The 56,423-nt window shown below is 61.8% G+C and carries 56 protein-coding genes and 3 tRNA genes (1 of these 59 only partly in view); 42 read left to right on the forward strand and 17 right to left on the reverse strand.

Going from position 1 to position 56,423, the window contains the following annotated elements; translation table 11 throughout:
• The 4 genes from CLV85_RS06860 to CLV85_RS13335 all read left to right on the forward strand — a co-directional run.
• Positions 1-32, forward strand: partial view of a glycine--tRNA ligase gene (locus CLV85_RS06860; RefSeq protein WP_100388809.1) — the 3' portion only. The gene continues 1,354 nt to the left of window position 1, outside the view; the window shows 32 of its 1,386 coding nt (coding positions 1,355-1,386); the start codon falls outside the window, past its left edge; its stop codon occupies positions 30-32.
• 480 nt (positions 33-512) lie between these two features.
• Positions 513-1,436: a type IV toxin-antitoxin system AbiEi family antitoxin domain-containing protein gene (locus CLV85_RS06870; protein WP_189621816.1), complete on the forward strand. Its 924-nt coding sequence runs from the start codon at positions 513-515 to the stop codon at positions 1,434-1,436.
• A gap of 221 nt (positions 1,437-1,657) precedes the next feature.
• Positions 1,658-2,323 (forward strand): DsbA family oxidoreductase, encoded by a 666-nt coding sequence (locus CLV85_RS06875; protein ID WP_100388810.1) that lies wholly within the window; start codon positions 1,658-1,660, stop codon positions 2,321-2,323.
• Positions 2,324-2,327: 4 nt separating this feature from the next.
• Entirely contained in the window at positions 2,328-2,480 is a 153-nt protein-coding gene (locus tag CLV85_RS13335; RefSeq protein WP_157847484.1) for a hypothetical protein, read from the forward strand.
• On the opposite strand, the gene CLV85_RS06880 is transcribed toward CLV85_RS13335, so the two are convergent.
• Complete coding sequence (locus tag CLV85_RS06880; RefSeq protein ID WP_100388811.1) at positions 2,477-2,917, reverse strand: hypothetical protein; 441 nt, start codon at positions 2,915-2,917, stop codon at positions 2,477-2,479. The genes CLV85_RS13335 and CLV85_RS06880 overlap by 4 nt on opposite strands.
• Entirely contained in the window at positions 2,917-3,396 is a 480-nt protein-coding gene (locus CLV85_RS06885; RefSeq protein WP_100388812.1) for an aminoacyl-tRNA deacylase, read from the reverse strand. The genes CLV85_RS06880 and CLV85_RS06885 overlap by 1 nt, the downstream gene beginning before the upstream one ends.
• Positions 3,397-3,413: 17 nt before the next feature.
• Between CLV85_RS06885 and dusB the strand changes: the two genes are divergently transcribed.
• The 10 genes from dusB (at position 3,414) to CLV85_RS06935 (ending at position 15,442) form a co-directional block, all read left to right on the forward strand.
• On the forward strand, positions 3,414-4,619 hold the full coding sequence (dusB, locus tag CLV85_RS06890) for a tRNA dihydrouridine synthase DusB (protein ID WP_373296750.1): 1,206 nt from the start codon (positions 3,414-3,416) through the stop codon (positions 4,617-4,619).
• On the forward strand, positions 4,609-5,853 hold the full coding sequence (locus CLV85_RS06895) for a deoxyguanosinetriphosphate triphosphohydrolase (RefSeq protein WP_100388814.1): 1,245 nt from the start codon (positions 4,609-4,611) through the stop codon (positions 5,851-5,853). Before dusB ends, CLV85_RS06895 begins: the two co-directional genes overlap by 11 nt.
• 32 nt (positions 5,854-5,885) lie before the next feature.
• On the forward strand, positions 5,886-7,793 hold the full coding sequence (gene dnaG, locus CLV85_RS06900; protein WP_100388815.1) for a DNA primase: 1,908 nt from the start codon (positions 5,886-5,888) through the stop codon (positions 7,791-7,793).
• 160 nt (positions 7,794-7,953) lie between these two features.
• Positions 7,954-9,576 (forward strand): ABC transporter substrate-binding protein, encoded by a 1,623-nt coding sequence (locus CLV85_RS06905; RefSeq protein ID WP_100388816.1) that lies wholly within the window; start codon positions 7,954-7,956, stop codon positions 9,574-9,576.
• 108 nt (positions 9,577-9,684) lie between these two features.
• A complete protein-coding gene (locus CLV85_RS06910) occupies positions 9,685-10,779 on the forward strand; it encodes an ABC transporter permease (protein WP_100388817.1) in 1,095 nt (364 codons plus the stop codon).
• A 2-nt stretch (positions 10,780-10,781) separates the two neighbouring features.
• The gene (locus tag CLV85_RS06915) at positions 10,782-11,810 is read left to right on the forward strand and encodes an ABC transporter permease (RefSeq protein ID WP_100388818.1); all 1,029 of its coding nucleotides are present in this window, start codon (positions 10,782-10,784) and stop codon (positions 11,808-11,810) included.
• The gene (locus tag CLV85_RS06920) at positions 11,807-13,486 is read left to right on the forward strand and encodes an ABC transporter ATP-binding protein (RefSeq protein ID WP_100388819.1); all 1,680 of its coding nucleotides are present in this window, start codon (positions 11,807-11,809) and stop codon (positions 13,484-13,486) included. Before CLV85_RS06915 ends, CLV85_RS06920 begins: the two co-directional genes overlap by 4 nt.
• A gap of 1 nt (position 13,487) precedes the next feature.
• Complete coding sequence (locus CLV85_RS06925; protein ID WP_229820266.1) at positions 13,488-14,309, forward strand: ABC transporter ATP-binding protein; 822 nt, start codon at positions 13,488-13,490, stop codon at positions 14,307-14,309.
• Positions 14,296-15,318 carry a lactonase family protein gene (locus CLV85_RS06930; RefSeq protein ID WP_229820264.1) on the forward strand — a complete coding sequence of 341 codons (1,023 nt, stop codon included), beginning with the start codon at positions 14,296-14,298 and terminating at the stop codon, positions 15,316-15,318. Before CLV85_RS06925 ends, CLV85_RS06930 begins: the two co-directional genes overlap by 14 nt.
• A gap of 51 nt (positions 15,319-15,369) precedes the next feature.
• A tRNA-Asn gene (locus CLV85_RS06935) sits at positions 15,370-15,442 on the forward strand.
• A gap of 43 nt (positions 15,443-15,485) precedes the next feature.
• On the opposite strand, the gene CLV85_RS13340 is transcribed toward CLV85_RS06935, so the two are convergent.
• A complete protein-coding gene (locus CLV85_RS13340) occupies positions 15,486-15,674 on the reverse strand; it encodes a hypothetical protein (RefSeq protein WP_147433355.1) in 189 nt (62 codons plus the stop codon).
• On the opposite strand from CLV85_RS13340, the gene CLV85_RS06940 reads away from it, so the two are divergent.
• Genes CLV85_RS06940 through CLV85_RS06955 form a run of 4 tightly spaced genes read left to right on the forward strand, consistent with a single transcriptional unit; the run spans position 15,662 to position 18,688 of the window.
• Complete coding sequence (locus tag CLV85_RS06940) at positions 15,662-16,966, forward strand: sensor histidine kinase (RefSeq protein ID WP_100388820.1); 1,305 nt, start codon at positions 15,662-15,664, stop codon at positions 16,964-16,966. The two genes, CLV85_RS13340 and CLV85_RS06940, sit on opposite strands and share 13 nt — an antisense overlap.
• Positions 16,963-17,628: a response regulator transcription factor gene (locus CLV85_RS06945; protein ID WP_100388821.1), complete on the forward strand. Its 666-nt coding sequence runs from the start codon at positions 16,963-16,965 to the stop codon at positions 17,626-17,628. Before CLV85_RS06940 ends, CLV85_RS06945 begins: the two co-directional genes overlap by 4 nt.
• 29 nt (positions 17,629-17,657) lie before the next feature.
• The gene (locus tag CLV85_RS06950) at positions 17,658-18,386 is read left to right on the forward strand and encodes an AzlC family ABC transporter permease (RefSeq protein WP_100389294.1); all 729 of its coding nucleotides are present in this window, start codon (positions 17,658-17,660) and stop codon (positions 18,384-18,386) included.
• On the forward strand, positions 18,383-18,688 hold the full coding sequence (locus CLV85_RS06955) for an AzlD domain-containing protein (RefSeq protein ID WP_100388822.1): 306 nt from the start codon (positions 18,383-18,385) through the stop codon (positions 18,686-18,688). Before CLV85_RS06950 ends, CLV85_RS06955 begins: the two co-directional genes overlap by 4 nt.
• 63 nt (positions 18,689-18,751) lie before the next feature.
• Here CLV85_RS06955 and def read toward each other — a convergent pair whose 3' ends face one another.
• Positions 18,752-19,315, reverse strand: coding sequence for a peptide deformylase (gene def / locus CLV85_RS06960; protein ID WP_100388823.1), 564 nt, complete (start codon positions 19,313-19,315; stop codon positions 18,752-18,754).
• Positions 19,316-19,355: 40 nt separating this feature from the next.
• On the opposite strand from def, the gene CLV85_RS06965 reads away from it, so the two are divergent.
• Complete coding sequence (locus tag CLV85_RS06965; protein WP_100388824.1) at positions 19,356-20,297, forward strand: DMT family transporter; 942 nt, start codon at positions 19,356-19,358, stop codon at positions 20,295-20,297.
• Positions 20,298-20,426: 129 nt separating this feature from the next.
• Positions 20,427-21,671, forward strand: coding sequence for a glycosyltransferase (locus CLV85_RS06970; RefSeq protein ID WP_100388825.1), 1,245 nt, complete (start codon positions 20,427-20,429; stop codon positions 21,669-21,671).
• Positions 21,672-21,727: 56 nt separating this feature from the next.
• On the opposite strand, the gene CLV85_RS06975 is transcribed toward CLV85_RS06970, so the two are convergent.
• Positions 21,728-22,270 carry a Dps family protein gene (locus CLV85_RS06975; protein WP_100388826.1) on the reverse strand — a complete coding sequence of 181 codons (543 nt, stop codon included), beginning with the start codon at positions 22,268-22,270 and terminating at the stop codon, positions 21,728-21,730.
• 167 nt (positions 22,271-22,437) lie between these two features.
• Between CLV85_RS06975 and CLV85_RS06980 the strand changes: the two genes are divergently transcribed.
• Positions 22,438-22,511 (forward strand) — tRNA-Ile (locus CLV85_RS06980).
• A gap of 9 nt (positions 22,512-22,520) precedes the next feature.
• On the opposite strand, the gene CLV85_RS06985 is transcribed toward CLV85_RS06980, so the two are convergent.
• Complete coding sequence (locus tag CLV85_RS06985; RefSeq protein WP_100388827.1) at positions 22,521-23,189, reverse strand: HAD family hydrolase; 669 nt, start codon at positions 23,187-23,189, stop codon at positions 22,521-22,523.
• 60 nt (positions 23,190-23,249) lie between these two features.
• Positions 23,250-23,912 carry a Pr6Pr family membrane protein gene (locus CLV85_RS06990; protein WP_100388828.1) on the reverse strand — a complete coding sequence of 221 codons (663 nt, stop codon included), beginning with the start codon at positions 23,910-23,912 and terminating at the stop codon, positions 23,250-23,252.
• Between the two features lie 222 nt (positions 23,913-24,134).
• Between CLV85_RS06990 and CLV85_RS13600 the strand changes: the two genes are divergently transcribed.
• A complete protein-coding gene (locus CLV85_RS13600; protein WP_268249120.1) occupies positions 24,135-24,260 on the forward strand; it encodes a hypothetical protein in 126 nt (41 codons plus the stop codon).
• Positions 24,261-24,445: 185 nt separating this feature from the next.
• On the opposite strand, the gene CLV85_RS07000 is transcribed toward CLV85_RS13600, so the two are convergent.
• Positions 24,446-24,634, reverse strand: a complete 189-nt coding sequence (locus tag CLV85_RS07000) for a PLDc N-terminal domain-containing protein (RefSeq protein WP_100388830.1) — start codon at positions 24,632-24,634, stop codon at positions 24,446-24,448.
• Positions 24,635-24,668: 34 nt separating this feature from the next.
• Between CLV85_RS07000 and CLV85_RS07005 the strand changes: the two genes are divergently transcribed.
• Together CLV85_RS07005 and CLV85_RS07010 are read left to right on the forward strand one after the other, a co-directional pair.
• A complete protein-coding gene (locus CLV85_RS07005) occupies positions 24,669-26,027 on the forward strand; it encodes a CoA transferase (RefSeq protein ID WP_100388831.1) in 1,359 nt (452 codons plus the stop codon).
• Between the two features lie 77 nt (positions 26,028-26,104).
• Positions 26,105-26,932 (forward strand): DUF1684 domain-containing protein, encoded by an 828-nt coding sequence (locus tag CLV85_RS07010; RefSeq protein WP_100389295.1) that lies wholly within the window; start codon positions 26,105-26,107, stop codon positions 26,930-26,932.
• Positions 26,933-26,947: 15 nt separating this feature from the next.
• Here CLV85_RS07010 and CLV85_RS07015 read toward each other — a convergent pair whose 3' ends face one another.
• On the reverse strand, positions 26,948-28,417 hold the full coding sequence (locus CLV85_RS07015; protein WP_100388832.1) for a helix-turn-helix transcriptional regulator: 1,470 nt from the start codon (positions 28,415-28,417) through the stop codon (positions 26,948-26,950).
• 142 nt (positions 28,418-28,559) lie between these two features.
• Between CLV85_RS07015 and aceA the strand changes: the two genes are divergently transcribed.
• From aceA to CLV85_RS07045, 6 genes are all read left to right on the forward strand, one after another.
• The gene (gene aceA, locus CLV85_RS07020; RefSeq protein ID WP_100388833.1) at positions 28,560-29,861 is read left to right on the forward strand and encodes an isocitrate lyase; all 1,302 of its coding nucleotides are present in this window, start codon (positions 28,560-28,562) and stop codon (positions 29,859-29,861) included.
• A gap of 80 nt (positions 29,862-29,941) precedes the next feature.
• Positions 29,942-31,561: a malate synthase A gene (gene aceB / locus CLV85_RS07025; protein ID WP_229820262.1), complete on the forward strand. Its 1,620-nt coding sequence runs from the start codon at positions 29,942-29,944 to the stop codon at positions 31,559-31,561.
• Between the two features lie 75 nt (positions 31,562-31,636).
• On the forward strand, positions 31,637-32,914 hold the full coding sequence (locus tag CLV85_RS07030) for a GAF domain-containing protein (protein WP_229820260.1): 1,278 nt from the start codon (positions 31,637-31,639) through the stop codon (positions 32,912-32,914).
• A gap of 183 nt (positions 32,915-33,097) precedes the next feature.
• The gene (gene exaC / locus CLV85_RS07035) at positions 33,098-34,621 is read left to right on the forward strand and encodes an acetaldehyde dehydrogenase ExaC (protein ID WP_100388836.1); all 1,524 of its coding nucleotides are present in this window, start codon (positions 33,098-33,100) and stop codon (positions 34,619-34,621) included.
• A gap of 80 nt (positions 34,622-34,701) precedes the next feature.
• Entirely contained in the window at positions 34,702-35,109 is a 408-nt protein-coding gene (locus tag CLV85_RS07040) for a DUF779 domain-containing protein (RefSeq protein ID WP_229820258.1), read from the forward strand.
• A gap of 36 nt (positions 35,110-35,145) precedes the next feature.
• A complete protein-coding gene (locus CLV85_RS07045; protein WP_229820255.1) occupies positions 35,146-36,828 on the forward strand; it encodes a bifunctional 3'-5' exonuclease/DNA polymerase in 1,683 nt (560 codons plus the stop codon).
• 32 nt (positions 36,829-36,860) lie between these two features.
• Here the strand turns inward: CLV85_RS07045 and CLV85_RS07050 are convergent, their stop codons facing one another.
• Positions 36,861-37,493, reverse strand: a complete 633-nt coding sequence (locus CLV85_RS07050; protein ID WP_100388839.1) for a PadR family transcriptional regulator — start codon at positions 37,491-37,493, stop codon at positions 36,861-36,863.
• Positions 37,494-37,768: 275 nt separating this feature from the next.
• Here CLV85_RS07050 and CLV85_RS07055 point away from each other — a divergent pair, with 275 nt between their 5' ends.
• Positions 37,769-38,518: an avidin-fold protein gene (locus tag CLV85_RS07055; RefSeq protein ID WP_229820253.1), complete on the forward strand. Its 750-nt coding sequence runs from the start codon at positions 37,769-37,771 to the stop codon at positions 38,516-38,518.
• Positions 38,519-38,539: 21 nt separating this feature from the next.
• Here CLV85_RS07055 and CLV85_RS07060 read toward each other — a convergent pair whose 3' ends face one another.
• The gene (locus tag CLV85_RS07060) at positions 38,540-39,016 is read right to left on the reverse strand and encodes an Lrp/AsnC family transcriptional regulator (protein WP_229820251.1); all 477 of its coding nucleotides are present in this window, start codon (positions 39,014-39,016) and stop codon (positions 38,540-38,542) included.
• Positions 39,017-39,261: 245 nt separating this feature from the next.
• Here CLV85_RS07060 and CLV85_RS07065 point away from each other — a divergent pair, with 245 nt between their 5' ends.
• From CLV85_RS07065 to CLV85_RS07095, 8 genes are all read left to right on the forward strand, one after another.
• Positions 39,262-40,824 carry an ABC transporter substrate-binding protein gene (locus CLV85_RS07065; RefSeq protein WP_100388842.1) on the forward strand — a complete coding sequence of 521 codons (1,563 nt, stop codon included), beginning with the start codon at positions 39,262-39,264 and terminating at the stop codon, positions 40,822-40,824.
• Between the two features lie 14 nt (positions 40,825-40,838).
• Positions 40,839-41,900 carry an ABC transporter permease gene (locus CLV85_RS07070; RefSeq protein ID WP_100388843.1) on the forward strand — a complete coding sequence of 354 codons (1,062 nt, stop codon included), beginning with the start codon at positions 40,839-40,841 and terminating at the stop codon, positions 41,898-41,900.
• Positions 41,897-42,751 carry an ABC transporter permease gene (locus CLV85_RS07075; protein WP_100388844.1) on the forward strand — a complete coding sequence of 285 codons (855 nt, stop codon included), beginning with the start codon at positions 41,897-41,899 and terminating at the stop codon, positions 42,749-42,751. The genes CLV85_RS07070 and CLV85_RS07075 overlap by 4 nt, the downstream gene beginning before the upstream one ends.
• A complete protein-coding gene (locus CLV85_RS07080; protein WP_100388845.1) occupies positions 42,748-43,617 on the forward strand; it encodes an ABC transporter ATP-binding protein in 870 nt (289 codons plus the stop codon). The genes CLV85_RS07075 and CLV85_RS07080 overlap by 4 nt, the downstream gene beginning before the upstream one ends.
• Positions 43,614-44,456: an ABC transporter ATP-binding protein gene (locus CLV85_RS07085; protein WP_100388846.1), complete on the forward strand. Its 843-nt coding sequence runs from the start codon at positions 43,614-43,616 to the stop codon at positions 44,454-44,456. The genes CLV85_RS07080 and CLV85_RS07085 overlap by 4 nt, the downstream gene beginning before the upstream one ends.
• Positions 44,457-44,611: 155 nt before the next feature.
• Positions 44,612-45,115 (forward strand): DUF3145 domain-containing protein, encoded by a 504-nt coding sequence (locus CLV85_RS07090; protein ID WP_100388847.1) that lies wholly within the window; start codon positions 44,612-44,614, stop codon positions 45,113-45,115.
• Positions 45,116-45,117: 2 nt separating this feature from the next.
• Complete coding sequence (locus CLV85_RS13345) at positions 45,118-45,273, forward strand: hypothetical protein (RefSeq protein ID WP_157847485.1); 156 nt, start codon at positions 45,118-45,120, stop codon at positions 45,271-45,273.
• Positions 45,274-45,508: 235 nt separating this feature from the next.
• Positions 45,509-46,249 (forward strand): SDR family oxidoreductase, encoded by a 741-nt coding sequence (locus CLV85_RS07095; protein WP_100388848.1) that lies wholly within the window; start codon positions 45,509-45,511, stop codon positions 46,247-46,249.
• Positions 46,250-46,411: 162 nt separating this feature from the next.
• Here CLV85_RS07095 and CLV85_RS07100 read toward each other — a convergent pair whose 3' ends face one another.
• The 6 genes from CLV85_RS07100 to aceE all read right to left on the reverse strand — a co-directional run bounded on the left by CLV85_RS07100 (position 46,412) and on the right by aceE (position 54,019).
• Complete coding sequence (locus CLV85_RS07100) at positions 46,412-47,647, reverse strand: beta-ketoacyl-[acyl-carrier-protein] synthase family protein (RefSeq protein WP_100388849.1); 1,236 nt, start codon at positions 47,645-47,647, stop codon at positions 46,412-46,414.
• A 113-nt stretch (positions 47,648-47,760) separates the two neighbouring features.
• On the reverse strand, positions 47,761-48,009 hold the full coding sequence (locus tag CLV85_RS07105; protein WP_010202791.1) for an acyl carrier protein: 249 nt from the start codon (positions 48,007-48,009) through the stop codon (positions 47,761-47,763).
• A gap of 68 nt (positions 48,010-48,077) precedes the next feature.
• Positions 48,078-49,082 carry a beta-ketoacyl-ACP synthase III gene (locus tag CLV85_RS07110; RefSeq protein ID WP_100388850.1) on the reverse strand — a complete coding sequence of 335 codons (1,005 nt, stop codon included), beginning with the start codon at positions 49,080-49,082 and terminating at the stop codon, positions 48,078-48,080.
• A complete protein-coding gene (locus tag CLV85_RS07115; protein ID WP_100388851.1) occupies positions 49,079-49,999 on the reverse strand; it encodes an ACP S-malonyltransferase in 921 nt (306 codons plus the stop codon). Before CLV85_RS07115 ends, CLV85_RS07110 begins: the two co-directional genes overlap by 4 nt.
• Positions 50,000-50,092: 93 nt before the next feature.
• Positions 50,093-51,241: a PucR family transcriptional regulator gene (locus CLV85_RS07120; RefSeq protein WP_229820249.1), complete on the reverse strand. Its 1,149-nt coding sequence runs from the start codon at positions 51,239-51,241 to the stop codon at positions 50,093-50,095.
• A gap of 51 nt (positions 51,242-51,292) precedes the next feature.
• Positions 51,293-54,019, reverse strand: a complete 2,727-nt coding sequence (gene aceE / locus CLV85_RS07125; protein WP_100388853.1) for a pyruvate dehydrogenase (acetyl-transferring), homodimeric type — start codon at positions 54,017-54,019, stop codon at positions 51,293-51,295.
• Between the two features lie 179 nt (positions 54,020-54,198).
• On the opposite strand from aceE, the gene CLV85_RS07130 reads away from it, so the two are divergent.
• The 3 genes from CLV85_RS07130 to CLV85_RS07140 all read left to right on the forward strand — a co-directional run bounded on the left by CLV85_RS07130 (position 54,199) and on the right by CLV85_RS07140 (position 56,354).
• The gene (locus tag CLV85_RS07130) at positions 54,199-54,672 is read left to right on the forward strand and encodes a redoxin domain-containing protein (protein WP_100388854.1); all 474 of its coding nucleotides are present in this window, start codon (positions 54,199-54,201) and stop codon (positions 54,670-54,672) included.
• A 78-nt stretch (positions 54,673-54,750) separates the two neighbouring features.
• Positions 54,751-54,823: transfer RNA gene (locus tag CLV85_RS07135), tRNA-Val, on the forward strand.
• 127 nt (positions 54,824-54,950) lie between these two features.
• Positions 54,951-56,354, forward strand: coding sequence for a pyridoxal phosphate-dependent decarboxylase family protein (locus CLV85_RS07140; protein ID WP_100388855.1), 1,404 nt, complete (start codon positions 54,951-54,953; stop codon positions 56,352-56,354).
• Positions 56,355-56,423: the final 69 nt, after the last annotated feature.

Here is a 56,423-nt window from a genome sequence, read left to right on the forward strand (position 1 = left end):
GCTACCTCGCGCAGGAGCTCATCGGCTGCTAAATCCCGCGGTGAGGTTCTCGGCGTCCTTCGTCAAGAGCCCGCACTGCACTAAAGCGGCCCCGGACAAGTGTCCGGGGCCGCTTTTCTCTCTGCGGCTGCGGCCCGCCCCGCCCCGCCCCGGCCCCGGCCGCCTCCACCTCCACTGCCGCCGCCGCCGCCGCCGCGTCCGCCTCCGGCGCCGCGCCCGCCACCTCCGCCGCACCCAGCCGAGGTCTCGCGGCTTCCCGCTGAACCTCGTTGCCTCATCGCACGACTCGCTCGCGTTCCACCCCAAACCCCTTCGGAAATTCAGGAAATCTGCCTTGGTGCGCGATCGTGTCAAAGCCTGTGCCGCGGAATCCCGGCATTCCATTGAAAAGCTCCTGCGGATTTCCTGAATTTCCACAGCGAACTGCTCGTTCACATTGCTTCAGCGGTCGGTTAGTCAACTGAAGCCGCCTTCGCAGACTCTGCCGGGGAATCCGGGACGATGCTGTCGTCATGATGGATGTGCGCGAATTGGTCGATGAGCTGGGTGGGCTTGCGCAAAAACAGCAATTGGTCGCGCGGGGAGTCCGCGATTGCGATCTCACTCGTGCTGTCCGGCGAGGTGAGGTTGTTAGAGCTCGCCAAGGGTGGTACTCCACGGCGGCTGAATCAGAACCGCGGTTGCGAGCGGTGCGCGTAGGCGGTCGTCTAACCGGGGTCTCGGCAATCGCCGACTGGGGCGGCTGGGTTCTCGGCGACCAACCGTTGCACGTGTCCGTGGTTCAGAACGCAGCACGATTGCGGAGCCCCCGGAATCGGCGTCGCCCCCTCAGCAATCACAGCGGGGTCCGAGTACATTGGGATCCGGCCGAAGTCAATGATCAGGGAACGAATTGGCACGTCAGCGTATTCGATGCGCTCAAGCGCACAATTCTCGATGAAAGCCTAGAAACGGCAGTTGCTGCCGTCGACTGGGCGCTGCACACTGGCCGCATTGACGGGTTCGATTTCGAGCGGCTGATTCTCGCCTTACCGCTTGGCAAGCGAAAGATCCGCTCGTGGATCGATGCGCGTTGCGAGAGCTTGCCCGAGAGTCTTGCGCGTACCCGTTTGAGGCTGCACGGCCATCGAGTTGAGATCCAGATTCCTGTAGGCCTCAAGCGGATTGATCTTGTGGTGAACGGAATCGTCGGCCTTGAGATAGATGGGCGCCAGTTTCACGCGCATACTTTCGAAGAGGACCATCTCAAGGCGATCGAAATAACAATTGCGGGATTTCATGCCATGAGTATCAGCGCAAGGATGGTTTTCACGCAGTGGGAGCTGTTTCTGCAGGGCTTGGATAGCGCGATGGCCTTCCATTCGCAGTCTGGCTTCGGAAATTCAGGAGATCCGACGTTTTCAGAAATACGACGCCAGCGAAAACGCGAGTTCTGAGGGCTGAGCTTGCGGATTTCCTGAATTTCGAAGGTGGAGGCACCACGAGCCCAAAATCGGCCAGCACAACGAGCCGGCCGCCGCCGAAAGCCGGCTGCTGGCAAAACCTCGGCCACCGCCAAAAGGCTAGCCACCGCCCAAAAGACGGCCGCACGCGAGCCGGAGAGCAGCCGCAAGCTCACGCGAGGGAATACTCGAGGCGCCCGCGCGTTAACGCTGAGGTGAATGATTCAGCAAACCCGATTGCCCCTGTCAAAATCGACATTTGGTCCGATGTTCAGTGCCCCTGGTGCTACATCGGAAAGCGTCGCCTCGAAGCGGCCGTCGAAAGCTCCGGTATCGCCGTTGACATCGAGTACCACTCCTTCGAGCTGGCTCCCGATACTCCGGTGGAGTACGAGGGAACTCCCACTCAGTTCTTGAGCGAGCGCAAGGGCTTGCCGATGCCGCAGGTGAAGGAGATGCTGACCCGCGTCACCGACATCGCCACGAGCCTCGGTCTTGACTATGACTACGACCACATTCACCAGACGAACACGATCAAGGCGCACGAGCTTCTGCATTTTGCGAAGGCTCAGGGGCGTCAACTTGAGATGAAGGAACGCCTGTTGGAGGCATACTTCGTCAAGACTGAGCACGTCGGCCGCGTAGAAGACCTCGCCGATATTGCGGCGTCCATCGGCTTCGATCGCGATGAAGTCGTTCGTGTTCTTGAGTCGAACGAGTACCTTCCCGCAGTGAAGGCCGACATGGAAGTTGCCATGCAGTACGGCATCCAGGGCGTGCCATTCTTCGTGATCGAGGGCAAGTATGGAGTTTCGGGCGCGCAAGAAAGTGAAACCTTCGCTAACGTACTCACACAAGTACTTACCGAAAGAGACGCGTAACGCAATGGATGCCGCAACGAAGCCAATCCCGACCTTCGCACTTCAGCAGCTCGGCGACCCGAACGCGGTGGCCTGTGAAGGCGATGCGTGTGTTGTCGTTGACGACCGTCACTCGCAGGCGCTCGTCAACCGCCAGATCGATGAAGGTCTGGTCTAGCCGACAAAACCCCGCTTCGACCATTCGATGAGTTCGGCGGCGCTGGCCTGTTCTGGCGCGGCTTTTGCGACCCGTGACGGTATGAGAGTGAGTGGCGCAGTGGTCGGGCGTGCGGGCAGTGACGCGTGCTGAGCATCCGGTGCGTTGAAGCGCTTGTTGATCAGTGCGCCGATGATCGCTCCGCCACCAAAACCGACCGGCAATAGCAAGAGGTACAGCGTCGGGTCGAGGTTGGCGGCAGAGCCGACGGCGAGCACTCCTGCTACGCCCACGGCGGCTCCGATCGAGAACGATACCCACCAGCGCTGCAGCTTGGCATTTTCTTTGTCCCAGGCGCGTTGGGCCCGCAGTTGTTCAAGCGCTTCGTCGCGCGGCGCGGGGCTCACCCACAGACGTGCTTCGAAACGGAAGACATTCGGATGCTCGTCAAGGGCCATTAGTTGTTTCCTGCTTCGGTCGTGATGTCGGCAACGATCGCGTCGAGGCCGCTGATGAGGTCATCCGCCAGCACCCACGCGGTATGACCGTGGTCGCCGGCACCCATGGACACGCGCTTTCCGACCATGCGTTCGTCGGCGTAGACGGGCCAGGCGGTGGTGCTGCCGAGCGGGGTGATGGTGCCGCGGGCATAGCCGGTGGCGTCGAGGGCAACCTCGGCTTCGGGCATCCGGAGCTTATTGACGCCGACGAGTGCCCGAAGTTTGGGCCACGAAATCTGACGATCGCCGGGAACGAGTGCGAAGAGGAAGCTGCCATCACTGCGCTTGACGACGAGCGATTTCACGATTTCGGCGGGAGTAATCCCCAGCAGTTCGGCAGCGTGTTCGAGTGAGGTCGCGGGCGCACGTTCGATGATTTCGATGGGGATGCCGCGGCGTTCGGCATCGTCGCGAACGCGGTCAGTTCCTGCCGTCATTCGGGGCCTCCCGGGATATGCGGCAAGGTTCAGGCTCGCCGTGGGACAATTGCTACGTGACTATTCTTGCCCCTGCCGACCCGCGTGTCGCGCCACAGCTCTCTATTGGGAACCTCGACCTCGATGTTCCTGTCGTTTTGGCGCCCATGGCAGGCATCACCAACACCGCTTTCCGCCGCTTGTGCCGCGAGTATGGCGCTGGTCTGTACGTCAGCGAAATGATCACGAGCCGCGCTCTGGTGGAGCGCACGCCTGAGAGCATGCGTCTCATTACGCACCACGAGTCGGAGACGACTCGCAGCATTCAGCTTTACGGCGTCGACCCGAAGACGGTGCGCGAAGCGGTCACGATGCTGGTCGCCGAAGACCGTGCCGACCACATTGACTTGAATTTCGGATGCCCGGTTCCCAAGGTCACTCGCAAGGGTGGGGGAGCGGCGCTTCCGTGGAAGATCGATCTGTTCCGCGACATCGTGGAGGGCGCTGTGAAGGCGGCCGGCGATGTTCCATTGACGATCAAAATGCGTAAGGGTATTGACGCTGATCACCTGACGTACCTTGAGGCCGCGCGCGTTGGCGCTGGTGCTGGGGTTGCCAGTATTGCGCTGCACGCTCGCACGGCTGCTGATTTCTACTCCGGCCACGCTGACTGGTCGGCTATCGAGAAGCTCAAGAACACGATCACCGATACGCCCATTCTCGGCAACGGCGACATCTGGAGCGCCGCCGATGCTCTCCGCATGGTCGACGAGACCGGATGCGACGGGGTCGTTGTCGGGCGCGGTTGCCTCGGTCGTCCGTGGTTGTTCGGGGATCTCGCTGCCGCCTTCCGTGGTGAGACGCTCAAAGCTGAGCCCACACTCGGCGAAGTCGCCACGGCGTTTAAGCGCCATGCCGAACTTCTGGTCGAATTCTTTGGCGAAGAAGATCGCGCCTGCCGCGACATCCGTAAGCATGTTGCCTGGTACTTCAAGGGCTACTCGGTGGGGGGCGAATTGCGGGCCGGTATGGCCGCTGTTCAATCGCTCGCCCACATGGACGAATTGTTGGGCAACCTTGACTGGTCGCAGCAGTATCCCGGCATCGATGCCGAGGGTCAGCGCGGTCGTGCGGGTCGCCCGAAGAAGCCGACGCTTCCGCAGGGGTGGCTCGACAGCCGCGAACTGCAGGAGTCGCACCGTTCCGAGCTGAATCAAGCAGAATTGAGTACCAGTGGCGGTTAAGGGCTATACGGAAGCGGACGCCGAGCGTTGGCTTCCCGAGCAGCATTCGAGTCGCCGTAGTGATTTTGCGCGCGACCGGGCACGGGTTTTGCACTCGAGCGCGCTGCGTCGCCTCGCGGCCAAAACACAGGTTCTCAGCCCCACGATGGGCACTGACTTTGCCCGCAACCGTCTCACCCATTCGCTCGAGGTCGCTCAGGTCGGCCGCGAGCTCGCCGACAGCCTGGGGCTTGACCCGGATGTCGTCGACACGGCCTGCCTTTCTCACGATCTCGGGCATCCGCCTTTCGGTCACAACGGCGAACGTGCGCTCAACGAGTGGGCGGATGACATCGGCGGCTTCGAGGGGAATGCTCAGACCTTGCGCCTACTGACGCGCATCGAGCCGAAGGTATTCGGGCCTGACGGAAAAACTTACGGCCTCAATCTCACGCGGGCCAGCTTGGACGCGAGCACGAAGTACCCGTGGCCTAGTGCTCAGGGCATTCCTGACCCGAGCGGTCGCAGCAAGTACGGTTTCTTCGACGACGACACGGCCGCTTTTGAGTGGTTGCGGGCCGGAGCGCCGGATCGTCAGCGCTGCATCGAAGCTCAGGTCATGGACCTCTCCGACGACATCGCCTATTCCGTGCACGACTTCGAAGATGCCATTGTCGGCGACTTCATCGACGTCACGGCGCTGGGAGCCCGCGTCAATCACGACGATCTCGTGAAGTCGATGTTCGAGTGGATCGGTGGCGAGTTCACCCACGATGAGCTCATCGCGGCCTTCGACCGCCTTGACCTGCTGGATCCGTGGATCGATCAGTGGGATGGAAGTCGTGCCGCCCACGGTCGCCTCAAGAACCTCACTAGCCAACTGATTGGCCGTTTTGCCGGTGCGGCAGTTCAGGCCACGCGCGAAGCTCACCCGACGGATGCTCTTGCTCGCTTCGGCGGCAGCTTGGTCGTGCCCAAGGAGATTCAGGCGGAGATCGCGGTGCTCAAGGGCATCGTGGCGGCCTTCGTTATGTCGACGAACGCTCGCCGCCCGATCTATCAGCAGCAGCGCGACGTGCTCACCGAGCTCGCCGATGTCTTGCTCTGGACTGCTCCCGTGAACCTCGATTCTGGTTTCACTGCGGATTGGAATTCCGCTGAGAACGATCATCAACGCAAGCGCGCGGTAGTAGATCAGGTAGCTAGCCTCACGGATCAGTCCGCGATTGCCTGGCACACACGACTCGTTGGCTAGAGTCGTCGGCCGGTCGGCCTAGAATTGCGATTGTGGCTGGCCTGATTAAACGAAGCGATATCGACGAGGTGCGTTCGCGCACGAACCTCGCCGATATCGTCGGCGACTACGTCACCCTCAAGAGCGCCGGTTCCGGCTCTATGAAGGGCCTGTGTCCTTTCCATGAGGAGCGCAGCCCCAGCTTCCACGTGCGACCCCAAGTGGGCTTCTATCACTGCTTCGGATGCGGTGAAGGCGGCGACGTCTACACCTTCCTGCAGCGCATGGATCACGTCTCGTTCTCCGAGGCCGTTGAGCGCCTCGCTGGCCGCATTAGCTACGAACTTCACTACGAGGATGGCGGCGCGGCCACCGATCACGGCAATCGCGCGCGCATCTTGGCGGCCAATCAGGCGGCATCCGAATTTTTCGTCGCCCAGCTCGCGAGCCCCGAGGCAGCACCCGGCCGCAGCTTTTTGGGCGAACGTGGTTTCGATCAGACTGCTGCCGAGCGCTTCGGCATCGGTTTTGCGCCTCGCGGTGGCGTGCTCATGAAGCACCTCAACAAGCTGGGCTACTCCTCAGAAGAACTCGTCGTTGCCGGCCTCATCGGCAAGGGGGAGCGAGGCGACTATTACGACCGTTTCCGCGGGCGCCTGGTGTGGCCCATCCGTGATGTCACCGGTCAGACCTTGGGCTTTGGCGCTCGGCGACTGCTTGACGACGACAAAGGCCCCAAGTACCTGAACACTCCCGAGACGCCGGTCTACCACAAGAGCCAAGTGCTCTACGGGCTCGATCTTGCCAAGAAAGACATTTCGCGCGGCAAGCAGATTGTTGTGGTCGAGGGCTACACGGATGTCATGGCCTGCCATCTTGCGGGCGTCACGACCGCTGTCGCCACGTGTGGCACGGCGTTCGGTGTGGACCACATCAAGATCGTGCGCCGCATGATCGGCGACTACGACAACGCTGACACCACGGCGACGGGTGAAGTCATCTTCACGTTCGACCCGGATGAAGCGGGCCAGAAGGCCGCCAACCGCGCCTTTGCCGAAGAGCACCGTTTCGCTGCGCAAACCTTCGTTGCTGTGGCGCCCGACGGCCTCGACCCCTGCGATTTGCGTCTGAAGAAGGGCGATGGTGCGGTGCGCCGTCTTGTCACCACTCGCAAGCCCATGTTTGAGTTCAAGATTCGCCGCGAGTTGGCCGTGCACGACCTCGAAACTGTCGAGGGCCGCGTTGCGGCGTTGCGTGCTGCGGCCCCGGTGGTCGCGGGTATCCGCGATTCTGCTTTGGGTATTGGTTACGTGCGCAGTGTTGCGGGTTGGCTCGGTATGGAGCCCACCGAGGTGCAGAACGCTGTGACCGCCGCAAAACGCACTGCAGCCCCGTCAGGGCCGCCGAAGGCGCCGCAGCAGTCGCAGTCCGAGTCGTCTTCCCAGTCCCCGCCAGAGGGCTTCGGTGAGGCGCCAGCACAGGCTGGTCCCTCGATCATGAGCTTGAAGGTAGACGCGATTACGCGGCTCGAGCGAGACACCCTCATGGCGGTGCTGCAGCATCCGGATGTCGTGGGCGCCGAGCTCATCGGCAAGCTCACGCAGATCTCGATCGCCGAGCCGTCACTCGCGGTGGTGCGCGACGCCATTGCTTCTCTCGTGGATCGCGCGCTCGAACCCGGTTGGGCATCCGCCGTCGCCGACGAAGTGCCGTCGTCGTTCTCGACTTTCGTCAAGCAGCTTAGCGTTGCACCGATTCCCGAGCGTGAAGAACGCATCGCGGTGTACTGCGTTCAGGTCACGACTGACCTCATCGAGCGCGACTTCTTGCGCCAAAAGAGGGAGCTTCTCGGTGTCCTCCAGCGCATGGACCGCGAGAGCGACCCGGAACGTTACGTGCAGACCCAGCGCGATCTGATGAGGATTGAAGCGGATCGCCGTGCGCTCCGCGAAGAAACCTAACCGCTGCTCTTTGGTTGCGTTCGTGTAAATATCCCCCAATCGCGGGTATACGACCTAGTCTCGAAGCTTCCTCGTGTGTTACTACTGAGGAACTACGATGCGCGGCGCCTACAAACGCGCCGTCGCATTTTCTGCACGCAACAGGAAGAGGTAGACGGATATGACATCCGCATCCAAGAACAGCAAGCGAATCCTTGCTGTAGTTGCCGGCTCAGCAGCGTTCGCGCTCGCTTTGACTGGTTGCCAAGCTGGGGGAGACTCCAGCGGTGGCGGTTCCGAGTCGCTTATCGTGGGCACGACTGACAAGGTCACGTTCCTCGACCCGGCTGGTTCGTACGACAACGGTTCGTTTGCACTGATGAACCAAGTGTTCCCGTTCCTGCTCAACTCGCCGCTGGGCACCTCCGATGTTGAACCTGACATCGCCGAGTCCGCTGAGTACACGAGCGAAGACGAATATACGGTCGTACTCAAGTCGGGTCTCAAGTTCGCAAACGGCAATGACCTCACCTCATCTGACGTGAAGTTCAGCTTCGACCGCCAGGTCGCGATCAATGACGAGAATGGCCCTTCGGTTCTTCTGGGCAACATTGACAGCGTTGACGCCGTCGATGACACCACCGTGGTCTTCAACTTGAAGAATGGTAACGACCAGACGTTCGCTCAGATCTTGTCGAGCCCGGCTGCGCCGATCGTCGATGAAGAAGTGTTCTCGGCTGACTCGATTACCCCCGACGACGAGATCGTGGATGGCATGGCTTTCGCTGGCCAGTACGTCATCGACAGCTACGACTTCAACAACATCGTCTCGTTCAAGGCCAACCCCGACTACCAGGGCGTTCTTGGTGCCGCGGCTACCGACAGCATCACGCTGAAGTACTACACCGACGCTTCGAACCTGAAGCTCGATGTTCAAGAGGGCAACATTGACGTCGCGCACCGCAGCCTGTCTGCTACCGACGTTGCTGACCTCGAGGGCAACGACAACGTCAACGTGATTGTTGGCCCCGGTGGAGAGATCCGTTACATCGTCTTCAACTTCGACACGCAGCCGTTCGGCGCGAAGACTCCTGAGGCTGACGAAGCTAAGTCGCTCGCCGTTCGCGGTGCGGTTGCTGACCTTCTCGACCGCCAGGAAATCTCCGACCAGGTTTACAAGGGCACCTACCTGCCGCTGTACTCCTACGTTCCCGACGGCTTGACCGGCGCTACCGAGGTTCTCAAGGACCTCTACGGCGACGGCGACGGCGGCCCGAGCGTTGACGCAGCGCAGCAGCGCCTCGCCGATGCCGGTGTTGAGACTCCTGTGAAGCTCAACCTTCAGTACAACCCTGACCACTACGGTGAGTCCTCGGGTGATGAGTACGCCTTGGTTAAGAGCCAGCTTGAGGCTGAAGGAATCTTCGAAGTCAACCTGCAGTCGACGGAGTGGGTAACGTACGCCAAGGAGCGCACGGCAGATGCTTACCCCGCCTACCAGCTCGGTTGGTTCCCGGACTACTCCGACGCTGACAACTACCTCACCCCGTTCTTCGGTGACGGTAACTTCCTCGGAAACCACTACGCGGATGCTGAAGTCAACGATCTAATCGTGGCTCAGGCAACCGAACTCGACCCCGCCACGCGCGAGGGAATGATCGAGGACATTCAGGCGAAGGTTGCAGCTGAGCTGTCGACCGTTCCGTTCCTTCAGGGAGCGCAAATCGCTGTGACGGGCAAGGACGTTACCGGAGCTACGCTCGACGGTTCGTTCAAGTTCCGCTACGGCAGCTTGGCCAAATAGGAGTAACTCGCTCCAGTTAGGCCTCGGCCTAGCGTTATGACGAACGGGGGTGGCCCGCACACAATGCGGGTCACCTCCTCGTCTTCGTTCTCTGCACGATAGGTAGGTATGTCGCAGTCCGCTTCCGCCGTGATCAATCCGGCACCGTCAGAACCGCCCACCCGGCGTTCGTGGGGGATCACAAATCCTCTTGCTCGTTTTCTTATAGTTCGTTTCCTCCTCATTTTTCCGACCGTGTTCATCCTTGTGACGATGGTGTTCGTGTTGATGCGCTCGATCGGTGACCCCATCACTGCCGCCCTCGGTGGGCGGCTCACTGCGGCTCAGCTGGCAGAGCGCATTAGTTCCGCGGGCTACGATCGCCCGATTCTGGTGCAGTACTTCGAGTACCTGGGCCAGGTTTTCACCGGTAACTTTGGCACCGCCATCACCGACGGCCGCCCCGTTTCCGAGTTGCTCGTCACGTACGGCAGTGCCACGCTCGAGCTCGCGTTCTACGCGGTTCTCGTGGCGCTCATCGTGGGTATCCCGCTCGGCATGGTGGCGGCATATTTCCGTGACAAGTGGCCGGATGCGGTCCTCCGCGTCGCCGCGATCCTCGCGTATGCGACTCCGGTCTTCTTCGCGGGGCTCTTGCTCAAGCTTGTGTTTGCCGTGTGGCTGAAGGTGCTGCCCGTCGCGGGCCGCGCATCCACTCGCACGGAACTGCAGTTGAGCACTCTCGAAGACAAGACCGGCATTTATCTCATCGATGCATTCCGTCTGGGCAGCCCGGCAGCGATTGGCGATGTGCTCTCGCACGCCGTGCTTCCTGGACTGGCTCTCGGATTGCTGACCGCCGGCATCTTCCTGCGCCTCGTGCGCACGAACGTTATCGGTTCGCTCTCGATGGACTACGTGGATGCCGCCCGCTCCCGTGGCGTGAGCGAATACCGCCTCGTGCGCAAGCACGCCTACAAGCCCGCGTTGATCCCGATCATCACCGTGATCGGTTTGCAGATCGCGCTCCTGCTGGGAGGCGCGGTGCTGACTGAAACCACCTTCGAGTGGAAGGGCCTCGGCTTCAAGCTCGTCGAGTACTTGGGGGCTCGTGACTTCGTCGCGGTACAGGGCATCGTGGTGCTGCTCGCCGTCATCGTTGCCCTCACCAACTTCATCGTCGACATAGTTGCGGCGATCATCGACCCGAGGGTGAGGTACTAATCATGACGACGACACCCTCACGTTTTGTGGCTGTGTGGCGCAAGTTGCCGATTGTTCGGCAGGTTCGTCAGTCGGTCGGACTCCAGCGCGGCATGCTCGTCGCTGGGCTCATCTTGACCGGCATCTTCTTGCTGACGGCACTTTTCGCGCCGCTGCTCGCTCCTTACGGTTTCTCGCAATTGCGCGACGACGACGGCGCTTTCGGTGCGCAAGTACCTCCCGGTGGCGCGCACATTTTGGGCACCACGGTGGGCGGCTACGACGTGCTTTCGCGCGTGATCTGGGGATCGCGCACCGCGGTTCTCGTGATCGTCGTTGCGGTGGCCCTGTCGATCTTTGCCGGCGTGCTGCTCGGTCTCGTGTCGGGTTACCTCGGTAGCTGGATCGACCGCGTGCTCGTGGTTATCTCCGACGCTGTGTACGCGTTCCCGACTCTGCTCTTGGCCATTGTGGCTGCGATCGCGATTAGCGGTGGTCAGTCGAGTTTCTGGGGCGGCGTATTCGCGGCGGCCGTGTCGATCACGGTTGTCTACATCCCGCAGTACTTCCGCGTCATCCGGGCCGAAACTGTGCGCATCAAGTCGGAGGCCTACGTCGAATCGGCGAAGGTCATTGGCTCGAGTACTCCGCGCATCATGTTCCGTCACGTGTTCCGCAACGCAACACGCACGCTGCCGTTGATCTTCACGCTCAACAGCTCCGAGGCGATCCTGACGCTCGCTGGTCTGGGCTTCCTCGGTTTCGGTATCGAGCCATCGGCTGCAGCAGAGTGGGGCTACGACCTCAACAAGTCGATTTCGGATGTCACGAGTGGCATCTGGTGGACCTCGCTGTTCCCGGGGCTTGCGATTGTTCTTGTTGTGCTCGGAATCACTCTGGTGGGGGAGTCACTCAACGACCTCGCTGATCCACGACTGCGCACTCGACGTCGTGCCGACCAGTCGGCGCCGGTTCTCGAAACCGCCGCTCTTTCGACGGTCGACCTCGACGACGATTCGAATCCGATTGACCCGCTGGAGGCTCGCTCATGAGCAACATTGTCGAGATCAAGAATCTTGAAGTCACGTTCGCGACCGATGGTGGCGATGTCAAAGCAGTAGATGACGTCTCGCTGAGCCTCGCTCCCGGCGAGGTGCTCGCGATCGTGGGGGAGAGCGGCAGCGGCAAGAGCGTTACCGCCAAATCCGTTCTCGGGCTGTTGCCCGAAACTGCGGTGTCTCGCGGGGCCATCGTGCTCAACAACAAAGAGGTCATCGGGATGTCGGGCAAGCGACTGCGTGAGCTGCGCGGCGTAGATGTGGCGATGGTCTTTCAGGAGCCCTCGACCGCGCTCAACCCGGTGTTCACCGTCGGCTGGCAGATTGCAGAAGGCCTTCGTGCGCACGGCAACGTGAGCAAGCGTGACGCTCGCACCAAGGCAATCGAGATTCTGCGCAAGGTCGGTATTCCAGAACCGGATAAGCGTGTCGATTACTATCCTCACCAGTTCTCGGGTGGGCAGAAGCAGCGCGTGGTCATCGCGATGGCGCTCGTGCTCGAGCCAGAGCTGATCGTGGCCGATGAGCCCACGACCGCGCTCGACGTGACGGTGCAGGCGGAGATCCTCGATCTCCTCCGCCGCTGCCGCGACGAGTTCGGGGCGGCGATCATCCTGATCACCCACAACATGGGAATCGTGGCCGACCTGTCTGACCGCGTCGCTGTCATGTACCAGGGCAAACTGGTGGAAGAAGCACCAGCGCAGCAATTGTTCGACGCTGCCCAGCATCCGTATACGCAGAAGCTTCTGGCCGCCGTTCCTCGCATCGGTTCGGGGGCATCCCGAGCGGCTGCTCGCGTGGCTGACCGTGCTGCCGCTGGCGGAGAGAAGGATGCCGACGCGATTGTCATCGCCGACAACCTTGAGATCGAGTTCCCCGGCCGTTTCGGTCGAGCTCCGTTCCGGGCTGTCGACCGCGTTAGCTTCACCATTTCGCCGGGCGAAGTGCTCGGGCTCGTGGGGGAGAGCGGATCAGGCAAGACCACGATTGGTCGCGCTATCGGTGGGTTGAACAAGATCACCGGTGGATCGCTCTCAGTGCTTGGGCACGAAATGTTGGGTTTCAAGGAGCGCAAGTTCCGGCCGGTGCGCAGCGATATCGGATTCGTCTTTCAAGACCCGGCATCGAGTTTCAATCCGCTGCTCACGATCGCGCAGTGTGTTGCTGAACCACTGATCGTGCACGGCAAGGCGGAAGATGCCAATGACGCCCGCGGGCGGGTCAATGAACTCCTCGAAGCAGTGCAGTTGCCGCGCGCGTTTGGAGACCGTTACCCGCACGAACTCAGCGGAGGTCAGCGTCAGCGCGCAAGCCTCGCACGCTCCCTTGCCTTGCGGCCACGACTGCTAATCGCAGACGAGCCGACAAGCGCGCTCGACGTGTCGGTTCAGGCAAAGGTGCTCGAGTTGTTCGCCGAATTGCAACGAGACCTCGGCTTCGCGGCCCTCTTCATTAGCCACGATCTCGCCGTCGTCGACATGCTCTCGGATCGCATCGCGGTGCTCTACAAGGGGCAGTTGGTGGAGGAAGGTGTGGGTTCCGAAGTGCTCGGAAATCCGCAACATCCGTACACTCAACGGCTGCTGGCATCGCTGCCGGTGCCCGACCCGCGTGAACAGACTGAACGAAGGGAAGCGCTGCGGGCGCTGACTGCCGTAGATTATTGAGGTGACTTCCACTCAGCCCACGGTGAGCGCCCGCGATCTTTCGCTGCGCTACCCGTCTCGCAACCCTGAAACACGTTCGGTCGCCGTTAACGGACTGAGTTTTGAGATCGGTGCGGGAGAAGTGCTGACTGTCGTTGGCGAGAGTGGCTCGGGTAAGAGCACTCTCGCCAAAGCAGTCGCGCTGCACGCTGAGACTGGTGCGTACGGTTCGCCGCTGTTCAGCGGCGGAGAGCTCACGGTGTTGGGCACTGACCTTCGCAACGTCAGTCGCCGCAAGCGTGATCGTCTCAGCGTCAAGGTGGGCTATCTGCCGCAGGATGCCGGAAACAATCTCAACGGTCGACTGACGGTGGGCGAAAACATCGCCGAGCCGATCTTTGTGCGCGACCGTCGGTTCAACCAGATCGAGGCCGCAGAAGCAGTCGCCACGCTGATCGACACCGTGCGTTTGCCGCTGTCGGTAATGAATCGCTACCCATTTGAACTCAGCAAGGGTCAGCGTCAGCGCGTAGCGATTGCGCGCGCCATGATCTTGGAGCCACAGCTACTCGTGGCTGATGACCCGACGGCGGGCATCGACGTGAACGTGCGCGCTGCCATCCTCGATCTCATTGTCGATCTTCAAGCGCAACGCTCGTTCTCGGCGCTACTGGTCACCGCTGACCTCGCAGCTGTTCGCCGAGTCTCGACGAATGTTGCGGTGATGCACCGCGGCATCCTCGTTGGCATCGGTGAACTGGATGCCGTTCTTGACAACCCCTGGCACCCCTACGTGAAGGGGCTAGCCGACTCACTTCTGGAGCTGCACCGTGACAACGCCTGACGTAACCCCTGTTGCCGCTTCGACGTGGCTCGTCGGGGGCTTCGGCCCCGATATGGAATGTGAGTCAGAAGGTATCTCGGTCATGCACAGCCGTGCTGATGGTTCTCTCGAACTCTCGCACCTGGCAGCAGCGGTTCCTTCGGCATCCTTCCTTGTGGTCGATGGAGCCAAGGTCTACTCGACGCTTGAGGGATCGGGTCAGGTCGCGGCGTTCGATCGCGACGGTGAAACACTCAGCGAAGCAAGCCTGACCGCGAGCGGCGGGCAGTACCCCTGCCACATCACCGTCAACGGCGGCACCGTGATCGCCGCCAACTACGGCACGGGCACATTGGGCGTCATTGACGCGGGCGGGGCTTCCGGAGCGCTCGAGACTCGCCAGGTCGTCGAAACCACTGGCTTAGGGCCGCGCCCGCAACAAGAGGGCCCTCACGCCCATTCATCGCTGTTTGTGGATGACCACACCGTGTTCTCGCTCGATTTGGGCGCCGATCGCATCCGCATCTTCAGCTACGGCAACTTTGCGCTCGAGCAGACCGATGAGGTCGCGTTGCCGGCCGGTTTCGGTCCGCGAGACATTGTCGCGCGCCCGGGCAACCTGTTCTACGTGCTGGGAGAGCTCGGCTGCGGCTTCATGGTGTTCGAGTGGAAAGACCGCCAGCTGCACAAGCTGTGTTCCATCGCGCTTCCCGGCGCGGTTGAGGGCGATCAAGCGGCAGCAATCGCGATCTCGGATGACGCCCGCCACGCGTATGTCGGCGTGCGTCACAGCAACCTGATCGCCGTTCTCACCATTGCCGAAGATGGCCGCAGCGTTGCTCCGCTCACGGCGGTATCGTGCGAGGGAAATTGGCCCCGTCACATGATTCTCAGCGACGGCATCCTTCATGTGTCTAATCAATTTTCGAACGAAATCGCGAGTTTTAGAATTGATGACAACGGGATTCCTCAGTTAATTACTGCCCCCACGAGGGTTCTATCGCCGACATACCTCGCTCGAATCGCCTGATGGTTTTCGAAGTGCCAAATCATTTGCTAAAGTAGTCGAGTCGCACAGCGATCCTCGATAGCTCAATTGGCAGAGCAACGCACTGTTAATGCGTAGGTTCTTGGTTCAAGTCCAAGTCGAGGAGCAGATTAGTCCCGGCCACTTCGGTGGCCGGGACTTTGTGCTTTTCAGACGGCTTTCAGGCGGCATCCCGTAGGGCGCTTCTTGGCGACATCGTCGGCGAGTTTTTGCGCCGTGTCGATTGCGCCCGTGCCTCGATCGATGCGCTCTACTCCGCCGGGAGTAGCGCCACCTGCGCCGCCCGGCCGACGCGCTTGCTGGCCGCCGCAACTACCATCAAGGAATGCTTTCGTCATCCCGTCGCTCAACACCGCGCGCATCGAATGCGATGCTCAACGCTCTCTTGAACGGCACGGGTGGCAGTGCGTCGCAATCGCCGCGGTCTCGTCGTTTGCGGCGGTGGATTCCCGTCGTTATCTCGCTGCTGGTGCAGGTGCCCATCACGATCATGGGCGTCATCTGGACTGGCGCCTACGCAGAGTTCGGTGATGCGGCATCCGTATTGCCGTTTAGCACTGTTCTCGAGCTGAGCAGTATCGGCGCCGGAGCGATCGCCGCCATCGCGTTGTCTATCGTCGGCCCGCTGCTGCTGATGTGGATCCGTCGGTATCCGGGGCCGCTAATCGCTGTGATTTCAGCCCTAGCCGCTGCAGATTTTCTCATCGGCTACTCGGTGCTGTCGGCGCCCTACCTCGCCCTCGCGTTCGCGATTGTCATCGCGATCTCGCACGGTGCACGCACGTGGACCTGGGTGTCGATGATCGTGGTCTGGGAGGCGACGCTTCTTGCCGCGCTCGTCGTCGGCATTGAGCTGGACCCGCACCGTGTTGTGCCGACGACCATCGGTCTGCTCTTTGTGCTCGGGTTCGCCGAAGCTAACCGTCGGCGGCGTGAACAGCTTGAGCATTTCCATACAGCCTTTGCGAGTCGTCGAGAAGAAGAGTTGCGGGCCGAGCGCACCAGGATTGCGCGCGAACTGCACGACGTGTTGGCGCACTCGCTCAGCCAAATCAACGTGCAGGCCGGCGTCGGTCTTCACCTCATGCACAAGCAGCCGGAACAGGCGGAGGAAGCACTCGCGAGCATCAAACTTTCGAGCAAGGAAGCGCTCGACGAAGTGCGATCGCTGCTGGGGATGCTGCGGAGCGACGACGCGGATTCGGGCGACGGCGGCCCGGCTGACGCTCCGCTCGTTCCGGAGCCCGATCTTTCCCGCCTCACGAGCCTCGTCGATTCGGTGCGCGCCCAAGGCATCGAGGTCGATCTCACGTCAGAGATCTCCGAGCACACTGCCGCGGCCGTTCAGCTGGCGCTGTATCGCATCGTGCAAGAGTCCCTCACCAATGTGGTGCGGCATGCCTCCGCGACCTCCGCTGTCGTCTCGTTGACGGTCGAGGGCGACGACTATCTCGTTACTATTGCCGATGACGGTGTTGGCATCGACACCGACGGTCACACAGAGGGACGAGGGCTGGTGGGCATGCGAGAGCGAGCTGAACTTCTCGGCGGCACACTGACGGTACGCGAGAGTGCGCCGCGCGGCACCGTGGTGACGGCTCGAATTCCGCGCCGTTCGGCATCCGCATGATCCGGGTTGTTATTGCCGATGACCAGCAGCTGATCCGGGCCGGCTTCACTAGCCTTCTCAATGCCGAAGAGGGCATCGAAGTCGTGGGCGAAGCGGCCACTGGCACCGAGGTCATCGAGGTCGTTCGTCGTGAACATCCCGACGTTGTACTGATGGACATTCGGATGCCCGAGGGCGATGGTCTGTGGGCTACGGAACAGATCGCGACCTACCCCGAACTCGCTGACACGCGCATCGTAGTCGTGACAACGTTCGAGGTGGACGAGTATGTCGCTCGTGCGATCCGTGCTGGCGCCAGCGGCTTTCTGGTGAAAGACACCGAACCTGTTGAACTGATTCGGGCGGTTCGCGTTGTAGCGTCTGGCGATGCTCTCTTGAGCCCCGGCGTCACCAAGCGACTTCTCGAACGTTTCGCTCGCGGCTCTCATGTCGCCGTCGACGATGCCATCCTGTCGGCGATCACCGAACGTGAACGTGAAGTGCTGGCTCTCGTGGGCCAGGGGCTCACCAACTCAGAGATAGGCACCAAACTCTTCTTGAGTCCCCTCACGGCGAAAACTCACGTCTCCCGCATCATGTCGAAGCTTGCCGCTAGAGACCGCGTGCAGCTCGTGGTGATCGCCTACGAGACCGGGCTCGTGTCGCTGGGGCGGGCGGTGTGACGGGCGGCATCACGCACGGCGCTGGGCGCGTGGCACGCTCTCCGGAAGTATCGGCCGCCATCCGTTCGAGCTTCGCGGTGGGCCTTGCCGTTGCAGCGTACGGAATTTCCTTTGGCGCGCTGGCCGTAGCGGCTGGACTGGATGTCTGGCAAGCCTGCGTGCTCAGCCTGCTGATGTTCTCGGGCGGCTCTCAATTCGCGCTCGTCGGTGTGCTCGCGACGGGTGGCACGGCAGCCGGCGGCGCCGCGATCGCGAGTGCAGTGCTGCTGGGCGCCCGCAACTCGCTGTACGCCTTGCGAGTGGCTCCGATGATCGGCCCCGGCGTCGCCAAGCGGCTGCTGGCGGGCCACTGGACTATCGATGAGAGCACCGCCGTCTCCACCGCTCAACCCACTCTGGTAAGCCAGCGTGCGGGCTTCTGGTGGACAGGAGCCATCATCTACGTCGGCTGGAACCTCACGACGCTGATTGGGGCGCTCATCGGCGACCAACTCGGCGACGTGAGTCAGTACGGTTTGGATGCCGCGGCCGCCGCAGCGTTTCTCGGTCTCTTGTGGCCACGATTGAAGCAACTGCAACCCGTCGTGGTCGCGGTTGGTGCTGCGATCGTCGCCGCGGTGCTCATGCCTGTTCTGCCCGCGGGACTGCCCGTGCTCGCTGCGGCTCTCGTGGCTGTCGCCGTGGGCCTTACGAACTGGCTGGGAACGCGCGAGAGTGACCTCGCGGAAGCAGAACCCGATCCGATGGGGGAGCGATGACTGTCTGGCACATCATTCTGATCGCCTCGATCGCTGTGCTCGCCCTGAAACTCGCGGGCTTCATGATTCCCGCCGCGTGGGCCGAAAAACCCACGGTGGCGAGGCTCGCGAACCTGCTGACGGTCTCTCTACTGGCGGCGCTGATCGTAGTGCAGACTTTCGGTTCAGCCCGCGGCTTCGAAGTGGATGCCCGGCTCCCTGCTGTCGCGGTGGCCGCCGTGCTCTTCGCCCTCAGGGTGCCGTTTATCGTTGTGATCATCGCGGCCGCGCTTGTGGCAGCCGGCATTCGGGCGCTGACGTAGGGGCGCTGCAGACGGAGAGCGCTGTTCGGTGGCGCGGTTGCGTTGCTTTGCGCTGCGTCGTGCTTAGGCGTCGAGCTGTTCCTCGGTGGGCAACCACGAGTGGCCGGGCTGACCCCAGCCCTGCTTGCGGATCGCCTTCGCAGCGGCCTTGGCATCCGGAGCCTGCAAACGGTCGGCATACAAGACGCCATCGAGGTGGTCGTACTCGTGCTGGAAAATGCGCGCCAGCCAGCCAGACGCTTCAATTTCGAAAGGCTTCTGGTCGAGATCAAGGGCGCGCAGGATGACGCGGTCGGAACGGATGAGCGGGAACCGTTCGCCAGGAATAGAGAGGCAACCCTCTTCATCCGCTTCGTCAGCGTCGAGCACGGGGAGCGGGCTCTGCCACAACTCGGGGTTGATGGCGACGCCGCGCCAGAGCGTGTCGTTCTCATCGATCCAGTCGTAGACGAAGACGCGCAGCCCTACGCCTACCTGCGGGGCGGCAAGGCCGACGCCGGGCGCCTCTTCCATCGTCTCGAACATGTCGGCCACGAGGGTCGCGAGTTCACTGTCGAAGGCCGTTACCGGATTCGCGGGAGTATGGAGCACCGGTTCGCCGGTGATGATGATGGGAAGAACGGCCATGTGCCCAGAATATCCCGAGTTAACCCAGTACATTTGACGGGTGCCGCCAGACATTCTTGACCTCACCGATCAGATCAGTCTGACCCCGCTTCAGGTTGCCGGAATCCCGCTGGCCCTGATCGGGGCAATCTTGCTGTCACTGGGCGCGCAATTCCAACACCGCGGCGTCGCACGCATGGAAGAGACGCATGGCAGTGAAGCCAGTACCGGTCTCAATTTTTCTCAGATCAAGGCGTTGCTTGCTCGCCCGTCGTGGGTGATCGGCACTGCGTTTCTCGGCCTAGCGATCGTGTTTCAGCTCTCGAGTCTCGCTATCGCACCCATCATGGTGGTTCAGCCGCTCGGCGCTGTTGCCCTCGTGATGACAGCCATCATGAACTCGCGCATCGCCAAAGTGCGACTGGATGCGATTTCCATCCGCGCAATTGTGATGTGCGTTGTCGGAGTGGGCGTCTTTGTCGGGATCGCTGCAATGTTCGCAAAGTCGACGGTTGTCACTCAGCGTGAACTCTCGCTCGTACTCATCATTCTGGCAGTCGTGTTGACCGCCTGGATTGTTCTGTTCCTCATCTTCCGCAAGAATGCCTCGCCGATCTTCTACATTTTGGGCGCGGGAATGCTCTTCGGTTTCGTGGCAACACTCGCGAAGGTCGTCATTGACCGCGTCAAAACGATTGTGATCTCAGGTTCCGGCTTCGAGAGCACAGACTTCTTGACCATCCTCTGCATCGTCGGTCTCATCGTCGCGTCGTTGCTCGGTTCCTACTTTGTGCAGACGGCCTACGCTTCCGGCCCGCCCGATCTCGTTGTTGCTGGACTCACGGTCGTTGACCCTCTCGTGGCGGTCACCGTCGGCATCCTCGTGTTGGGTGAAGCGGCGGATGCACCGCTCTGGGCAGTGATTGCATTTGTGATCACGGGCGCGATTGCTATTTTCGGCGTGTTTTCACTCTCGAAGCATCATCCGCAAATCAAGTCGTAGCATTTCGGAGTCTGCGGCTCAGCGCCCCGCCCACACGGGCGTCGTGGGGTACGTTATTAGATGCCGTTGACCTGACCGGGTCGTAAACGAGTGGCTCATAACGCACAACTGTTAAGGAAATCTTCGACTGTGACTTCCGCTGTGAAACGCTCGCCCCACGAGGGCAAACCGCGACTTCGCATCCTGATCGGCGCTGACACTTTTTGGCCCCAGATCAACGGTGCCGCGACGTTTATTGCGCGGCTCGCCGCCGGCCTTGCTGAGCGGGGCCATGACGTGCACATTGTGGCGCCGTCGTACTCCAACAAGACGTTGGGAACGATGGTGGAGGAACACGAGGGTCAGAAAATGACTCTGCACCGTCTGTACTCCTGGCGTTGGCCCGGCCATCCCTGGCTGCGCTTCATGATGCCGTGGCGCGTGAAGCAGAACTCGGCCCGAATTCTCGATCAGGTGAAGCCTGACGTCATTCATTTTCAGTCGCACATTATTGTCGGCCGCGGAATGACGCTCGAAGGCGGCAAGCGCGGTATTCGTCTCGTCGGCACGAACCACTTCATGCCCGAAAACCTGCTTGACCACGCCTACATCATCCCCAAATTCATGCGCCGCAAAGCGATCCGGATGGGATGGGAAGCTGCCGGGCGATCGTTCGCTCGCGCCGAAAGCGTGACGACTCCGACGCGACGTGCTGCTGAGTATCTTGAAGCCAACACGAAGGTGCGCAACGTCGTCGCCGTTTCCTGCGGAATCAACGCAGACGGCTACAACGGCAACCTCGACCCAAAGCCGGAGAACCTCATCGTGTTCCTGGGCCGACTTTCGGAAGAGAAGCAGATCGATCGCCTGATCAAAGCTCTCTCGATCATGGATCCCGCGCTGAATGCGAAGCTCGAGATTGTGGGCGGGGGAGAGCTTGAGGGCAAACTTCGTGCTCTAGCGCAGTCGCTCGGTCTCGAAGATCGAGTCACGCTCACCGGCTTCGTTGAACAGGATCAGCTGCGGGATGCTCTTCAGCGCGGTTCTGTCTTTGCTATGCCCTCGATCGCTGAGTTGCAGAGCATCTCCACGATGGAAGCGATGGCTTCCGGTCTGCCGGTCGTGGCCGCTGACGCCATGGCGCTTCCCCATCTCGTGCACGACGGTGAAAACGGTTTTCTCTTCGAGCCCGGCAACGTCGAAGACCTGGCCGCGAAGCTCACGACGGTGCTAACAATGGCGCCGGAGGAAATTCTCAAGTTCAAGAAGGAAAGTCTCGCGATTGTCGCATCTCACGACATTCAGCGCACTCTCGACACCTTCGAGAGCATGTACCGCGGGGAACAGGTCACCGACCCTGCTGCCTTAGGCAAAAAGAACGAGAGCGCCTCCTAACAGGAGACGCTCTCGTGGGAGCCACAGCAATCGGCTCGTGAGTGTAGGCGTGGAGCCTACTTCTTTGCGGGGGTGCGGTTCTCGGCCGACACCATCCAGGCGTACTGTTCAAGCGTCTCGATGATGCCGTGAAGCAAATCAGCGCTTGTCGGGTCTTCTTCATCGATCGGGTCATGCACCTCGCGGATCGTCGCTACCGTGCCCTCAAGGCGCTCGGTAAGCAAGTCAATGGTGTCGGTGGTGCTGACCTCGCCGGCGGGGAATGCAGGAAGCGTGGTGGTTTCGGCAACGGTGTCGCTGCGTCCATCAGGCGTGGCGTGGAGGGCGCGCATCCGCTCGGCGATCGTGTCGCTGAAGCCGCGAGCGGCATCAATGATTTCGTCGAGCACGAGGTGGGTATCGCGGAAGTTCTTGCCGACGACGTTCCAGTGCGCTTGCTTGCCCTGAAGCTGGAGTTCCAGCAGGTCAACGAGTATCTGCTGCATGCGATCGGCTAAACCTTTAGATGCCGTGAAGCCGTGCTCAGCGTTCTGCTGGCGGGTCTTGCGAGCCCCAGATTTGGCTGGACCCGTGGTCTGCGCTTTCTGTGAATCAGTCATGGTGCAACCGTACGAGCGTTGGTTTGACGCCGGCTCAACGTTGCTTGAGAGGAAGCTGAGTGCACGTCACGGGCATCCTATCGATCACGTATTGCGCGCGAAGTGGCGTGCGTGGGTTGACGCGTTTTGCCGGTAACGTAGGTACGCGCCCGCACCAGTGCGGGCACGGGGCGGTAGCTCAGCTGGTTAGAGCAGCGGACTCATAATCCGTCGGTCACGGGTTCAAGTCCCGTCCGCCCTACTTTTGTGTCTAGGCCAGGTGGGTGTGCAGCTGTTCGAGCGTTTCCGCTGTCACTGTGGGTGCGGTGAAATGGGCGGGGTATGTCGCTCCTTGACGATTTACCCACACGGTTGAGAGTCCGGCCTCCGCAGCGCCGTGAATGTCCCAGGGGTGCACAGCCACGAGATGGGCAACGCCGCTGGTAGCGGTGCGAGTTAGCGCATCCTCGTACGACGCGCGTGCTGGCTTCCACGGGGAGTTGCCCTCGACCGAGAGGAAGCCAGCCATGGCATCCGCAACTCCGGCCTTGGTGAGCATGCGCTCAGCATTGCTCGCTGGCCCGTTCGAGAGCGTAAAAAGTCGGTGGCCTGCGTCGTGCAGGGCGCGGATGCCGGGGGCGACGTCGCTGTGCAGGCTCACGTTCGAGAATGCGGCGATCACCGCATCCACGGCCTCGTCGATGGGCATGTTCAGGGGGGAAGCGCCGAGGCTGTCGCGCGCATTCGTCGTGGCGATGTTGAGAAAACGGGCCTCGGTGCCGACCGCTGTGAGTGCGAAACCATCACGCAGAATGCTCGCAAACCATGACGACGCGACCTCGCGGGTGGCCCCGACGGCCTCGAACGCATCGCCCACGGGTGAGAGATCGGAGAGGGTCTCGTTGACGTCGAAGAAGATCGTTGCTGGTGTGTTCGTCATAGCATCCCCACTCGGTGTGCGGCTCCGCACCGTAGCGGCGGACCCTAAACGTGTGGAGATCTACGGTATGCGCAGTACTGAGCGCTTTCCTGAGATCCAGAACACGAGCGAACCGAAGGCGAGCATGACAACGACGATGAGGCCAACGTAGAAGAACACGCTGGCGTAGCCGGTGTCCGGGTGCAGGAATGGGTAGGGGACCCAACCGTCGGTTGCGCCGCGCACGAGCACGACGACGACCCAAACAATCGGGTAGATCAGCACGATCCACAGTCTATTGAAGGCGATGCGGGCGCGGTCAGAGAAAAGGATCCAGTCGGCCAGCGCGAAGATCGGGGTGATGATGTGCAGCGCTGTGTTCGCCCACGCCACGGGAACGCCGCCGGCAGCCCCCAGCGGAGCGAGCAGAGTGGCATACACAACGCCGACAATGATGATGTACGTGGTGACCGAGGCGCGTGCGATGTTCAGCGCCGGTGACGCTGCTTCGCCACGCAAGGCGACCACGGCGATTACGGCATAGATGACCGCGAGGATGATGTTCGACTGAATCGTGAAGTAACCGAACATGTTGAACGGATTGATCGCCGTGCGCCCCGCTGCCTCCGCAACGGTCGCAATCACCGCCGCTGTGACCAGCACGGTAATGGCGAGGCGCAGTACGGCGACGATCACGGTGCCGCTTCGGGTTTCGGGCGTAACGGGTGTGGCGGCGTAGGTCATAGTTCCCCTCGAACTAAAGCAAGTATGAGCCTGACTATAGCGGGGGTGATTGCTGGCCTAAGAACGGGCGCGCGGCGGGACGAAATGAGCGTGCCGCGACGGGATTCAGTGCTCTTCTCTGGGCGGACAAAAAAGCCGGTCAGGAGGGAAGTGCTTTCCTCTCAGGAATGGGCTATGGTCAAGGTGAACACGCCAACTGAGAAAAGGGGAAGCGGAGTAATCATGGCTGGAAAATCGCCTAGAGGAAGCACGAAAAAGGAAGCCAAGCTGTCGATCAAAGACAAGCGGGCGCAGAAGCGGGCCAAGCTCGAAGACACCGGCTTTATCAAGCCGCGTAAGGGCCAATAGCGGCCCACCAATCGAACTCATCAGATTCCACACTCAGATCCGATGAGTTCAGCGTGGCGGCGCGCAGTCGCAGGCACGGAAACCCCGTGTCCCTTCAGTGCGCCCGCGCCGCCACGCACATCACCGCGCCGAGCATCACAGCGCTGACGATCACCGCCGAGGATTGCTTCGGAGCGGGCGCGCTGTTACTTGCGCACCTTGCCGCGACCGAAGATCAGCCACAGGATCGAACCGAAGATCGACAAGAAGAAGGCCACCAAGATCCAGAGGAACTTGCCGACGACTCCATGGTTCGTGCTCTTGGCGATCGAGACGACGGTGATAATGAAGACGATCAACCCGACGATGCCGAAGCTGAAGCTAATAGGTTCCATGGTCTAAATCTACCGGGCATGGCACTATCAAGTTATGAGTTTGCTGGATGCTGCGTGGCATTCCCTTGGGGAAGATGCTGCCGCCCTCGCCTTAGTGCGCGAAAACGGTACTGCGGTACCTCTCACCGGAGTGGTACCCACGGGTCGCTTTGTTCATGATGCGATTGCTGCGGCATCGTTTTCGGCGTCGCTCCTAGCCGCCCGTCGGGTGGGCTGTGCGGTGCCCGCTGTTGAGCTGAGCCCGCTCAAAGTGGCCACCGCCGTCACGAGTGACAAGCACTTCCGTCAGGATGGTGAACCCGTTGCGGCGTGGGCGGAGCTCTCGGGATTCTGGCCGTGCAGTGATGGCTGGGTGCGCACGCACGCGAACTACCCGCATCACCGCGAGGCGCTGCTCACGGCGTTGGGCTTGCCCGACGACACCGGCGCTGATGGATTCATGCTCGCGCTCCACACCATGAACGCCGCCGACGTTGAAGAGAAAGTTGTCGCCGCCGGGGGAGTCGCGACCGTGGTGCGTACCGCTGAGGAATGGGCCGAGCATCCGCACGCCCGCGCACTGGCCGATCTTCCCGTTATTGAGATGACGTCGCTGGGGGACACCGAGCAGTCTGTTCTCGGTGACACCACCATCGACGCGCCGCTCGCCGGGCTTCGCGTACTCGACCTCACTCGCGTGATCGCCGGCCCCGTCGCGGCTCGAACGCTCGGACTGTGGGGAGCCGACGTTCTTCGGATCGACAGCCCGCGACATCCTGAAATCGGCTGGCAGCACCTCGACACCGGCGCCGGCAAGCGCTCAGCACTGCTCGACCTCGAGCTTGACGCCGACCGAGCCACGTTCGAGAAACTGCTCGAGACCGCGGATGTCGTACTCACCGCCTACCGCCCCGGCACCTTAGACAAGTTCGGACTTTCGCCCGCGGCTCTCGCCGAGCGCCGCCCGGGAATCATCGTGGGCCGTCTTTCGGCGTGGGGAACAGTCGGACCGTTGGCTGAACGCCGTGGCTTCGACAGCATCGTTCAGGCCGCGACGGGAATCGCGCTCACGGAGGGTGAAGGTAAGGGAACGCCGGGCGCCTTGCCGGCTCAAGCTCTCGACCATGCGGCGGGCTACTTATTGGCGGCCGCCGTCACCACGGCAGTGCGACGTCGCATCGATGCGGGGCACTCGTGGCTCGTTGAGGTGTCGCTCGCGCGCTTGGCAACTGAGTTGCTGCAGCAGCGTCGTCCGCGCCATGCGCCTACGGCATCCGCGAACTTCACTCCGACGGTGACGACGCACGACGGCATCACGAGCGCAGTACCAGCCCCGGCCTACGCTGGCAGCCCCGGACGTTTTGGCGCTCCCGCTGTGGAGTGGGGCTCCAGCCCGGCGGAGTGGCGTGCATAGCTCGATCGATCTGGCTTTCCTGAAATATTCCCGTGTCGGCGGTGGTTGGCATGATGGACTTCAACAAGGATGGACTTATGACTGACACTGCTGCTCCCACACTCACGCCCGAAGCCAAGCTCGCGCTCTTCCGCGAACGTCGCGACCAGGCGGTCGTGCAGCAGAACGGTAACCTTGCGCTGACGAACACTCAGTGGGTTGACGCTGAGCAGACCATCTGGGGCGTTCCCGGAACCTGGGCTCCGCACGAGGATGGTCTCACGGTCACCGCTACCGCCGAAGACAACATCGTGGTCGACGGCACGCTCGTGGAGGGCAGCGCCGTAGTTCGCAGCAAGAGCCACGAGAACCCGAGCGCGATCGTCTTTGGCGAGACCGTGACGGGCTTCGTGATCAAGGCTCCCGAGGGCAACCACGCACTTCGGGTCTGGGACACTAACTCGCCGGCAATTCAGGAATTCGGCACTATCGACGCCTACCCGTACAACCCCGAATGGGTCATCACGGCCACCTTCACGCCCAACCCCGAGGGCACCACGCTCGGCTTCGAGCACATCAAAGACAACGGCCAAGAGCGCGAGCAGCCTATTCCCGGTGACATCTCGTTCACCAAGGATGGCGTCGACTACAGCCTTGCCGCCTTCAAGTCGGGTCGTGCCCTTCAGCTCGTATTTGCGGATGCCACCAGCGGTGTCGACACCTACAGCGTCGGTCGCTTCCTGTTCGTCGCGCCCAACCCCGACGGAACCATCGTTCTCGACTTCAACCTCGCGATCCTGCCTCCGTGCGCCTTCAGCTACAACTTCAACTGCCCGATGCCTCCCAAGCAGAACCGTTTCGCGGTCGCTATCGAGGCCGGCGAAAAGAACGTGCTGAAGAAGGATGGCTCGCTGCTGCACGACTAAGCAGCGCGCTAGTCGCTAAGCCCTGGGCGAGTGCGACTCTAAGAACTCAAACACTTCGGTGGAGTCCACGCCGGGATACATTCCCGTGGGCATCGCGGCGAGCAGGGAACTATTGAGCCGCGCGCTCGGGATCGAATGCTGGGCCCAGCGCTGCGTGAGGTTGTCGGGCGCGCTGCGGCAGCATCCGTCATCCGGGCAGGTCGACACGGCACGATTTGTCGTGTCGCGACCGCGGAACCACTTTGCCGAGGCGAAGGGTGTTCCGAGGCTGATCGAGAAGTCCCCGCGCCGCCCCGACTGAATGCGCGACGTGCACCAGTAGGTGCCGCCCGGCTTGTCGGTGTACTGGTGGTACGGGCTGAAGCGATCTTCGACGTCGAAGACCTGGCGCGCACTCCACTGTCGGCACACGATCTGACCCTCAATTGCTCCGAGGGCATCGGTCGGGAAGGCCGCGTTGTCGTTCTCGTAGGCTTTAGAGATCGTGCCGCCCTCATGCACCTTCAGAAAGTGCACGGGCACGCCCAAGTGCTCGGTTGCGAGGTTCGTGAAGCGATGGGCGGCGGTCTCATAGGGCACGGCGAAGGCATCGCGCAGATCTTCGACCGACAATTCGCGTTGCGCCTTGGCGGCCGTCAAGAACTCCACGGCCGTCTTCTCGGGAATCATGAGCGCGGCAGCGAGGTAGTTGGTTTCCACGCGCTGATACAGAAACTCGGAGTAGTCGGCGGGCTCGCGGATGCCCAGCACATGCCCCGCAAGGGCCTGCAGCAACGTCGACCGCGGGTCAGTGCTCTCCGCCTGGGCTACAGGCAAATAGATGCGGCCATTACGCAGATCCGTCACGCTGCGAGTGGAAGCGGGAAGATCAGGCACGTAGTGCAGCGAGAACCCGAGGTGCGAGGCAAGGTCGGAGGCAACACGCTGCGAAAGCGGACCCCCGGTGTGGCCCACGGCATCCAGCAGCTCGGTGGCTGTCGCTTCGAGCTCACCGAAGTAATTGTTGCGTTTGCGCATCAGGCGCCGCAGTTCGGTGTTCGCGCGGCGAGCCTCTTCCGGGGTTGCAGCGCGCTCACGGTGCAGTCGCTGTAGCTCATCGTGCAGGCCGAGCACTGTCTCAATCGCCTCATCGCTCAGCGTCTTGCGGATCGGCAGCTCCGGTAGCGCTAGCGAGTTGTAGAGCGGGCCGCGCTGAGCACGCTCCAGTGCGATCTCGAGGGCCGCGCGCCGTGAGGGCGGTTCGGCGTTGAGTAGATCGTCGACCGAAACGTCGAAGATGCGCGCAAGCTTCTGCAACTCACTGAGCTTGAGTTCGCGCTTGCCGTTCTCGATAACAGACACCTGAGACGCGGCTCGATTCAGGGCAGCGCCGAGGTCGTCGAGGGTGAAACCGCGATCCGTGCGAAGTTGCCGGATGCGTCGGCCAACGGTGAGGGAATCGATCATGTCCTCATCGTCTGCCTGCGCGAGCGTGCGTGGGGTCATTGCGGTGTCCTCCTTGACGGCCTTCTGCGGAAAAACAGAAGAATGCAGAGAATTCTGCCGTAAAAGCCGGTGAAGAACCAGTGCCGAGGCAGCAGAGTCGAAGAAACACACCACCGACCACCCCCTGACGAAGGAGCCAGCAATGTCGAACAACCGCCCCGGCGATCAAATCCAAACCGCAGCCGAACTCGAAACCGAGTGGAAGACAGATGCGCGCTGGAATGGAATCGAACGCGAGTTCAGCGCGGAAGACGTCATTGCGCTGCGGGGGAGTGTTCGGGAAGACCACACGCTCGCTCGTCGCGGCGCCGAGAACCTCTGGAACCTTATTCAGCGTGACGAGACCGAGTGGGTTGCCGCGCTCGGAGCGCTCACCGGCAACCAGGCCGTGCAGCAAGTGCGCGCCGGGCTCGAGGCGATTTACCTCAGCGGCTGGCAAGTAGCCGCCGACGCCAACCTGTCTGGGCAGACTTACCCCGACCAGAGTCTCTACCCCGCCAACAGCGTTCCGGCCGTAGTGCGCCGCATCAACAACGCCCTTCTGCGAGCGGACCAGATCGAGACTGCTGAGAACGGTGCTCCCCAGACCGACTGGATGGCGCCGATCGTGGCCGATGCGGAAGCCGGCTTTGGTGGGCCGCTGAATGCTTACGAGCTCATGTTATCCATGATCGAAGCCGGCGCGGCCGGGGTTCACTGGGAAGACCAGCTGGCCTCAGAGAAGAAGTGCGGCCACATGGGCGGAAAGGTGTTGATTCCCACTTCGCAGCACATTCGCACGCTCAACGCTGCGCGTCTCGCCGCCGACGTTGCTGGAGTGCCGAGCATCATCATCGCGCGCACTGATTCGCTTGCTGCCGACCTCATTACTAACGACGTGGACGACCGCGACAAGCCCTTCTTGACGGGCGAACGCACCAGCGACGGTTTCTACCGCACCACTCCGGGTATCGAAACGGTGCTCAGTCGCGGCCACGCGTACGCGCCCTACGCAGATCTGCTCTGGGTCGAAAGCGCGAAGCCCGACCTGGAGTTGGCGCGAACCTTTGCGGAGAGCATCCACAAGGAATTTCCCGGCAAAAAGCTCGCCTACAACTGCTCGCCGTCGTTCAACTGGAAGCGTCACCTCGACGACGCCCAGATCGCGACGTTCCAGCGGGAACTTGCCGCGATGGGCTACGCCTTCCAATTCATCACCCTTGCAGGGTTCCACGCCCTCAATCACTCGATGTACACGCTCGCACGTGGCTACAGCGAGCGGCACATGAGCGCCTATGTGGAGCTGCAAGAAGCAGAGTTCGCGTCTGAAGCAGACGGCTACACGGCCACGCGCCACCAGCGTGAGGTCGGCACGGGGTACTTCGATCGCATCGCGACCGCCCTCAACCCCACCAGTGAAACGCTCGCCCTCGTCGGAAGCACCGAAACGGCGCAGTTTCACTAAACCCTCTGGCGCCCTCGCCCACGCGAGGGCGCCAACCCCACCGACACCTCATGCCAGAACAATTTTCCTAAGGACCCATCATGACCACGCACAGAATGGAACCTCTCGCTGATTCGCATGACCGATCGAGCGAGATCCTCACCCCTGAAGCTCTGCACTTTCTGACTCGGCTCCACGATCAGTTCGCGGGTCGTCGTCACGACCGCCTCGCAGCGCGCATGGAGTCGCGCAAGCACATCACGAACGGTCGCAACCTGCGCTTCCTGCCGGAGACGGCCGCGATTCGCGAGGACGACAGCTGGCGCGTTGCCGGAGCCGGCCCCGGCTTGCACGACCGCCGCGTCGAGATCACCGGGCCGACCGATCGCAAGATGACGATCAACGCCATGAACTCGGGCGCCAAGGTCTGGCTCGCTGACCAAGAGGACGCGACGAGCCCGACGTGGCACAACGTCATTGGCGGCCAGGTGAATCTGCGCGACGCGATCCGCCGCCAGATCGACTTCACCACCGACGAGGGAAAGACCTACGCTCTCGGCGAGGAGACGCCCACGATCGTGATGCGGCCGCGCGGGTGGCACCTGGTAGAAAAGCACCTGCGGTACACCGACCGGGCAGGGTTGCGCACGCCGGCATCCGGCTCGCTCGTCGACTTCGGGTTGTACATATTCCATAACGCGCACGAACTGATCGAGCGCGGCAGCGGCCCGTACTTTTACATCGCCAAAATCGAGAACCACCTCGAAGCGCGGCTGTGGGATGACGTGTTTACGTTCGCCGAAAACGCTCTGAACATTCCGCACGGCACGATTCGCGCGACGGTGCTGATCGAGACGATTCCTGCCGCATTCGAGATGGAAGAGATTCTGTACGAGCTGCGCGAGCACTGTGCTGGGCTCAATGCAGGCCGCTGGGATTACATCTTCTCGATCATCAAGAACTTCCGTGGTCGGGGAGCAAGTTTCGTGCTTCCGGATCGCGCTGCGATCACGATGACGGTGCCGTTTATGCGGGCCTACACCGAGCTACTCGTTGCAACCTGCCACAAGCGGGGAGCACATGCTATCGGCGGCATGAGCGCGTTCATCCCAAATCGCCGTGACCCCGAAGTGACCGCGCGTGCCCTTGATGCGGTGACGCGGGACAAGCGTCGCGAAGCCACCGATGGCTTCGACGGTACGTGGGTCGCGCATCCTGATCTCATCCCCACCGCTCGCGCCGAGTTCGACGCGGTACTGGGGGAGCGCCCCAACCAGGTTGAACGCCTGCGCGACGATGTTCACGTAACGGCGGAGGACCTGCTCGACCTTCGCATCGATGGGGCGGTAACGGATGCCGGAGTGCGTTCCAACGTCTCCATTGCGCTGCGCTACATCGAGAGCTGGCTGCGCGGAGTCGGCGCCGCGGCGATCGACAACCTCATGGAAGACGCGGCCACCGCCGAGATCAGTCGCAGTCAACTGTGGCAGTGGATGCACCAGCACGTCGTGACGGCGGAAGGCACACCGATCACGCACCGCAGCATCGAGGAGGAGCTCGCCCACGTGTTCGCCACGATTGAGCGCACCCCCGGCGATCGCTTCGATGAGGCTGCGGCGGTCTTCCGCGAAGTAACGCTGGAAGAGGAATTCCCCACCTTCCTCACCCTCAGCGCGTACAGCAGCTACCTCGTAGAACAGCCCCGCGAGAACGCTGCCTGACAGCTCCACGGGCTAGCCAACTAAGCTAAGGGCACTCGACCAACGTTGATCGGAGTGCCTGTGGCTAGCCCGTGGATGTCTACCGCTGAATCCAGCGCGCGTGCCCGCGTTGAGCAGGCCCACACTCGGGCCGTCGCCGATGGAGCACCGACTGCCGGAGTGCGACGCCTCGTTCACGAATCGTGGCAGCGCTCACTCCAACTCGAACTCGACCCCGATCAGCCGCTCGACGCTCGCCAACTCACCGAGCACGACCTGCGCGAGTACCGAGACTCGCACCCGCTCTCGCTCGCTCTGCCGACAATTCACCGCCTCCTAATTCGACACACTCTGGATGCCGGACTCATCGTCGCTGTCGGAGACCAAGACGGTCGTCTGCTCTGGATCGATGGCGATCGCACCATGCGTCGCCGCGCCGAAGGGATGCTCTTCGTCGAGGGCGCCGACTGGAGCGAGCAAGCCGTGGGAACAAGCGCACCGGGCACCGCCTTGGTACTCGACCACGGCATCCAGATTCATGGCGCCGAACACTTCAACCGCATCGTGCACCCGTGGAGCTGCACGGCCGTTCCGGTGCACGATCCGTCGACGGGGACCATGCTCGGCGTGATCGACATCACCGGCGGTGATGACGCTGTGGCGCCGGCAACCTTGCCGCTGATGGAAGCCGCGGTGGCCGCTGTCGAGTCAGAGCTTCGCATCCGTACCCTTGACGCGCAGATTGCTCGGCCTGCCCGCCGTATTCAGCACGCCGTATCCCGCCCGGAGTCACTGCCTGCGCTGTCGGTGCTGGGCCGCGAAGGTGGCGCGCTCGATGTTTCCGGCGCCTCGACCGATCTCAGCCTGCGGCACGCCGAAATTCTTGTATTGCTCGCCTGGCACTCCTCGGGGCTCTCGGCCGAGCGATTAGCAGAACTTCTCGGTTGCTCGGTCGACACTTTGCGGCCCGAAATGGTGCGCCTGCGTCGGGTGCTTGAGAGCGCCGACGCGAGCATTGTTCCCACTTCACGCCCCTACAAATTGCCTCGCAGCTTCGACCTCGACGCTCAGCGGGTTCTCGCGTTTCTCGACCGTGGGGCGCACCGCGTCGCCCTGGCGGGCTATTCGGGGCAGTTGTTGCCGACCTCGACGGCCCCCGGCATCCGTTCGATTCGGAATGATGTCAGCTCCCGTCTGCGAGAGTCGATGCTGACGGATGCCTCCCTCGACACTCTGCTCGCCTACGCCCGCATCGACGAAGCCGCCTATGACGTTGAGGTGTGGACCGCCTGCCTCACGCGACTGCCCGCCAAGTCGCCCAAACGCGCATCGATTGTTTCGCGCCTCGAACGGATCAACTCCGAACTGGCGTAGCGCGACACGATAGCGTGCTGCGAGGCTGCCACCGAGGCTCCGCGACAGCGCCTCCTTTGCCTCGTGCGTCTTGCGATGCAAGCTTTCGCAACGTTGCTGCAACCTGTGCACGCGTACCGTTCTGGCCACGGCATCCGCTTTACCGCCGCATCCCAGACAACGACGTCGAACAGGAGTCATCGAATGACCGTTTATGCAGCCCCAGGCACTCCCGATTCGCTGATGGCTTTCAAGCCTCGGTACGAGCACTGGATTGGCGGCGAGTGGGTAAAGCCCATCAAGGGCCAATACTTCGAGAACGTTTCTCCCGTGAACGGCAAGCCTTTTACCGAGGTTGCTCGCGGCACCGCAGAAGACATTGACGCGGCTTTGGATGCGGCGCATAAAGCAGCGCCGGCGTGGGGCAAGACCTCCACGACCGAGCGCGCGGCAGTGCTGCACAAGATCGCCGATGTGATCGAAGCGAATCTTCAGATGCTCGCTGTCGCCGAAACGTGGGACAACGGCAAGCCGATTCGTGAACCGCTCAACGCAGACCTTCCCCTCGCAGCGGATCACTTCCGCTACTTCGCGGCCGCAATCCGGGCGCAGGAGGGTCACTTCGCCGAGATGGATGGCGACATGACGGCGTATCACTACAAGGAGCCGCTCGGCGTTGTCGGTCAGATCATCCCGTGGAACTTTCCGATCCTGATGGCAGTGTGGAAACTCGCTCCGGCGCTGGCAGCGGGCAATGCCGTCGTGCTGAAGCCGGCCGAGCAAACTCCGGCATCGATCCTCGTGCTCATCGAATTGATTGGCGACATCCTGCCTCCCGGAGTTCTCAACATTGTGAACGGTTTTGGTGCCGAGGCGGGCAAGCCGCTCGCATCGAGCCCGCGCATCCGCAAAATCGCCTTCACCGGAGAAACCACGACTGGCCGCCTGATTCTGCAGTACGCGAGTGCAAACATCATTCCGGCCACGCTCGAACTCGGCGGTAAGAGCCCGAACATGTTCTTCTCGGATGTCGCCGACCACGACGACGCGTACTACGACAAGGCACAAGAAGGTTTCGCTCTCTTTGCATTCAATCAGGGTGAGGTGTGCACGAGCCCGAGCCGCGCGCTCATCCAGAAACCGATCTACGACGGGTTCTTGGGTGATGCGGTCAAGCGAACGGCGCTGGCGGTTCAAGGAAACCCGCTCGACACCGACACCCAGGTTGGTGCTCAGGCCTCGAACGACCAGCTCGAGAAGATTCTGAGCTACATCGACATTGGCAAGCAGGAAGGCGCCACACTGCTGCTCGGCGGAGAACGCGTGGATCTCGGGGGAGACCTCAGCGGCGGTTTCTACGTGCAGCCGACGATCTTTGAGGGCCATAACAAGATGCGGCTCTTCCAAGAAGAAATCTTCGGCCCCGTCGTTGCAGTAACGAGCTTCAATGACTACGACGACGGAATTTCGATTGCCAACGACACCCTCTACGGCCTCGGTGCTGGCGTGTGGTCGCGTAACGGCAACATCGCCTACCGGGCTGGCCGCGATCTGCAGGCAGGCCGCGTGTGGGTGAACAATTATCACGCTTACCCAGCCGGTGCCGCGTTCGGTGGCTACAAGAGTTCCGGAATTGGCCGCGAGAACAGTGCTCTCGCGCTCGATCATTACCAGCAGACGAAGAACCTGCTCGTGTCGTACTCCGAGAACAAGCTCGGCTTCTTCTAAACCAGGGATCAGGGCGGCCAGGCGGCTGTTGCGCTATGAAGCGCGGCAGCCGCCCTCGGCTCAATCGACAGGACTCACTCATGATCGAAGCGCGTATTGCAATTCCCGGCGAGACTAAGCCTCGACTGGGGATGACGGCAGAGAGCATCGACCTGCTGCGGTCGTTGTGGCGCACGCACGGGCCGCTGATGTTTCACCAGTCTGGTGGATGCTGCGATGGTAGTTCCCCGATGTGCTTTGCCGCGGGAGAGTTTCTGACTGGCGGCAGTGATGTGTTGCTGGGAGTCTTCGATGTCGCACCAGCAGGGCATCCGGAGCAACTGATCGATTTTTGGATGTCCGGTGAGCAATTCGCGTACTGGAGTCACACCTATCTCACCGTGGATGTTGTCGCTGGGCGAGGCAGTGGATTCTCTCTCGAAGCACCCGAGGGTGTGCGATTTCTGATCCGTTCCACTCTTATGGATACCGCCGAACCGTTCAGCTAGATGGCCGCTGTCGGCGCAGCACGGCAGACTAGGGGCGTGTACCTCGTGCTCGCGACTAGCGGCCGCACCCACACTGCCACACGAGTGGATGCTGCGGGCGCGGTTATCGGCGAGCTCGCTCTCGAGAATGTGGCGGCGTTTGTTGCGCAGACGCAGGCCGCGGAGCCGGCGGTTCGTTGGGTCTGGCACGACACCGCAGCGTGGTCTCCGGAGTTGCTCGAGGCGCGCGTGCGGGTGAACCGCTGCTTCGATCTGCGGTTGTGCCACGCGATTCTGCGCAATTCGGTCTTCACTCGAGAGTCGGCGTTAGCCCGGGCACGCGCGAGCCGCTGGGACGCGCTCGCTCAGGCGGGTCACGCGGCACCGGTGGATCCCCTTAGGCCGCAGCACTCTACCCTCTTCGATTTCGACGACGACGCTGACGCCGTGGCCGACGGCGACCTCGACGTACTCGCTGAATTTCTTCGCCAGCTGGAGGCAGTGGCAACGTCGTCGGAAGCCGGACGGTTGCAGCGACTGCTCTCCGCCGAATCCGCCGGCGCACTCATCGCCGCCGAGATGCGCTTCGCGGGCCTTCCTTGGAGTGCGCAGGCCCACGACGAGATCCTCACCGAGATGCTGGGGCCGCGCCCGAGCGTCGAGGGCGAACGGCCCGCACGACTGCAAGCACTCGTTGACGAGATCCGGCTGCGGCTCGATTCTCCGCGATTGGCGCCCGAATCGCCCGCTGAACTCTTGCGGGCGTTGAGCGTCGCGGGCATTCAAGCCACCACAACCCGGTCGTGGGAACTCAAGCAGCTCACGCATCCGGTTATCGCGCCGCTTCTCGAATTCAAGAAACTTCAACGGCTGATGACGGCGAACGGATGGTCGTGGCTCGACGCCTGGGTGGTCGACGGGCGTTTTCGTCCCGATTACGTCCCCGGTGGGGTGGTGACCGGGCGCTGGGCAACCAGCGGCGGTGGTGCTCTGCAGCTTCCGCACCTGATTCGCGGTGCGGTTCGGGCCGATCCTGGCTGGAAGTTCGTTGTCGCGGACGCCTCCCAACTGGAGCCCCGCATCCTCGCAGCGATGGCCGGTGACCGCGGAATGGTCGCGGCCGGAGCATCCGGTGACCTCTACGAAGGCATCGTGGCGAGCGGTGCCGTCGACACGCGCGCTCACGCGAAGCTCGCGATGCTCGGCGCAATGTACGGCGCGACATCGGGGGAGAGCGGCCGACTCATGCCTCGCCTCGCGCGGGCCTACCCGCAGGCGATTGCTCTCGTGGAGAAGGCGGCACGCGCCGGTGAACGTGGCGAAGTGGTGAGCACTCAACTCGGTCGTAGTTCGCCTCCCGGCACGCACGCGGCGGACTACGACGATTCGCAGTCTCCCGCTCAGCGCGCTGCGTCGCAAGAACGCGGGCGCTCCTGGGGCCGCTTTACGCGCAACTTTATTGTTCAAGGCACTGCGGCCGAATGGGCGCTGTGCTGGATGGCGAGCATCCGCAATCGCCTCGGCCAGCTTTCGGAAGGCGCCTGGCTCACTGACGCACCCCACCTCGTGTTCTTTCTGCATGACGAGGTCGTGGTGCACGCTCCCGCAGAGCTCGCGGACAGCGTCGCTGAGCACGTGACGGCGGCCGCAGCGGATGCCGGGCGACTCGTTTTCGGCGACATCCCGGTCACGTTCCCGCTCACGACCGCCATCGTCGATCGCTACGATCACGCCAAATAGCCTGTCGCTGTCGACTAGGCCCGCCGGCCCAACTATTTGTTGGACGAAGAAGCAGCGCCGGTGGCGGGTCGTCCGCGCTTGGGCTTCGTGGGGTTCAACGGAAAGGCGTCAGCGAACCCCCGTGACTGTGCCGTGGTCAGTGCGGTCTCGACGCGATCGAGCCACTGCAGTTCAGCTTCGGCGTGCGCGAACAGCGAGTCGGTGACAAGTTGCTCCGCGAACTGGCTGGCGTCGCGGGCATCCTCTCGCACTTCGGCGGTAAGGGAGAGGGCATCAACGGCACCACGGGTGGCTTGCCGTTGGTGTTCGATCACGGCGTGGGCGTCGACGCCAGGCAGCGTAACGGCGATGGCGAGCTTGATCGCGAGCTCGTCGCGGCTGACGGAATAACTGTCGACCGGGGTCGTCAGCCAGTGCTCCACTTCCCGCTCTCCGGCATCCGTGATCGTGTAATACGTCTGCTGCGGTCCGTCTGAGTCGTCGTCAGCGGGTGCGCCGGCTTTGAGCACGAGACCGTCGCGCACGAGTCGATCGAGCGTGTTGTAGATCTGGCCGACATTGAGTGGCCACGTTGACCCAGTGCGCCGGTCGAATTCCGACCGCAACTGATACCCGTAGCAGGGGCCCTGCGCCAAGATTGAGAGCAAGCTGTGGCGGATTGACATGCCAGACCTTCCGGGTAAGTCGATACTGAGTATGTAGTAGTTGACCCTAGCGAGGGGGCGGATGCTCGCCCGCTACTGTTCGGTGTGTCGAGTTCTTCGACCCCGAGTGGTGCCGCTTTCGTCAGCTCGTCACAGTTTTCGCGGGGTGGATCATTGGAGGCCATCGCGCTCGTTTCGGCAACAAAATGTCCACGCAACCAGCACTCGTTCTAGATGAACTGGACTCTTCGCGGTCGATTTCGTGCAGACCGCCTCCGCGCCCCATACTCATCTGCGTGAGTGATGCCCCCGTAGCCGCCGCAGCGGCCCAGCCTGTTCCCGATTCGATCAATGACCGCGAGTTCATCTTGGTCTCGTCTTCGGGGAGCGCTGTGTCGACGGCAACTCCCACGCGATTCCGCTATCACCAAGACGGCCAGATGGTCTGGGGTGAGTACTACGGCGACACCGTCGCTCTCGGGCGCTTCGTCGGTCGTCGTGATGGCGACGTCGTGTCGATTCGTTTTGCCCACCGCTTGGCCGCGAGCGAGGAAATCGTTCTTGGTATGGCGTCCAGCACTATCCAGTGGAATGCCGATGGCAAGCTCGAGCTCTACGAAGAGTTCGAGAAGAATGGCGAAGCTCACGTGAGCATTTGCGTCGAGGCTGACCGCCGCGGGGCGTGGCCCGAGCTCGACCCAGCGCAGCGCAGCACTCCCCAGCTCGACGGCACCACGTTCATCCTTGAGGAATCGACCGCGAGCACGGTCAGCGCTGAGCCCACTCAGTTCGAGTTTGACGAGAACTCGGGCATCGTGTGGGGCTTCTACTTTGGCGACACGGTTACGGCAGGCCGCTGCGTCGGTCGCTACCGCGACGGCGTGCTCGATGAGTTCTTCGTGCACCACGTCATCGCAAGCGATGCGACCCTGCTGGGCGACAGCAGCACGACCCTCGGTTCACGCCCCGACGGTCGTCTTGAACTCATCGAGGAGTTTGTGCTCGATGGCGTTCCCGGTAAGAGCGTGTGCGTTCAGGTCGTCTAGCGCCTAAGGCGACGTGGCGAACTAGTTGTTGAGCCCCGCGCGGTTCGGGTCAGCCCGGGTGAATCGGGTAAGGCCCAGTTGTGCGGGTTCTTGCGGGCGCTCGGGCAAATCCGAGGGCAGCAGGTACGGGCGCTGAAAGACTTCGTCGAGTACGAGAACGGTCTCGAGCGACTTCACTTCGGGCAGTACCGAGAGCACTCCGACGATGAAGTCGTGGATGGCGCCCACCTCGTGGCCGCGAATCAGCAGCATCGCGTCGTGCTCACCGGTCGTGATTCGGCAGGACTCGATTTCTGTCATGTTCGTAATGCGATCGCGAAAGCTTGCCCAGGTTTGTGGATGCACGGAAAGAAACACGAGCGCGCAGATGCCGAGCCCGGCTTTGGCGGGGTCGATCTGGGCGCTGAAGCCCGTAATCACACCGTCAGACATGAGCTGTTCGACGCGCGTGTAGACGTTGGCGCGAGAGACATTTACCTTCTCTGCGAGAGCTGACATTGATATTCGTCCGTTATAGCGGAGCTCACTCAATATCTTCAGGTTGATCTCATCCAATTCAGACGGTGATTGTCCAGTACTGGGTGAGCCGGTAGTGCCTTTACTGGACATATTGTGTGAAATCTCCCTCATGTTTAACTCATGGTCTGAATGATCGCGCCTTTGATTGGACAGACTAGCGGGAATTGTGCCAATCTCAAGCACAGCCGTCCAGAGGCTGTTCTATAACCACCAAGGAGTTCCCTTTGCGCACCAAGTTCCGCTACGTAGCGGCCGCGTTCGGACTGACTGCATCACTGGCTCTCGCCGGTTGCGCTGCAGCAGCACCCGAAGCAAGCGACAGCATCGTTATTGACACCGCTTTCACGCTCGAGACCAGCGACCCCGGTCGCAACTACGTGCCCACCGGGTACATGGTGTCGAAGGCTCTCTACGAGACTCTTCTCGACTTCGCCGGCTCCGACGAGTCGACTCCGGTTGAAGGCCTCGCCTCCTACGAGTCGAACGACGATGCAACGGTCTTCACCTTCACGCTCAAGGACGGCCGCGTCTTCTCCGACGGTTCAGCAATCACCGCTGATGACGTTGTCTTCTCGCTCAACCGCGTTGCCGGTATGACTGAGAGCAAGGCCAACTTCTTGATGAACGGCATCACCGTCACCAAGATCGACGACATGACCGTCGAGCTCAGCACGGAGACCCCGTCGCTCAAGCTCCCCGCCCTCATGACGAACCCCTCGCTCGCCATCCTGAACTCCGCTCTCGTTATCGAAAACGGCGGAACGACGGATGACTCGGATGCTGCTGAAGCATTCTTGAACGAGACGTCGGCTGGTTCCGGTCCGTACATCCTCGACACGGTTAACTTCGAGTCGCAGGTTGTTCTCACCGAGAACGAGAACTACAACGGTGACGAAGACATCGACTTCACTCGCGTAGTCATCCGCAACGTTTCTGAGGCCGCAACCCAGAAGATCAACCTCGAGGGCGATGACTCTCAGGTAGCCGTTGACCTCAGCGGTGACCAGGTCGCAAGCCTCAGCGATGGCATCAACGTGTTCTCGACTCCGTCGGCACAGACCATCTTCCTGCTGATCAACCAGAGCGAAGAAGTGGGTGGCGTTACCTCGAACCCCGACTTCGCTAACGCTGTTCGTTACGCTCTCGACTACCCGGCGCTCCTCGAGCTTGCTGGTGCAGGTTCCGAGCAGGCAACGGGCGTTATCCCGCCGTCGTTCCTCGGCGCGTTGGAGAACGGTGTTGACCAGGAGCTCGACGTTGCCGCTGCTTCGCTTGAAGCATCCGGCTACGACGGTGAGAGCATCACGCTCGAATACCCGAACGACTACCCGGTTGGCGGAGTGAGCTTCACGCCGCTCGCCGAGCGCATTCAGTCGCAGCTCGCGGATGCTGGAATCACTATTGAACTCGCTCCGGCGCCGTTCACCACGCAGATCGACAGCTACGTCAACGGAACCGAAGCCTTCAGCATCTGGTTCTGGGGCCCCGACTACGCCGACTCCGCCAACTTCCTGCCGTTCTCGGCTGGACAGAAGGTTGGACTGCGCGCCGGTTGGACCGCTGAGCAGGACACCGACGTGGTGAACCTCGCTGCGGCAGCAGAGAACGCCACGAACTTCGACGAGCGCGAGACTGCCTTCAGCAACTTCGCTGAAGCTCTGCAGCAGCGTGGACCGTTCGTTCCGCTGATCGTTCCTGGCTCCAACATTGCGACCGCCTCGTACATTGATGGAGTTGCGTACAACTCCACCTGGACGATGGACATCGCTGAACTGCAAGCTAAGTAGAAAGAACCTCTAGCGTGGGAAATACACCCCGCGCGACTCGCAGGTACTCGGCCAGATCACCTCTGGTCGGGTACCTGCTTCGTCGCCTCGGAACCTCAGTCCTGCTCCTCTTCGGAGTCACTATCGTCACGTTCGCTCTCGCGAACCTTGTGCCGGGTGACCCCATTGCGGCAGCGCTCGGTGAAGGGGCGGCGAGCAACCCCGCCACGGTCGAGGCGTACATCAAGGAACGTGGGCTCGATCAGCCGCTTCCCGTGCAGTACGTCAACTACATCAGCGGCCTGTTCCAGGGCGACATGGGCATCTCGCTGCGTACAGCACAGCCTGTGGCATCCGACCTCTCTAAGGCCGTGCCGGCCACGGTCGAGATCGCTTTGTTGGCCATCGTTGTCAGCCTCGGCGTCGGTGTGGCTCTCGGCTCCCTCGCGGCCTACCGCCGCGGCAAGATCAGCGACCAGCTGGTGCGCGTGTTCTCGCTCATCGGCCTCAGCATCCCGACCTTCTGGATGGCGCTGGTCAGCTTCAACTTCTTCTTCCTGCAACTGCGCATCGCACCCGGTTCGGGTCGGCTGTCGCCCGCGTTGGCACCGCCTCCCACAGTGACGGGCTTCTATACGGTCGATGCCCTGCTGGCGGGCCAGTGGGTCACGTTCACGGATGCCCTAGCTCACCTCATGCTCCCGGTCTTTGTTCTCTCGCTCTTCACGATCGGTCTACTCACGCGCTTCGTTCGCACCTCGGTACTTGAAGTGTTGGATGCCGACTACGTTCGTGCCGGGCGCGCTAAGGGTCTCAGCGGTCCACGACTGCTCTTCGGCTACGTGTTACGCGGAGCATCGCTGCCCATCCTCACGATCGTCGGCCTCGCGTTCGGAACCCTGCTCTCCGGCACGGTGCTCGTCGAGGCAGTATTCGCGTGGCCCGGGCTTGGCAGCTACGCCTACAACTCGGCAACCAGCCTCGACCTGCCCGGCGTCATGGGCGTCGGTCTCGTGGTGGGTGTTGTCTACCTGACTATCAATTTCGCCGTCGACCTTCTTTACGGTGTACTCGACCCGAGGGTGAGGCTCGCATGAGAAAGCGTTGGCTAAAGATTCCTGCCGCGTGGATAACCCCACTCGGTGTCATTGGCGCTGTTATCGCTGTCGCGTGGGTGGGCATTGCCTTCACCGCTCGACTGTGGGTTCCGTTCGACCCGCTGGCGCAAGACCTGCCTCGACTGCAGGCTCCCGGCATCGACACCCTCATGGGTACGGATGCTCTCGGCCGCGACATCTTCTCGCGCCTGATGACCGGTGCGGGCGTCACGATTCCGCTGGCGCTCATGCTCGTGGTGATGTCGCTCCTCGTCGGAACCCTCATCGGCGCAATCGCCGGGTACTTCGGCAAGTGGGTTGACGAGCTGTTGATGCGCTTGACTGACCTCGTCATGGCGTTCCCGACGGTCATCCTCGCGATGGTCGTCGCCGCAGCTCTCGGACCCTCGCTCTTCAACGCGGTGATCGCTGCCTTCGTGGTTTCGTGGCCGCAATACGCCCGTATGACGCGAAGCATTGTGCTCGGGCTTCGTACCCAGAACTACGTGATGGCCGGGCGGCTGATGGGCTTCTCGCCCTTCAAGACGCTGCGGGTCGATATCGCACCCAACGTGGTTGGCCCCATTCTCGTTCTTGCGAGCCTCGACGTGGGAACCGCCATCCTGCTGCTGTCCGGACTGTCGTTCCTCGGCCTGGGAGCTCAGCCTCCGACGCCCGAGTGGGGTTCGATGATCTCCGCCGCCATCCAGAACTTCGACAGCTGGTGGATCGGGTTGTTCCCCGGTCTCGCCATCCTTACCGTCGTCATGGCCTTCAACTTCGTGGGTGACTCGCTGCGAGACATCTTCGATCCGACTTCACAGGTATCGCGAGCGGGGGCACGGTCATGATCGACGCACCAACACCAGAGTCCGCGGATGCCGCATCCGCTGCCTCCACGCCCGTGCTGACCGTCGACGGTCTCACGATCGGCATCGGCTCCCGTAACAACGTCAAATCCATCGTCAAGGGCATCAGCCTCGCGCTCACCCCCGGACGTGTCCAGGGCCTCGCGGGGGAGTCGGGCTCGGGCAAGACCGTCACGTCGCTGGCGATGTTGGGTCTGCTGCCGAGCAACGCCGTCGTGGGTGGATCGATTCGGCTCACTGATCCTGAAGGTGGCGACACCGAGCTTGTCGGGATGTCGCACCGCCAGTTGAACGAGATCCGTGGGCGTCGCATTGCGATGATCTTCCAAGACCCATCGTCGAGTCTGCACCCGCAGCTCACCGTCGGAGTTCAGCTCACCGATCACGTGACGCGTCACCTCAAGCTCTCCAAGAAGCAGGCTCGCGAGCACGCCATCGGGCTGCTCGACCGTGTACGCGTGCCCAACCCCGCAGAGGCTCTTGGCCGCTACCCGCACCAATTCTCGGGCGGTCAGCGCCAGCGCATCGCCATCGCGATTGCTCTTGCTTGCGATCCCGTCGTGCTGTTGGCGGATGAGCCGACTACGGCGCTCGACGTCACCGTTCAGGCGGGCATCCTGCACTTGCTGCGCGACCTAGCGGATGAGCGTCAACTGGCGGTTCTCCTCGTTACTCACGATCTGGGTGTCATGAGCGCTATCGCCGACGACATTGCTGTGATGCGTCACGGCGAGATCGTCGAGTCCAACGTTCGACACAACATTTTCGCCAACCCGCAGCACGCCTACACGCGTGAACTGCTCTCGTCTCTGCCCGGTGCAGAAGGCTTCCAGGAGGTAAGCGAATGAGCGAGCTGCTCGAAGTATCCGACCTCGTTATCGAGTATCACGGCGCGACTGTTGTGCGCGCTGTCGACGAAGTCTCCTTGACGATCGCCCCCGGTGAAGTTCTTGCTCTCGTGGGGGAGAGCGGCTGTGGCAAGTCGAGTCTCGCGCGTGCCGTCGTCGGCATGGAAAAGCCTCGTTCTGGTGCCGTCACCTACCGTGACGCCGAAGTCCCTCTGCTCGGCGTGCGTCGCCGCAAGGCGCAGTTCACGTCGATTCAGATGGTTTTTCAAGACCCCAATTCGTCGCTCAATCCGCGCATCCGCGTCGGCCAACAGATCTCCGAGGGCATTCGTGCAGCGGTTGAGCGTGGTGCCGAAGGCTCGCAGCCCGAAGAATGGCTAGAACGCGTGGGCCTGCCCACCACCATGGTGTCGCGCTACGCCCACGAGCTATCGGGTGGTCAGCGTCAACGCGTCGCTATCGCACGAGCTCTTGCCGCACGCCCCGATCTGTTGGTGGCTGACGAACCGATTTCTGCTTTGGATGCCTCGAGCCAGGCTTCTGTCGCTGACATGATGCGCAAGCTCGCACTCGATGCCGGCGCCGGGTTGCTCTTCATCTCTCACGACCTCGCGATCGTGCGTCTCATTGCCGACCGCACCGTCGTGATGTATCGCGGCAAGATCGTCGAATCGGGAGTATCCGATCTCATCTGGAACGATCCCGTACATCCCTACACTCGGGCGCTGATCTCGGCGATTCCCGAGCCAGACGGCAAGGGCATTCTGCCCGCGGCTCCCGCTGCGGAAGCCCCCGAAGAGTGGCGGCTGACGATGCCTGAGGCTCTGAACCGCGTCTAATTGGCGTAAATGTAGTTACACGCTTGTATTTTCCCGGATTTGTCAGGGATAATGTCCCCAAGCGGTTCGCCGCACAACTTAATAGCCAAAAGTGCCGTCACAGGTACCGTTCGTGGGTCGATGGGGAAGTCGCACCCAAACGGAACGGAGATATCGTGACTGCACACAACGCTCGCGGAGTGCTCTACGTGCACTCTGCTCCTCGCGCGCTCTGCCCACATATTGAGTGGGCTGCTGGTCGCGCTCTCGAACGCGCCGTGAACTTCGATTGGGACAACCAACCGGTGCTCAAGGGATCTCAGCGTGCCGAGTTCTACTGGGAAGGCCCGCAGGGCTCCGGTGCGGTGCTCGCTGCTGCGCTCCGCGGCTGGGAGCACCTTCGTTTCGAAGTGACCGAAGACCCGAGCCCCGGCTCCGACGGCGGACGATGGATGCACACGCCCGATCTCGGAATCTTCTTCGCGCAGACCGATAGCGTCGGCAACATGGTGATCCCCGAGGATCGCCTGCGTTACGCGATGGAAGTTGCCGGTTCCGATGCGTTCGAACTGCATCGTGAACTCCGCTTGGCACTCGGCCAGGCTTGGGACGACGAGCTTGAGTCGTTCCGTCACGCCAGTCAAGACTCTGCAGTTGTGTGGCTCCACAAGGTAGGTTGACCATGATTTCCGAACGTACGCACACTCCAGAAGTAGCGGTTGACACACGGATTCCACTGATCGAGTGGCAGGACTGCACCGATGTCGTGCTCGACGCTGTCGACTCGCCCTTCGATGGCGAGTGCACCCTCCACGACGGATGCCGCTCCATCCTTTGACGCGTTGCATCTTCTGAATGCAGCGCCTTCATTCCTGCGCTGAAAAGCCATCTGCACATTTGTGTTGCTGTTTGTTCGCTGCGAGCGTGCCGTTCAGGTGGCTTGCAGCAGACTCCCGGAGTAGCGTTGAAACGTGGCCGGAAGTATTCGGGCACGGTTGCCACAACGGGCCGTCCTCGGGTCCTCGGGCCATCTCCTTCCGGCTGAAACCGATTCAGTATTTGGAAGGAACACCATGTCTCGCTTTGACGGAAAAGTAGTTCTCATCAGCGGCGGCGCCCGCGGAATGGGCGAATCGCACAGTCGCGGAGTCGTCGCGGAGGGCGGCAAGGTCGTCATTACTGACGTTCTCGACGCCGAAGGTCAGGCTCTGGCTGACGAGCTGGGCGAAAACGCCATCTATGCGCACCTCGACGTCACCAAAGAAGACGAGTGGAACGCCGCGGTCAAGCTTGCGGTCGACACCTTCGGTGGCCTCAACGTGCTCATCAACAACGCCGGCATAGTGAACTTCGGAACCCTCGACGGGTACACCGAGAAGGACTGGTCGTTGATTATCGGCATCAACCTCACCGGATCGTTCCTCGGCATCCGCGCGGCAGCTCCTGAACTCGTCAAGAATGAGACCTCGGCCATCGTCAACATCTCGTCGACTGCCGGCATGCAGGGCTTTGCGGCGCTGCACGGCTACACGGCATCCAAGTTTGGACTCCGTGGTCTCACGAAGTCAGTTGCGATGGAGCTGGGCCCGCAGGGTGTTCGAGTGAACTCGGTACACCCCGGAAACATCCGTACGCCGATGACTGACGGTCTCGGCATCGACGAGACTCGCACCCCGATTCCTCGCCTGGGCGAAGCAGAGGAAGTTACCAAGATGGTGCTCTTCCTTGCCAGCGAGGACTCGAGCTACTCGACCGGTTCTGAATTCATCATCGACGGTGGAGTGCTCGCCGGCGAGGGCGCAGTGCCTCAGTAGTTAATACCTCAGCAGTTACAGTTCTGCTGAGGCGTGGGCACGGAAAAGTCGTCTCTCGCCTCATCGCACTCGTTAACGACACATCGCCCGCCTCGATCTTATGATCCGGCGGGCGATGTGTTGTTAAGCGCTTACCGGCACGGCCGACGAGCGCAGCGGAGCTTAGACCGAGCGGAACGCTGCAACAGCGTTGTGGCCGCCGAAGCCGAACGAGTTGCTAATCGCCAGTTGGGGTCCCGAGCCGAGGTCGCGAGGAGACGTAACGACGTCCAGCGGAATCGCCGGGTCCTGGTTGGTGAGGTTAATCGTCGGGGGAGCCGTGCGGTGGTGGAGAGCCAAGACCGTGAAGATGGCCTCGAGTGCTCCTGTGCCGCCCAAGAGGTGGCCTGTGGCGCCCTTGGTGGCCGAGACGGGAATGTTCGGCAGGTGGTCGCCAAAGATGCGCAGAAGCGCCTTGTACTCGGCGATGTCACCAACAGGTGTACTCGTCGCGTGAGCGTTGATGTGAGTAACTTCCTCTGGCGTTGCTCCGGCCGCTTCGAGAGCATCGCGGACAGCGCGTGCTGCAGCGGTTCCCTCGGGGTCGGGCGCAGTGATGTGGAACGAGTCACTCGTCACAGCACCGCCGGCGAGCTCAGCGTAGATGCGAGCACCACGGGCGAGCGCGTGTTCTTCGGTCTCGAGAACGAGCGTTGCCGCTCCTTCGCCGAGTACGAAACCATCACGGGACACGTCGTAGGGGCGTGAGGCCGTTGCCGGGTCGTCATTCCGCTTCGAGAGTGCTTGCATCGACGCGAAGGCGGCGATGGGAAGCGGGTGAACCACGGCTTCCGTTCCACCGGCGATGACGACATCCGCAAGTCCAGCCTGCAGGTGCGCGTACGCGTTGGCGAGAGCCTCGGTGCTGGAAGCGCACGCGGAGACGTCGGTGCGAGCGTACGCACGCGAAGGAATCGCCATGCTGATTGCGGCCGCAGCGGCATTCGGCATGAGCATCGGGATCGTCATGGGAAGAACACGACGGGGGCCCTTTTCGCGCAGGGTGTCCCAGGCGTCGAGGAGGGTCCAGAGTCCACCGATTCCGGTGGAGTAGTCGACACCGATACGAACGGGGTCTACATCGGGGGAGCCGGCATCCGCCCAGGCTTCACGAGCCGAGATGAGGGCGAACTGGCTAGAGGGGTCAAGACGCTTGTATTCAACGCGCTCAAGAACTTCCTCGGGGCGAACCTTGGCTTCAGCAGCGAAGGTCACGGGCAACTCGTGCTTGGCGACCCATTCGTGCTCAAGGGCACGCGCGCCGGATTCGCCAGCGAGAAGGGCGTTCCACGACTCGGTCGCGGTTCCGCCGATGGGCGTAGTGGCACCGATACCGGTGACAACGATCTTTTTGGTCATTTCACGTTCCTTTAGAGTGCATGGCTCAGAAAGTCGGCCAACGGCAGACTTCTGGAGTGCTGCGCGGAGGCCAACCGCAACGAGTGCGGTTGGCCGTCCACGACGAGCGGGTGTTACGCCTGAGCGTTGGTGATGAAGCTCACTGCGTCACCGACGGTCTTGAGGTTCTTTACCTCTTCGTCGGGGATCTTGACGTCGAACTTCTCTTCTGCGTTGACAACGATCGTCATCATCGAGATCGAGTCGATGTCGAGGTCATCGGTGAACGACTTGCCCATCTCAACAGTGTCGGTCGCAATGCCGGTCTCGTCGTTGATGAGCTCAGCCAATCCGGCCATAACTTCTTCAGTGGACAGTGCCATGTTTTTCTCCTTGGGATGTAAATTGACCGTTAGCCAGTGTAGGCCAGCGGCAGTGATTCTTAGGGTTACTACGGCAGAACGATTACCTGCGCGCCGAAGACAAGGCCCGCACCGAAACCAATCTGGAGGGCGAGGCCGCCACTCAGTTCGGGGTTCTCTTCGAGCAGACGATGAGTCGCCAGCGGTATGGATGCTGCTGACGAGTTGCCCATCTCGGCAACATCGCGAGCGATCACCACAGATTCGGGCAGCTTGAGTTGCTTAGCGAACTCGTCGATGATGCGCATGTTGGCCTGGTGGGGGATGAACGCGGCCAAGTCGTCTGCGGTGATTCCCGCAACATCCAGAGCTTCCTTCGCCACCTTGGCCATGTCCCAAACAGCCCAACGGAAGACCGTCTGGCCCTCCTGGCGCAGAGTCGGCCACGCAGCGTCGCCTTCGCGGAAGTCGACAAGAGTCGCGTTCATCTTGATCGCATCGGCCTTCGAACCATCCGAACCCCACACTGGGGCGGAGATGCCGGGGGTATCGCTCGGGCCGATGACAACCGCTCCGGCGCCGTCGGCAAGAAGGAACGAGATACTGCGGTCGGTCGGGTCAACAATGTCGGAGAGCTTCTCGGCACCGATGACGAGTGCGTACTTTGCAGCACCCGCGCGAATCAGAGCATCAGCTTGAGTCACCGCGTAGCTGAAACCAGCGCAAGCAGCGTTGATGTCGTACGCCGCAGCGGGGTTAGCACCCACGCGGTCGGCAACAACGGCGGACATCGAGGGGGTCTGCAGAACGTTGCTGATCGTGGCAATAATCACGAGGTCGATGTCTGCGGGGTCGATACCCGACTTCTCGATCGCTTCGCGAGCCGCGTCAACGGCGAGGTCGACAGCGAGAATGCCAGCGGATGCGCGGCGGCGCGTGATCATGCCAGTGCGCTGTTGAATCCACTCATCGCTCGAGTCAATCGCTTCGACGAGCTGGTTGTTGTCAACGACGAGGTCACCACGGGCGGCGCCGTAGCTATAGATCTTCGTGAACTGTGACCCGGCGGACTGGGTGAGGGTGGGTGCGGTCATGCGTTGGCCTCCATCAGGTCAAATGCTGCGGATAGATCATCGGGGGTCTTCACTGCTACAGCAGGAATTCCGCGAAGGCCGCGCTTAGCGAGACCCGTCAGTGCGCCTGCGGGCGCAAGTTCGATGATGCCGGTGACGCCGGCATCCGCCAGCGAGTTCATGGTGAGATCCCATCGAACCGGCGAAGAAACCTGGCCAACGAGAAGGTCAACGAAGTGTGAACCGCTCTCGATCAGCGAGCCATCGCGGTTCGTGTAGATCGGCAGCGAAGGATCGTTCGCGGTGAGGTCGGCAGCCACGGTTTCGAGGTGCGCGACCGCGGGCTGCATGTAACGCGTGTGGAAGGCGCCGGCGACCTGCAGCGGCACGACACGCGTTCCCTTGAGTGGTTCTTCGGCGAGCTTGGCGAGTGCGTCGAGTGCTCCGGCGACAACGATCTGACCGCCACCGTTGAAGTTGGCCGGCTGAAGGCCGAGTTCGGCGAGACGCTCGAGCAGCGCAGTTTCGTCTCCACCGATGACGGCAGACATTCCTGTGGTCTCGAGTGCCGCCGCGGCGGCCATGGCCGATCCGCGCTGCACGACAAAGCGCATCGCGTCGTCTTCAGAGAGGATGCCCGCAGCGGCTGCCGCGGTGATCTCGCCAACGGAGTGACCGGCAACGGCACCAATGTGCTTGCGACGGCCTCCGGCAGTCAGCGCGCTGAGGGTGAGCAGGCCAGCAGCCACGATGAGCGGCTGAGCCACCGCGGTGTCGCGAATCGTGTCGGCATCCGAAGTCGTGCCGTGCGCGATCAGATCGATCCCGGCAGCCTCAGAGATCGCTCCAAGCTGCTCTCGCAGGGCAGGGTCTTCGAGCCAGGGCTCAAGAAAACCGGGGGTCTGGGAGCCCTGACCGGGCGCTACTACAACAATCACTTAGCTAGTCTGCCAATCTTTCGTCGGAATCGCTTGGATGACCCCACCAAAGCTCGACGGGATCGTTGTGTGAACTCACCAAACGGCGGAACGCTAGCGAGCGCGTCCGGGCTCGGGCTCAGAAATCGAACCCACGATGAGGGCTGCTTGCAAGATCAGCGCTTCGCGCGCTCCCGTGGCATCCCAGCCAATGACTTCGCTGACCCGCTTCAAGCGGTATCGAACGGTGTTGGGGTGCACGAAAAGCTCGCGTGCGGTGGCCTCGAGAGACCTGCCGTTGTCGAGATAGCACCACAGCGTCGTGAGCAGGTCGGTCGAATGGGCTTGAAGTGGTTTGTAGATCTTGTTGATGAGGGTCGAGCGAGCGAGCGGATCTCCCGCGAAAGCACGCTCCGGCAGCAGATCGTTCGCCAAAGTTGGGCGGGGAGCATTGCGCCACGATCGAGCGACGGCAAAGCCAGCCAGAGCTGCCTTCGCGCTCTTCGAAGCATCAACAAGGCTCGGAACCTCCGGGCCGAGCACGAGGTGCCCGCTACCGAAGCCAGGCTCCAACTGCTCAGCGATCGTGATGAACGGCAGTGGCTCCTCGTCGTCGGTTTTCTCCGAGCGGGGTGCTGCGCGGCCGATGACAAGCACTAGGCGCGAACCTTGCACTCCGATGAGAACATCGGCGTCGAGGTGACGAGCTGTACGACGCAATTGGTCAACGTCGAGCATCCGCGGGGAAGTGCCCACGAGTACGCACACTTCGCCATGACCGTTCCAGCCCAGAGCCGCAATGCGACTCGGCAGTTCGTTGTCGTACTCACCGCTGAGGATCGAGTCAACAACGAGAGCCTCAAGGCGCGCATCCCACAGTCCGCGTGCTTCAGCGGCACGGGCGTACACGTCGGCGGCGGCGAAGGCGACCTCTCGCGAGTACAACAGAATTGCTTCGCGCAGTACGTCGTCGTCAGCCTTGACCCGCGCTTCAACAACTTCGACCGCAATACGGATGAGCTGCAAAGTTTGGAGCAGTGACACCGACCGCAAAAGCTCGCGGGGAGCCGCACCAAAAACGTCAGCCGCGATCCACGGGGTGGAGGTGGGGTCTTCAAACCAGCTGATGAAGCTGGTAATTCCGGCCTGAGCGACGAGCCCGACGGCGGAACGCCGCCCTGGAGGGATTTCTCCGTACCAGGGCAGCGTGTCCTCGAGACGCTTGAGCGTCGCCGTCGATAGTTCGCCCGAGATCACACGCAACCAGGCGAGCGTTTGCGCCTTGGTCTTCTGTACCGGGGGAATTGTTTTTGCCTAGCTTTCGCCGCCGGCAGAACCGGTGGTACCAGCGTTGACGTCGTGGAGGCTGTACTTCTCAATTGCTTGAGGAAGTACTGCCGGGTCCATCTCGCCGCGCTTCACGAGCGACTGCAAGGTGCGAACAACCAGCGAGTGGCTGTCGATCTTGAAGTAGCGACGTGCTGCTGCGCGGGTGTCCGAGAAGCCGAAGTCGTCGGCACCGAGAGTAGCGAAGTCACCGGGGATGAACGCGCGCACCTGGTCGGGTACAGCGTGCATGAAGTCAGTGACGGCCAAGAACGGTCCCTGAGCATCCGCAAGCTTCGACGTGAGGTACGGAACCTTGGCCTCGGCGGTGGGGTTGAGGAAATTGTGCTCCTCAGCCGCCAAACCTTCGCGACGCAGCTCAGACCACGAGGTAACAGACCACACATCAGCGGCTACGCCCCAGTCAGAAGCCAGCAACCGCTGTGCTTCGAGAGCCCACGGAACAGCAACACCCGACGCCATCAGCTGAGCCTTCGGCCCGGTGATAGTCGGCGATGCCAAGTGGTAAATACCCTTGAGTGCGCCCTCAACATCGAAGTTCTCTGGCTCAGCGGGCTGAACGAGAGGCTCGTTGTACAAGGTCAGGTAGTACATGACGTTGGGGTCTTCGTGCTCCCCGCCGTACATGCGCTCAATACCGTCACGCACGATGTGGCCGAGCTCGTAACCGTAGGCAGCGTCGTAGCTGATCACTGCGGGGTTCGTGGATGCCAGCAGCAGTGAGTGACCGTCAGCGTGCTGCAGTCCTTCACCGGTGAGCGTTGTGCGTCCGGCGGTAGCGCCCATGATGAAACCACGGGCCATCTGGTCGCCCGCAGCCCACATGGCGTCACCTGTGCGCTGGAAGCCGAACATTGAGTAGAAGACGTAGACGGGAATCAGCGGCTCGCCGTGAGTGGCATACGAGGTGCCCACCGCGGTGAAAGCTGCAAACGCTCCAGCCTCGTTGATGCCCACGTGAACGATCTGACCCTGCGGGCTCTCCTTGTAGGCCAGCAATTGCTCGCGGTCTACCGAGGTGTACTGCTGGCCTGCGGGGTTGTAGATCTTGGCGCTGGGGAAGTACGCGTCCATTCCGAACGTGCGTGCCTCATCCGGGATGATCGGAACGATGCGGTTACCGATCGACTTGTCGCGCAGAAGGTCCTTGAGCAAACGAGCGAACGCCATTGTCGTGGCGATCTCCTGCTTGCCGGATCCCTTCTTGACAACGTCGTAAGTCTTCGACTCGGGAAGCTCGATCTGCGTGTACTTGCTGCGACGCTCGGGCACATAGCCTCCGAGTTCGCGGCGACGCTCCTGCAGGTACTGGATGCCCTCGTCGTCGTTACCGGGGTGGTAGAACGGCGGCTGGTAAGGATCAGCTTCAAGCGCAGCATCCGTAATCGGGATGTGCATCTCGTCGCGGAACTGCTTGAGGTTCTCAAGCGTCATCTTCTTCATCTGGTGGGTCGCGTTGCGGCCCTCGAAGCTGGGGCCGAGGCCGTAGCCCTTAACCGTCTTCGCCAGAATGACCGTGGGCTGACCCTTGTGTTCGCTCGCAGCCTTGAACGCGGCGTAGACCTTGCGGTAGTCGTGGCCACCGCGCTTGAGGTTCCAGACCTCGTCATCGCTGAGGTGCTCAACCATCTTGAGGGTGCGGGGGTCGCGGCCGAAGAAGTTCTCACGAACGTAAGCGCCTGACTCAGCCTTGTAGGTCTGGTAGTCACCATCGGGAGTGCGGTTCATAAGGTCGCGCAGGGCGCCCTCATGGTCGTTGGCAAGCAGGTCGTCCCACTCGCGGCCCCAGATGACCTTGATGACGTTCCAGCCGGCACCGCGGAAGAAGCTCTCGAGCTCCTGAACGATCTTGCCGTTACCGCGAACAGGGCCATCGAGACGCTGCAGGTTGCAGTTGATGACGAAGTTCAGGTTGTCGAGTTTTTCGTTCGCGGCCCACTGAAGGGCTCCACGGCTCTCAACCTCATCCATCTCACCGTCGCCGAGGAAGGCCCAGACTTGCTTGTCTGACACATCCTTGATGCCACGGTTGCTGATGTACTTGTTGTTCTGCGCCTGGTAGATCGCGTTGATCGGTCCGAGACCCATCGAAACGGTGGGGAACTGCCAGAACTCCGGCATGAGGCGCGGGTGCGGGTAGCTCGAGATGCCGTTCGGTGCTTGCGACTTCTCTTGGCGGAAGCCGAGGAGCTGGTCCTCGCTCATCCGGCCTTCGAGGAAAGCGCGGGCATACATACCGGGGGAGGCATGGCCCTGATAGAAAATCTGGTCTCCACCACTTTCGTGGTCTGCACCACGGAAGAAGTGGTTGTGCCCTACTTCGTAGAGAGCAGCGGATGACGCGTACGTCGAGATGTGGCCGCCGACGCCAACGCCGGGGCGTTGCGCACGGTGCACTGTGATCGCGGCGTTCCACCGGATCCATGCACGGTAACGACGTTCGAGCTTTTCGTCACCGGGGAAATCGGGCTCATCATCCTTTGCGATGGTGTTGATGTAGTCCGTAGTCGGAACCATCGGAACACCGAGGTGCAAATCCTTGGAGCGTTTGAGAAGGCTGAGCATGATCTCGCGACCGCGCTCGTGTCCTTGTGCTGCAACGAGGGAGTCGAGTGATTCGTTCCACTCGGCGGTCTCCTCCGGGTCCTTGTCGGTGTTGGTTACCGAGTATGGGTCCTGGTCGTTTACCGTCACCGTTGACCTCTTTCGTGTAGAGAACAGAGTCGTGCGAGTCGAGGCACTACCGGGTTGCGGATGTGATGGGATCGACTACGCCCATCGATTCTAGTTGTCGAATGCGGCAAGATTCGAACCGGGGCTTTTTATGCCGCAAACACGGGGCGTTCGCTCAGTTTTCTCAAGGAAGGTTCTGTATGCCGATCACGCCGGGAGCGCGGGCGCCGAGTTTTGCGTTGCGCAATCAGCACGGTCAAGAAGTCGATTCGCAGGAGCTTCTCTCGCGACGCGCAGTGCTCTTAGTGTTTGTGCCGCTTGCGTTCTCGCCCGTGTGTGCCGGGGAAGTCGCTCAGCTGAACGAATGGCACGATGTCGCGGCCAGCGCCGGAGTCGAAATCGTAGTGGTGTCGGTGGATTCGACCGCGACTCTGCGCGCCTGGTCAGACGCCGACGGCATCCGGCTGTCCTTGCTTTCGGACTTCTGGCCGCATGGCGCAGTCGCTCACTCGTTCGGGGCGTTTCTTGACGACAAAGGCTTTGCCGGCCGCACGAGTTTCTTGATCGATAAGACCGGAATTGTTCGGGATGTAATCACGTCGCCGCTCGGCGAACCCCGCTTGTTTGCTGACTACGAACGGGCTATTGGGCGACTTTCTGAGGAACGTCGCTGATCGTTTTGGGGTGGGTGTGTAATTGGCACCAAAATCCCGTGTAACATTATCGAGCGCTGCTTCGCATTGCGTCGCTGCGGGCCTTTAGCTCAGCTGGTAGAGCGCCACGTTTACACCGTGGATGTCATCGGTTCGATCCCGGTAGGGCCCACCGCAACAGAAAACCCCCGTCATTGACGGGGGTTTTCTTCGTTTCCCGTGCCCATTCGGCGTTATGCTCCCTGCACGACCCGCGGCAGTCCGGTCGATGCGGTCTCAACCTGATGAGGCGAAGCTTCATGTCGAATGACGTCCCAGATTCTGTGCTCGATCGCGCACACGACCATGCCCAGCGCTACCTTCACGGCTTGGCTGCTCGCCATGTCGGTGCGCGCGCGGAGCGTGACGAGATGATGGCGGCGCTGCACGAACCGCTGTCGACGCTGGGCGAGGACGACAGCTCCGTGATCGATCTGCTCGCCGGCCAAGCCGAAACCGGGATGACCGACTGCGGCTCTCCGCGATATTTCGGTTTCGTCATCGGCGGCGCCCACCCCGTTGCTCTTGCCGCGGATTGGCTGGTGTCAACGTGGGACCAAAATGCGGGCATCCACGCGATATCGCCCTTTTCTGCTGCAGTGGAGGAGGTCGCCGCCGAGTGGCTGCTTGATTTGTTCGGTTTGCCGAATGATGCCTCAGTTGGCTTCGTTACAGGCGGACAAATGGCGAACTTCACGTGCCTTGCGGCGGCCCGGCATGCCGTGTTGAGGCGCGTAGGTTGGGATGTCGAACTCGACGGACTTGCTGGTGCGCCGCGCGTAACAGTCGTGGTCAGCGCCGCAACTCACGTGACGATTGATGTGGCGTTGCGGTATCTGGGCTTTGGCACCCGCTCGCTCGTGACAGTAGACGCCGACGATCAGGGCCGGATGCGCGCAGACAGCCTGCGTGACGCACTCGCCACCGTGGGCGGTCCCGTGATCATTTGTGCCCAAGCGGGCAATGTGAATAGTGGTGCGTGCGATCCTCTTCGCGAGATCGCGGAAATTGCCAATGAAATGGATGCGTGGCTCCACGTAGACGGGGCGTTCGGACTCTGGGCGCGGGCCAGCGCCGAGCTAGTGCCCCTCGTCGATGGCATTGAGAAGGCGGATTCGTGGTCCACCGACGCCCACAAGTGGTTAAACGTTCCCTACGACAGCGGCGTCGCGATTGTGAAACACGCAGCCGACCACCGTGCCGCTATGAGCGCATCAGCGGCGTATCTCATCCAGACCTCAGGGGCTGAGCGGGACGCCATAGATTGGGTTCCCGAACTCTCGCGACGGGCCAGAGCGATTCCGATTTACGCCACAGTGCGCGCGCTCGGCCGCAAGGGCATCGACGATGTGATCTCGCGTAGCTGCAGGCGCGCGCGGCAGATGGCATCGATTCTGCAGAGTGCAGAGGGTGTCGACGTACTCAACGATGTAGTTCTCAATCAAGCGCTCGTGCGGTTTGCCGACTCAGACGATGTGACGCGCGCGGTAGTCACTGGAGTGCAAGCGGAAGGCACCTGCTGGGTGAGTGGCACTACGTGGAACGGGCACGCGGCAATGCGAGTCTCGGTGACCAACTGGGCGACGAGCGAACACGATATTGAGCTCAGCGCTGCCGCAATTCTCAAGGTCTACGGTGTCGAACTACATAACCGCATCCACTGATTCAGTGGGGTGGAGAACCCACTCTCGGCGGAGTGGGCCCCTGTGCCCGCTCGTAAGCGGAGCACCAGG

The organism is Salinibacterium amurskyense (assembly GCF_002797685.1).
GTDB classification, from domain to species: domain Bacteria; phylum Actinomycetota; class Actinomycetes; order Actinomycetales; family Microbacteriaceae; genus Rhodoglobus; species Rhodoglobus amurskyensis.

What these genes read in the sequence shown, in the direction of transcription:
- CLV85_RS06870 (WP_189621816.1), top strand. Translation starts at nt 513, where the DNA reads ATGATGGATGTGCGCGAATTGGTCGATGAGCTGGGTGGGCTTGCGCAA.
- CLV85_RS13335 (WP_157847484.1), top strand. Translation starts at nt 2,328, where the DNA reads ATGGATGCCGCAACGAAGCCAATCCCGACCTTCGCACTTCAGCAGCTC.
- CLV85_RS06880 (WP_100388811.1), bottom strand. Translation starts at nt 2,917, where the DNA reads ATGGCCCTTGACGAGCATCCGAATGTCTTCCGTTTCGAAGCACGTCTG.
- CLV85_RS06885 (WP_100388812.1), bottom strand. Translation starts at nt 3,396, where the DNA reads ATGACGGCAGGAACTGACCGCGTTCGCGACGATGCCGAACGCCGCGGC.
- dusB (WP_373296750.1), top strand. Translation starts at nt 3,414, where the DNA reads ATGCGGCAAGGTTCAGGCTCGCCGTGGGACAATTGCTACGTGACTATT.
- CLV85_RS06905 (WP_100388816.1), top strand. Translation starts at nt 7,954, where the DNA reads ATGACATCCGCATCCAAGAACAGCAAGCGAATCCTTGCTGTAGTTGCC.
- CLV85_RS06910 (WP_100388817.1), top strand. Translation starts at nt 9,685, where the DNA reads ATGTCGCAGTCCGCTTCCGCCGTGATCAATCCGGCACCGTCAGAACCG.
- CLV85_RS06915 (WP_100388818.1), top strand. Translation starts at nt 10,782, where the DNA reads ATGACGACGACACCCTCACGTTTTGTGGCTGTGTGGCGCAAGTTGCCG.
- CLV85_RS06920 (WP_100388819.1), top strand. Translation starts at nt 11,807, where the DNA reads ATGAGCAACATTGTCGAGATCAAGAATCTTGAAGTCACGTTCGCGACC.
- CLV85_RS06940 (WP_100388820.1), top strand. Translation starts at nt 15,662, where the DNA reads ATGCTTTCGTCATCCCGTCGCTCAACACCGCGCGCATCGAATGCGATG.
- CLV85_RS13340 (WP_147433355.1), bottom strand. Translation starts at nt 15,674, where the DNA reads ATGACGAAAGCATTCCTTGATGGTAGTTGCGGCGGCCAGCAAGCGCGT.
- CLV85_RS06945 (WP_100388821.1), top strand. Translation starts at nt 16,963, where the DNA reads ATGATCCGGGTTGTTATTGCCGATGACCAGCAGCTGATCCGGGCCGGC.
- CLV85_RS06955 (WP_100388822.1), top strand. Translation starts at nt 18,383, where the DNA reads ATGACTGTCTGGCACATCATTCTGATCGCCTCGATCGCTGTGCTCGCC.
- def (WP_100388823.1), bottom strand. Translation starts at nt 19,315, where the DNA reads ATGGCCGTTCTTCCCATCATCATCACCGGCGAACCGGTGCTCCATACT.
- CLV85_RS06975 (WP_100388826.1), bottom strand. Translation starts at nt 22,270, where the DNA reads ATGACTGATTCACAGAAAGCGCAGACCACGGGTCCAGCCAAATCTGGG.
- CLV85_RS06985 (WP_100388827.1), bottom strand. Translation starts at nt 23,189, where the DNA reads ATGACGAACACACCAGCAACGATCTTCTTCGACGTCAACGAGACCCTC.
- CLV85_RS06990 (WP_100388828.1), bottom strand. Translation starts at nt 23,912, where the DNA reads ATGACCTACGCCGCCACACCCGTTACGCCCGAAACCCGAAGCGGCACC.
- CLV85_RS13600 (WP_268249120.1), top strand. Translation starts at nt 24,135, where the DNA reads ATGGCTGGAAAATCGCCTAGAGGAAGCACGAAAAAGGAAGCCAAGCTG.
- CLV85_RS07000 (WP_100388830.1), bottom strand. Translation starts at nt 24,634, where the DNA reads ATGGAACCTATTAGCTTCAGCTTCGGCATCGTCGGGTTGATCGTCTTC.
- CLV85_RS07005 (WP_100388831.1), top strand. Translation starts at nt 24,669, where the DNA reads ATGAGTTTGCTGGATGCTGCGTGGCATTCCCTTGGGGAAGATGCTGCC.
- CLV85_RS07010 (WP_100389295.1), top strand. Translation starts at nt 26,105, where the DNA reads ATGACTGACACTGCTGCTCCCACACTCACGCCCGAAGCCAAGCTCGCG.
- CLV85_RS07015 (WP_100388832.1), bottom strand. Translation starts at nt 28,417, where the DNA reads ATGACCCCACGCACGCTCGCGCAGGCAGACGATGAGGACATGATCGAT.
- aceA (WP_100388833.1), top strand. Translation starts at nt 28,560, where the DNA reads ATGTCGAACAACCGCCCCGGCGATCAAATCCAAACCGCAGCCGAACTC.
- aceB (WP_229820262.1), top strand. Translation starts at nt 29,942, where the DNA reads ATGACCACGCACAGAATGGAACCTCTCGCTGATTCGCATGACCGATCG.
- CLV85_RS07030 (WP_229820260.1), top strand. Translation starts at nt 31,637, where the DNA reads ATGTCTACCGCTGAATCCAGCGCGCGTGCCCGCGTTGAGCAGGCCCAC.
- exaC (WP_100388836.1), top strand. Translation starts at nt 33,098, where the DNA reads ATGACCGTTTATGCAGCCCCAGGCACTCCCGATTCGCTGATGGCTTTC.
- CLV85_RS07040 (WP_229820258.1), top strand. Translation starts at nt 34,702, where the DNA reads ATGATCGAAGCGCGTATTGCAATTCCCGGCGAGACTAAGCCTCGACTG.
- CLV85_RS07050 (WP_100388839.1), bottom strand. Translation starts at nt 37,493, where the DNA reads ATGTCAATCCGCCACAGCTTGCTCTCAATCTTGGCGCAGGGCCCCTGC.
- CLV85_RS07060 (WP_229820251.1), bottom strand. Translation starts at nt 39,016, where the DNA reads ATGTCAGCTCTCGCAGAGAAGGTAAATGTCTCTCGCGCCAACGTCTAC.
- CLV85_RS07075 (WP_100388844.1), top strand. Translation starts at nt 41,897, where the DNA reads ATGAGAAAGCGTTGGCTAAAGATTCCTGCCGCGTGGATAACCCCACTC.
- CLV85_RS07080 (WP_100388845.1), top strand. Translation starts at nt 42,748, where the DNA reads ATGATCGACGCACCAACACCAGAGTCCGCGGATGCCGCATCCGCTGCC.
- CLV85_RS07085 (WP_100388846.1), top strand. Translation starts at nt 43,614, where the DNA reads ATGAGCGAGCTGCTCGAAGTATCCGACCTCGTTATCGAGTATCACGGC.
- CLV85_RS13345 (WP_157847485.1), top strand. Translation starts at nt 45,118, where the DNA reads ATGATTTCCGAACGTACGCACACTCCAGAAGTAGCGGTTGACACACGG.
- CLV85_RS07095 (WP_100388848.1), top strand. Translation starts at nt 45,509, where the DNA reads ATGTCTCGCTTTGACGGAAAAGTAGTTCTCATCAGCGGCGGCGCCCGC.
- CLV85_RS07100 (WP_100388849.1), bottom strand. Translation starts at nt 47,647, where the DNA reads ATGACCAAAAAGATCGTTGTCACCGGTATCGGTGCCACTACGCCCATC.
- CLV85_RS07105 (WP_010202791.1), bottom strand. Translation starts at nt 48,009, where the DNA reads ATGGCACTGTCCACTGAAGAAGTTATGGCCGGATTGGCTGAGCTCATC.
- CLV85_RS07110 (WP_100388850.1), bottom strand. Translation starts at nt 49,082, where the DNA reads ATGACCGCACCCACCCTCACCCAGTCCGCCGGGTCACAGTTCACGAAG.
- CLV85_RS07130 (WP_100388854.1), top strand. Translation starts at nt 54,199, where the DNA reads ATGCCGATCACGCCGGGAGCGCGGGCGCCGAGTTTTGCGTTGCGCAAT.
- CLV85_RS07140 (WP_100388855.1), top strand. Translation starts at nt 54,951, where the DNA reads ATGTCGAATGACGTCCCAGATTCTGTGCTCGATCGCGCACACGACCAT.